The following is a 54275-nucleotide window of genomic DNA, read 5'->3' on the forward strand; positions in this document are numbered from 1 at the left end:
GAGATCCAGAAATACCTGTTCAAGGTCGGCCCCACCGACCTGACCGAGGGAAATCTGCTCTCCGGAATCGTCGACTTCTTCGAGGAAGGCGTTGCGGCAGGCAAGGGTGTCATCGAACTCATCGGTACCGACGTAGCCGCCTTCTGCGACGACCTGATCAAAGACTCCCGCACCTACGCTGAAATCTACCAGGAATCCATCACCAAGAAGACCAAGAATTAGTTGGTCGTGCGGCGACGGCGGCGGGGAGTGGTGTCCGGTTCGGGGGTTTCGACGGGCTCGGCTCCGGCCTGGAGGTCGTGGTAGGCCTTGCGGGTGTGTTCGGTGTGCTCGCGCATGATCTGGGCGGCCTTGTCCTCGTCGCCTTCGCTGATGGCTTTGACGAGGCGGTTGTGTTCGCGCCATGAGGCCGCGCCGCGGACCGGGGCGACCGGCGTGTAGTACCAGCGGACCCGGCGGTCGACCTGCGCGGCGAAGTCGACGAGGAAACGGTTGCCGGACATTTCGGTGATGAGGCTGTGGAGTTCGCCGTTCGTGCGGACGGTGCCGTCGATGTCGCCGGACTCCTGGTACGCCGTACCGACCTTGCAGAGCTCGCGCAACCGAGCCACATCTTCCTTCGTGGCGTGACGCGCGGCGAGGCGGGCAGATTCGGATTCGAGTGCAGCGCGGGCCGCCAGCAACTGGTCGACCTCGTCCTCGGCCGGCACATGCACCATCGCGCCGAAACCGGGGCGCAGGTCTACCCAGCCCTCGTTGTTCAGGCGCTGCAGGGCCTCGCGTACCGGCTGCCGGGAGACGCCCAGCAAGCCGGCGAGCTCAACCTCGACCAGGTGCCGGCCGCGCTCGAGGGTGCCGTCGATGATCATCTCGGTCAGGGCCTCGTAGACCGACTCCCGCAACGGCGTCGGCCGCTTGACGTGCCGCACCCCGGCCGATTCCGCGCCCGCCCCTGGCCCTGCGCTGATCGTCGTCATGAGATCCCTTCCGGAAAACAGCACGGCACTTGGTAGACAGTCTACCAAGTGCCGTGCCTGACATATAGCCGCCGCCCCGGCCTCAGGCGGCCGACTCGTCCGCCTGTCGGTCGTCGTCGCGCGCGGCGGGCGCCTCGCCGGTGAGCTTGGCGAGCTCGGCGTCCAGATCGAGCGGGTCGGACAGCTCCTGCTGCAGCTCCGGGGCATCCGGGAACTGCGGGCGAGCCGCCAGAGCACCGAACCTACGTGTGAAGATCATTTCTACCCTTCCTTGAATTCTGGCTTCTGTATACATTCAACCAGGTGTACTCACCGGTTATGCCCGCGTCTCACGTGATCCGGCTTACACCCGGGTCGAGTACGCATGCGCTCCGGCGCCGGCCAGGCGCCCGCCGTCGACGATCAGGTACTCGTCGCGGATCGGCGTACCGGCCAGCCACGATTCCAGGATCTCCCGGGTGCCCGCGGCGTACCGGGTCTGCGCGGACAGCGACGAGCCGGAGATGTGCGGCGTCATCCCGTGGTGCGGCATGGTCCGCCACGGATGGTCGGCCGGCGCGGGCTGCGGGTACCAGACATCGCCGGCGTATCCGGCCAGCTGACCGCTCTCCAGCGCCCGGACGATCGCGTCCCGGTCGGCGATCTTGGCCCGCGCCGTGTTGATCAGGTACGTCCCGCGCTTCATTGTCCCGAGCAACTTATCCCCGAACAGCCCTTCGGTCTCCGGGTGCAGCGGCGCGTTGATCGTCACCACGTCGCAGTGCGGCACCATGTCGGCCGCGCTCGGGTGGAAGGTCAGTCCCAGTTCCCGCTCGACCGACTCCGGCAGGCGATGCCGGTCGGTGTAGTGCAGCTTCACGTCGAACGGCGCCAGCCGACGCAGTACTGCGGTCCCGATCCGGCCGGCCGCGACCGTGCCGACGTGCATGCCCTCGAGGTCGTACGAGCGCGCCACGCAGTCGGCGATGTTCCAGCCGCCATCCCATACGGTTTGGTATGCCGGGAGGTAGTTGCGCACCAGCCCGAGGATCATCATCACCACGTGCTCGGCGACGCTGATGCTGTTCGAATAGGTGACCTCGGCAACGGTCATGCCGTGCTCGATTGCCGCGTCCAGGTCGACGTGGTCGGAGCCGATGCCGGCGGTGATCGCGAGCTTCAGCTTCGGCGCCTTCGCGATCCGCTCGGCGGTCAGGTACGCGGGCCAGAACGGTTGCGAGATCACCACATCGGCGTCGGGCAGCTCACGATCGAGCACCGAGTCCGCGCCCTCCTTGTCGGACGTGACGACCAGTGTGTGGCCCTGGCTCTCGAGGAATTCACGCAATCCGAGCTCACCGGACACGCTGCCGAGCAGTGCGCCCGGCGTGAAGTCGATGGCCTTCGGCGAGGGCGCCGTCTGGCCGCCGGGATAGCCGTCGATCGTCGGGATGTCGTCCCGGGCGTACGACGTCGGGTAGCCCGCCGCCGGGTCGTCGTACAGGACACAGACAATCTTCGCCATGATGGGAATCTCCTTGTTCTGAAGGGATTTCCACCATCGCGGTGTCACGGTCCGACGGTCAAAGACTTGCTCGCTATGTCGAGATAGCCGGAATCCATCAAATGCACGTCGAGTAGATCGTCGAGAGCTTTGTGTACGCCGGCCTGCCGCGCCACGTCGAGCAACGCCCGCGCGAGAACGGGCTCGGGACTGCGCGCCGCGATCACCAGACCGACCCGCGGCCCGTGCGCCGGACCCTTGAGCGGTACGACGCGCATCCCGTCCGGTACGCCGAACATGTGCAACCAGGCGTGCGAGATCACGGTCGACCAGTGGCTGCCGTGCAGGTGGCTGTACAAGCCCGACACGGTGTCGCTCTCGATCGCGGGTGTCGCGGTGACGCCGTCGTCAGTGAAGTAGCCGTTCATGATCCGGCGGTTGCGCATCTCAGGTGAGAGCAGGCAGAGCGGAAGCTCGGCGACCTCTGCCCACGTGGCGACGGGCTGGTCGGCGAGCTTGGTGTGGGTCGGCGTCAGTAACAGGTAGCGCTCTTCGTACAGCGGCGTCTTGCGCACCTGGCCGAGGGCGTCGTCGTCGAGGTACGTCATCGCGACATCGAGATCGAACTCCGCGAGTTTCTGGGTGATGTCCCGCGACGACAGCGATTCCAGCGTCACCCGGGCATTGGTATGCCGCGCGCAGAAAGGTGTCGTGAGCAACGAAACCACCGGCATCGCGGTCGGGATCGCGCCGAGCCGGAGCGTGCCGTTGAGTCCGCCGCGCATCACCGACAACTCGTGCCGGAGCGCGTCCTGCTCGGACAGGATGCGCTGCGCCCAGAGCAGTACCCGCTCGCCCTCGGGTGTCAGTCCCTCGAACCGCCGGCCGCGCCGCACGATCGGTACGTCGAGCTCCTGCTCGAGCTTGCGGATCGCGGCCGAGAGCGACGGCTGGGAGACGTAGCAGGCTTCCGCCGCCCGGGCGAAATGCTTCTCGCGGGCGAGGGCGACGAGGTACTCCAGCTGGCGGAGCAGCATCAGCGAACCCGGAATGGTGTGCAGTCTCCTGTATACATAATCCAACTGTAGTGAGGTGCGCCGTCGCCCGGAAGATCTCGGCGTGTTGTGATGTGGATCACAGGGTGTCTTTCCGGCACGGATCCGTTCGACGGATGGGCAGAGATCTCTCTGGCAAAGGAGCTGTGATGCAGAAGGTGGTTTCCAAGGACGGTACCGAGTTGGCGTACGACACGTACGGCAGCGGGCCGGTCCTGGTGCTCGTCGCGGGCGGGTTCACCGAGCGCTCGCGGTACGTCGACGACGCCAAGGCGCTGTCGTCGGCATTCACCGTGGTGAACTACGACCGGCGTGGTCGCGGCGACTCCGGCGACACCCTGCCGTACGCCGTGGAGCGCGAGTGGGAGGACCTGGAGGCGATCCGCTCGGCGACGGGTGCGCAGTACGCCTGTGCGTATTCGTCCGGGTCGATGGTGCTGCTGCAGGCCGGGCTGCCGTTCGAGAAGCAGGCGGTGCTGGAGCCGCCGTTCCGGGTCGAAGGCGCCCCGCCGGTGCCGGAGCGGTACGTCGAGCGGCTGCAGGAGTTCGTCGACGCCGGGAACCCTGGTGGGGCGGCTGAGCTGTTCATGGTCGAGGCAGTCGGCCAGCCGAAGGAGGCGGTCGACCAGATCCGGCAGACGCCGATGTGGGCCGGCATGGAGGCGATCGCGCACACCCTCGTGTACGACGGCCTGCAGATGGGCGACAGCGCCGTACCGCATGAGCTGTTGGCGTCGGTCGACGTACCGACGCTGGCGATGTTCAGCAACGCCAGTCCGGACTGGTTGAAGGAGGCGGCACGGCAGGCGGCTGAGACGCTCCCGCATGGATCGCTGGAGGGGCAGGACGGAACGTTCCACACGCTGCCGCCGGAGACCATGGCCCGGGTGCTGACGGGCTACTTCCTGAGCGCGTGAACTGGTCGGCCGGGGGTTGCCCGGTCCAGTAGGCGTTTGAGGCGTGGTGCGAGCGGCCGCTCGACGCCGTAGTGCAATGCGGCCGCAAGGCCGATCATCAGCAGCATCGTGGCGGCGACCAGGAGGACGTGGTTCACCTGGTCGCCGAGGCGCTCGAAGATGATGAAGCCGATATGTGGGCCAGCATGATCGCGAAGATCGCGATGATGATCGCGTTGCGCCGTACCGATGGATCAGGCGGAGGGCCGTACCGGCGATGAATTGGTGCGAGAACTGGGTGTTGAGTACCAGATCAGTTGCGTGCGGCAACAGTCCGTCTCGAAGACCAAGGTCCCGGCGAGCCAGGCCCAGAGGAAGATCGTCAGATTCGCCAGGTACTCCGGAAGCGAGACCGGGAATCGCCCTTGGCTGAAGGCAACGGACACAGATCGACGCCGAGATACCCGTAGCGCGCGACGACATCCACCTGTGGGAAGCGCATCGCCGACGTGCCATCGCGGCAGGTGCTTGCGATCGTCAGTCCACGGCACGATTCGGTCGTACGACCTGCGGATGACGTCAGGTCGGCAGGCGCATCGGCATCAGGATGTAGGCGGAATCTGGTGTGGGTGCGTCGTCGGGGGAGCGGAGGCCGGTCAGGTTGGCCGGCTTGGTCGTCTGGGTGAAGGCGAACTGTGCGATCGGCGTACCGAGTGAGGCGAGTCCGTCGAGCAGGTAGCCGGCGTTGAAGCCGGTCACCACCGGCTCGCCGGTCAGCGTGACCTCAACGGACTCCGACGCCTGAGCCTCCTCACCGTTGCCTGCGTCAAGCGTCGCCAGACCGTCCGCGAACGTGAGCCGCACCGGCGCCGACCGCTCAGCCACCAGCGCGACTCGCTTGACCGCCTCGACGAGCGCGGCGGTGTCCACGGTGACTGTGCTGGTGATCGCGTTCTCTGCCGGGATCAGGCTGCGCACCCTGGGGAACTCGCCGTCGATCAGCCGGCTGGTCGCATGCCGGCCGCCGCCTTCGAACCCGATCAACCCGTCCCCTGTGCGGGTCGAACCGAGCGCAAGCGTGAGCTCATGACCTGCCATCGCCTTCGCCACGTCGGCGAGCAGCTTCGCCGGGACCAGCGCGTTGGCCTCGACGCCGGCATCGATCGGCTGCCACGGGAACGACCGCAGCGCCAACCGGTAGCGGTCGGTGGCGAGCAAGGAGATCGTCGATCCACGGATCTCCAGCCGGATCCCCGTGAACACCGGCAGCGTGTCATCCCGACCAGCTGCGCTCACCACCTGCGAGACGGCCCGCGAGAACACCTCTCCGTCGACCACTCCGCTTGCCTGCGGAATCACCGGCAGCGGCGGATACTCATCGAGCGGCAGCGTGTGCAACATGAACCGGGCCGCGCCGCTACTCACCTGGACCCGAGCCGCCTCACCGCTCAGATCCACGGAGTCCCGCGGCATGCTCTTGCAGATGTCCGAGAGCAGCCGACCGGAGACCAGCACCCGTCCCTCGTCGGCCACCTCCGCCGGCACACTCACCCGTGCCGAACTCTCGTAATCGAACCCGGACAACGTCACCTGCCCGTCGGCCGCCTCCACCACCATCCCGGCCAGGATCGGCACACTCGGCCGACTGGGCAACCCGCGCGCCACCCATCCAACCGCCTCGGCCAGCACCTCACGCCCGACTCGCACCTTCATGCCGCACTCCTCCCCATCTCGAAGTACGACTCAATCAGCAGCCACCGACAATTCCTGTTCAGGCACGACTTCCGGGTCCATGCTGGTGCCATGGGCGCTGCTTTCCTGGTGTCCTCTCTGGGGTGGGGGCTTCTTCTTCTGGTCGTTGGCGGATGTTCGGGCGGGGCGGACCCGGCACCTGCCGGACCGGCCACTGTCTCGGTGAGTCCGACGCGTACGGCGAGCTATTCCGCGCGTACTCAGACCGTCATCGCGATCGAGAACGCGGACGGGCTGACCGCGGCGGGTGGAGCGCTCTGGGTGAAGACCGACGACGGGCGCGTCGTACGGATCGATCCGGCGACCAACCGGACCACCGGGGAGCTCAAGCTCGATACGAACTCCGACCCGAGCGACTACTGCCAGGGCATCGGGACGGACCAGGCGGCCGTCTGGGCGTGTGCAACGACCGACCAGGGGACGGATGTCGTCAAGATCGATCCGGCGAGCAGGCGGATCGTACGGCGGGTTGCCGTGGGGAAGGTGTTCGACCAGCTGGCGCTGCCGTCGACTGCGCGCGGGTTGTGGGTGCTGAGCGGGTCCGACGTGAACCTTGTCGACCAGGTGACCGGGCGAGTGACGAAGTACCCGCTCGGCGTGCGCTGTCTTCAGTTGGCTGCCTCCGGGGAGTTGGTCGTCGCGACCTCGTCGACAGAGAACGCTGTGATCGCGCTCGATGCCGGCAACGGGTCTGTGATCGCGCGTACGACGTTGCCTGCGCCGCGGCTCGCGGCCGTCAGTGGGTCCGACATCTGGGTCGACACCAGCGACGGCCTGGTCCGGCTGTCGCGGGAGTTGAGCGTCAAGGCGAAGTACCCCAGCCTCGGCGCCGGCGTGGGAGGCGATCTGGTCGCCACGCCAGACGCTGTCTGGCTGCGGGCCGGCAACGGCATCATCACCCGGCTGGATCCGTCGACCGGTCAGGCTGTCGAGCAGGTCGCCCCCGACGGCCAGCAGATCACCGCAGGCAGCATGCTGATCGCGTACGACAGCATCTGGACGACGTCCGGCGACGAGGGGACTCTGACCCGGCTGCGGCTCAGCTGAAGTAGATGCGTGCCACGTTGTTTGCCTGAGCCCGCGTGAGCACCTCAGCGGACAGAGCGCCGGGTACGACGTACCCCGGATCCTCAGCGGCCTTGGCGACCAGGTCGGGCCATCTCTGGCAGTGCGTTGCCATGCTGCCTGTCCGTACGACGCGTCCGCGGGCCCATTGGCCGGAGCGCGCCACATCGCCGGGGACGTCGAGCAGGATGAGGTGCGAGGGCAGTCCGGCCCGACGCGCCCGCCAGCCGAGCAGTCGGCGTACCCAAGGCCTGGTCGCGCAGTCGTGCACGACCAGCGGGCCTCCGCCTGGACGCATGGCCGTCAGCACACGCGCGTAGTACGCGAGGTGCAACAGAGGGCGCCACCATGCATAGGGCACCCGGCCCAGCACTCGCATCCAGCGGGCACGCAAGCGCTCCGAGTCGAACACCCGGACGCCGCCGTGGTCCGCGCCGACCGGGTAGAGCCGCCGGAGCAGAGTGGTCTTCCCGGCACCCGGAATCCCGGCGAGGATCACCAGCGCGTCCGCGGCGTACCGCAGGTCCCGCAAACCGTTTGTCGTATGAAGGACGCTCACAACTCCCGAAGCCACCACACCGGCCTTTCCGTCACCTGTCAGTACAGATAAGACGAACCAGCTCACACCACCGCTCCGTGAGAACACTGAGAAGTGCTTAGGAACTCGCTGAGGGAATCTCTGCCGGTGCGATCCTGTTGTCCGCAGCAGGCCGAGTGTCGGGAGGACGAGATGCAGTTCCTGGTCACGATGACCACGCAGGTTCCGGAGGGCGTGACGGAGGCGGAGGTCGACGAGGTGCGTGGCCGAGAGACGGCTCACTCGCGTGCGCTCGCCGCGGCGGGGCAGCTGCTTCGGCTGTGGCGGCCGCCGCTCCAACCTGGCGAGTGGCGCACCTTTGGTCTGTTCGAGGCTGAGGATGCCGAGCAGTTGGAAGAGGTGCTGGCTTCGATGCCGCTCCGAATCTGGCGCCATGACGACGTCATGCCGCTCGCCGCGCATCCGAATGACCCCAAGACGCCGACTCCGTTGCGCGCGGACGCAACGGAGTACTTCACCATCTTCAGACTGACGATCCCGGAAGGCACTCCGTCCGAGCTGGCCGACGAGAAGGTTGCCGGCGAGGCACGGCGCACCCGCGAGCTCGCCGCCGAGGGGAAGCTGGTCCGCCTGTGGAGGCGCGGTGACGGCCCCGCTCTGGGATTGTGGCAAGCCGGTAGCGCCGAGGAGCTGGCGACGATCCTCGAGTCGCTTCCGCTGTCGGACTGGCTCGAGACCGACGTCGTCCCGCTGACGGTCCACCCGAGTGATCCGGCGCACGCAGCAGCCTGATCTGCGGCGGAAATGGCGCGCCCGGCAGGATTCGAACCTGCGACCCACAGATTAGAAGTCTGTCGCTCTATCCAGCTGAGCTACGGGCGCGTGGCAGGGAAGAGTCTCTCAGATCGGCGGGTGATCCCGCCTCTGGGTTCCTGATCGGCGCGGTTCGAGCGCGGACGAAGTACAGGGTTGTCGTTCCATCCCGGTAACGCTGAGTGGGTGGTCCTGCCGGTTGATCGGCACCCCAACTAGGCTTCGGGGCATGAGTCACCCCTCACCAGGCCCGGCAGGCACGCCGCAACCCGCGGCGGGGTCGGCGTACTCGCCCGGCGGACCGTACCCGCAGCCGAACATGCTCGGCAGCCATCCGGTCCCCGGCCAGCGCCGCAACCAGGGCGTCCTGATCGGCATCGTGATCGCGGTGGTGTTCGCGATCGCGGGTCTGGTGATCTTCGGCATCGTGGCCAAGTCGACCGGTGCGGGCGGCTTCACCTGGGGTCTGATCTTCGCGTTCGTCCCGGTCATCCCGGTCATCGCGCTCTATCTCTGGCTGGACCGGTACGAGCCGGAGCCGACGAGGTACATCGTCTTCGCGCTCTGCTGGGGCGCCTTCATCGCCACGCTGGCCGCGATCTTCATCAACACCGAGGTGTCGCACCGGCTGGCCGAGACCGGCGTCGGCGGCGACCGGTCCGCGGTCTTCGTCGCCCCGCCGGTGGAGGAGTTCGCCAAGGGGTCCGTGATCCTGCTGCTGGCGCTGGTACGCCGCAAGGAGTTCGACGGCATCATCGACGGCCTCGTGTACGCCGGCATGGTCGGCGTCGGCTTCGCCTTCACCGAGAACATCCTGTACTACGGCCGCGTGTTCAACACGCTCTCCGAGGAGGCCGGCAGCGACGCCGGTCTGCGCGGTGCGTTCGCACTGTTCATCATCCGCGGCGTGATCTCGCCGTTCGCGCATCCACTCTTCACGTCGTTCACCGCGATCGGGATCGGCGTCGCGATACGCCACCGAAGTACCGTGGTCCGTTTTCTCGCGCCGGTCGTCGGGTACCTGGCTGCGGTACTGGCGCACGCCTCCTGGAACGCATCCGCGAGCTGGGCCGGTGGCGGGGGCTTCATCGTCGCGTACCTGTGTCTGATGGTGCCGCTGTTCATCTGCCTGGTCGTCTTCGCGCTCGTGATGCGATCACGGGAGGGACAGATGATCGCGTCCCGGTTGTACGACTATGTGCGGTTCGGATGGCTGGTTCCACAAGACGTTCCACTGATAGCCACGCTGCGAGGGCGCAAGGCGCTGCGGCAGAACGCCCGGCGGTACGGGCCCCAGGCGGAAGCGGCCGCGAAGGCGTTCCAGCACAACGCGACCGAGCTGGCGTACCTGCGGGACAAGATCGTCCGCCAGGTGATCGGGCCGGATGCACTACAAACGGAGAAGCAGTTGCTGGACGAGCTGCGGGAGCGGAGGCCGAGCGTGCCGTTCCCTCCGATGCCCGCGTTCGCACAGGCGGCTCCGCAGTACGCCGGGGGCGCTTTTCCGCCTGGTGCTCCCGGCATGCCGATGGGGCAGATGGGTTCTGGAGCTCCGATGGGTCCGGGTGGTCCGATGGGGCAGGCTCCGATGGGGCCGGGTGGTCAAATGGGGCCTGGCGGGGCCGGGCAGGTGTCCGGTGGTCCGGGTCCTGGGGTGCCGGGGGGTGGCGCCGGGGAGGGCACATACCCGCGGCCGCAGGACGGTTATCCGCCCTCTCAGCCGGGGTATCCGTCGGGGCAACCCGGTTACCCAGCCGGTCAGTCCGGTTACCCACCGGGACCCCCCGGTCAGCAAGGACCGCCGGGAGGATACGGTCCGTATCCACCACCGCAGTGACTGCCACCCGTCCACGCCGCCAAACGGGGATGACGATGACTTTGCTTCTGCGCTGTCCGACCGGGCACTCTGTGCTCGTGGGCGGACGACGTGGCTGACACCAGGTCAGCAGCTGGTGAAGGTTCGGAACCGCGGGTTCCGAACCAGGATCAGCCTGCCCAGGAGCTGGCGAACCTCATCGCCCAGTCCACCCCCAAGTCCCGAGGCTTCTGGCGCCGCCGCTTCAGGAAGACCACCGACGAGCCCGCCACACAGCCTGAGCCGGCCGACGGTTCAGTCACGCCTGCCTCCAAGGACCGTGCGACGGAGGACGGCGCTGCTAAGTCTGCCCAGCCTTCAGCAGCCCCTGAGTCGACCGAGCCCGCGGTGAGCACCTCCGGGGACCCCAAGCCCGCAGAAACAGCAGACAAGGCGACTGAGACCCCCGCCAAGGACTCTGAGCAGCCGGCGACAACTGACGCGCCTTCCGAGGACGACTCCGCGTCGACAACCGCGGAGACCGCGTCCACCGCCGACGGGTCGAACTCCAGCGACCCGTCCACCTCGACCGACCCGTCGCACGCCGAGCACGCCGCGGCCCAGGCCGGCGACGGCGAGGCGCAGGCTGGTGACGGCGCGGCCCAGGCCGGTGACGGCGCGGCGCAGGCATCCGACGACGCCGCACGAGTCGGCGAAGACGACACGCAGGTTGGCGAAGGCGCCACACAGGCTGAGGTCACCGCACAGGCCGGTGAAGGGGCCGCGCAGGCTGGTGAGCACGACGCCCAGGGCGGTGACGGCACCGCGCAGGCTAGTGAGCACGCCGTACACGACGCTGAGCACGCTGCGCGGGCCGGTGAGGACACCGCGCGGGCCAGTGAGGGGCCGGCAGAGGGCACTGAGGGCACCGCAGCGGCGGGTGAAGGTCGCGCGCACGGCGGCGCTGAGGGCGCGGCTGAGGGCAGCGAGGGTGCCTTGCGGGGCGGTGAAGGTGGCGCGGACGGCGTTGATGGCAGCGCGGTGCGGGACGGTGGCGCGGCGGGATCGCGCGCGGAAGGTGCCGACGTACCGGATGTGACTGCTGAGGAGCGGCCGCGGGTGGGTGTCGTGTACGAGCCGGACGAGTCGCCTGACGGCTTTCCGCTCGAGTATGGCAACATCATCATCGGCCTCCCCAAGCAGGCGGAGAACGCCACTCAGGACGCCGCGAGCGCCCAATCTGATGGTGCTGCAGAAGGCACGGCGGAGCACGCGGACTCTGGAACGGCGGATGCCGCGTCCGCCGACGAGACCGCAGATGAGCCCGCGGAAGACGGGTCCGACGCCGCACACGAGTCGACCGAAGACGCCACGGGCGAGGCGGCCGACGCTGAGGGCGAGGCGGACGGCACCCCCGAGGCGGGCGACGGCACTGGCGAGTCCGGCGACAGCACCGGCGAGTCCGGCGACAGCACCGGCGAGGCGGACGACGGGCAGGGTGAGCCGGCGAATGCGGCTGCAGACGAGACCGACGGTCAGCCATCACATGGCGTCGAGTCGGCAGGTGACGTCGAGGACGCGGAGGAAGTTGCGCCGAGTTCGGCCGATGACACCAACGACGGCGGGCACGCGGCGGAGACCGGGAGCGCCGACGAGGCGACGAACGAGTCCGCGAGCGACGGCGCAGGCGAGCTGACGGACGACGGCGGACGTGAGCTGGCGGACGACGGCTCAGACGGGTCAGCGGGAGACGGCTCGGATGGGTCGACAGGCGACGCTGAGGGCGAACCGGTGGACGACGGCTCGGGCGAGGCTGGTGCTGAGGCGGGTGCTGCGGAGGACGCAGGTGCTGGGGACAGCGCGGCGGACGGTGGCTCGGATGAGGCGGTCGGTGAGGCTGGAGAGCCCACGGCCGCTGCTGCTGATGGTGCTACTGGTGCGACCGGGCGGCACTCTGCTGGCGGGGCGGCGGCTGGTGTGGCTGACGCGGCGGTTGCTGGTGCGGATGGCACGCCTGATGACGTGGGTGATGAGGCTGCAGAGCACGCCGCGGTGGGCGGTGCGTCTGATGAGGCGGCTGAGCAGGCAGTCGATGGGGCTGTTGAGGCGGCGCCAGATGGTGGCGGGGACGCGGCGGCTGATGGTGGCGGGGATGCGGCGGCTGACTCTGCCGATGAGTCCGCGGGTGATGTTGCGGATGGATCTGCTGGTGACGCTGGGGCTGTAGATGGTGGTGCCGCGGGTGAGTTGGCGGATGAGGCTGGCGGTGCGGGGGATGGGGCTGCTGGCTCGGCGGATGAGGGTGATGCCGGGTCGGGTGATGGTGGCGGTGATGAGTCGGCTGGTGCATCCGAGGATCCAGCGGCTGGCGATGGAGTAGCTGGCGGTGATGCCGGTGATGCGTCGGCTGGGGATTCCGATGATGCGGGTGAGGGGGAAGAGGAGCTGACGGCGGCGCAGTTGGCGGAGCGGTTGGCGGCTGAGCAGGCTGCTATGGCTTTGATTACTGCGTTGATGAAGTTGCGGGGTGTGTTGGCGGGGAGTCGGTTGCCGCTGCAGGTTGTGGGGGCTGACGAGGCTCGGCAGCAGCAGAAGGCGATGTTGGATCAGCTGGATGACTACCTGTTGCCTCGGCTGGTGCAGCTTGAGGCGCCGGTGCTGGCGGTGGTTGGTGGATCGACCGGGGCCGGGAAGTCGACGCTGGTCAACACTGTCATCGGCAAGGTTGTCAGCGAGCCTGGTGTGTTGCGGCCGACTACTCGGTCGCCGGTGCTGATTCATCACCCGGCGGATGCGGACTGGTTCGTGGGTGACCGGGTGCTGCCGGGGATGGCGCGGACGAGGTCGGACGAGCCGGGTGGCATGGAGGATGCGGGGCAGCTGCGGTTGGTTGCCGCTGACACCGTTCCGCGCGGGCTCGCGATCCTGGACGCGCCGGACATCGACTCTGTCGTCGAGGCGAACCGTGATCTCGCGACCCAGCTGCTCGCGGCCGCCGACCTCTGGCTGTTCGTCACGACGGCGGCGCGGTACTCCGACGCTGTCCCGTGGGAGTTCCTGCAGACCGCATCGGATCGCAGTACTGCGGTGGCGGTCGTGCTCGACCGGGCTCCGAGCGAGACGATCGACGACATCACCGGGCACCTCGCGCAGATGCTGCTCGAGCGTGGACTCGGCGACTCGCCGCTGTTCTCCATCCAAGAGACCGTTGTCGACGGCAACGGAATGTTGCCGCAGCCTTCGGTTGCCTCGATCAAGGACTGGCTGGTCGACCTGGCCGCCGACGCCGAGGCGCGCGCAGGTGTGGTTCGCCGTACCCTGCAGGGTGCCGTCAGTGCGATGGTGAAGACGACGCCACCGTTCGCGGAGGCTGTCAAGGCACAGTCGGACACCGCGATCGAGCTGCGGTCGTCGGTCGAGTCGGCGTACGACCAGGGTGTGAAGGACATCGCCAAGGCGAGCCAGGACGGGACGCTGCTGCGAGGCGAAGTGCTGGCGCGCTGGCAGGAGTTTGTCGGCACTGGCGAGCTTCTGAAGGGGCTGCAGTCCAACGCGGGTCGGCTGCGCGACCGGCTGAAGACGTCGCTCGGCAACAAGCCGGCGGAAACGCGCGACGTCAGCGACGCGATCCAATCCGGGTTGGAGTCGTTGCTGCGTGAGCACGCGACGGCCGCCGCGGAACGTGCCGAGAAGGCCTGGCAGGCAACCGCCCCCGGTCGCCAACTGCTTGCCGCCGGCGACGCTCAACTCGCCGAGGACGATCCGGAGAGCTCGCTCGGCGCGTTGTCGCCGGCGTTCCCGGATGCTGCGGCGCGCGCGGTCCGGGAGTGGCAGGAGTTCGTGCTCGACGTGATCCGCAAGGAAGGCGGCGCCAAGAAGTCGACGGCACGCATCCTCGAGTACGGCGTGAATGGGCTCGGACTCTCGCTGATGGTGGTGGTTTTCGCCCGCGAAACCGGGATCCCGAAGGGTGCCGAGGCGAGCGCCGGCGCGGGCAGCGCGGTTGTCGGGCAGCGGCTGCTGGAAGCAGTTTTCGGCGACAAGGCAGTTCAGGGCATGGTCGATAAGGCACGTGAGGACCTTGACGGTAAGGTTCATGCACTGATGGATGCCGAATTCGCCCGCTATCTGGCTGTCCTTGACCAGCATCCGGTCGACGCCGAGACGGCCAGGCTACTGACGGAGGCCGCGCGCGCGGTGGAGGACTGCACGTGACGGAAACAGTGGATACGGTCGAGACCCCGGTCCGGGGCGAAACCGATGTCCTGAAGAAGATCGATGCCATCGAGGTGGCCGCGAAGGCCGGCGACGGCCGGCTCGACCCGGTGGTACTCACCGAGGCGACGCAGATCGTCGACCGCGCCGGACAACGCCTGCGCATGTCCGGCGACCTCACCGTCGTCGCGCTCGCAGGTGCGACCGGCTCCGGTAAGTCGTCGTTGTTCAACGCACTGACCGGGCTCGACCTGGCCGCGATCGGAACGCGCCGGCCGACAAGCTCGATGCCGCTTGCCTGTGTCTGGGGTGACGAGCCGGCCGGTGAGGTGCTGAGCTGGCTGGGGATCCCGCGCCGGCACCAGGTGCAGCACCGCAGCTCGCTCGAGGAGGCCCACTCCGAGGACCTGGACGGGCTGGTGCTGCTGGACCTTCCAGACCACGACTCGACCGAGGTCGAGCACCGCCTGATCGTCGACCGGCTCGTGGAGCTGGTCGACCTGCTCGTGTGGGTGGTGGATCCGCAGAAGTACGCCGATGCGGCCCTGCACAACCGGTACATCAAACCGTTCGCCTCGCATTCCGGGGTGATGGTGTTTGCGCTGAACCACATCGACAAGCTGACGCCGGAGCAGCGGAAGAGCTGCCTCGACGACCTGGATCGGCTGCTCAAGGCCGACGGTCTCAAGTCGCCGACAGTCGTCGCGACGTCGGCTGTCAGTGGCGACGGTCTCGAAGAGGTGCGCGGCCTGCTGGTGAAGCGGGTCAGCAACAAACGCTCCGCGCGCGAGCGCCTCTCCGCGGATGTCGACCGCGTCGCGGACCGGATGGCAAGCCAGTGCGGGAACGCGAAGACGCCGGAGATCGCCGAGGCCGACGTCACCGAACTCGTCGACGCGTTGTCTGACGCGAGCGGCCTGTCGGTGGTTGCGGACGCAGTACGTCGCTCGTACCTGCAGCGTGCCCGTGCTGCGACGGGATGGCCGTTGACCAAATGGCTCGGGCGTTTCCGTCCGGATCCGTTGCGACGGCTGCACGGCGACCAGGTGTCGCGCGAGCAGGGCAAGGCGTTGCGCAAGTCGGCATCGAGCGAGGTCGCGATCGCGCGCTCTTCGTTGCCTGCGGCAACTCCCGTGCAGCGGGCGCGGATGGATGCCGCCGTCCGCACGATCACGAACAAGGCCGCGGAAGGTCTGTCGCGTCCGTGGGCCGACTCGGTGCGTACGGCGATCCGTCGGCGCGAGGAGTCGCTGGGCGACGAGCTCGACCAGGCGGTCGCGCGGACGGACCTTGGTGTCACCAACAATCCGGGCTGGTGGAGTTTCGCGCGGATCGTGCAGTGGGTGCTGTTCCTGGTCACGCTCGGCGGTGCGGCGTGGCTGATCGCCTTGCTGGTGGCGCGGATCGCTGATCTCAACGATCCGCCGCTGCCGGAATGGAACGGCATCTCGTACGCCTGGATCATGCTGGTCGGTGGTGCCGTCCTGGGGCTGGCGCTCTCCTTCGTCTGCCGGGTGTTCGCGACCAACGGGGCGCTGCGGCGGTCCCGTCAGGTGGCGAAGGCGCTGCGGACCGAGCTCGAGAAAGTTGCCGACAGCCACGTAGTTGCGCCGGCCCGCGACGAGCTCACGGCGTACACGACCTGCCGCGACAGCCTCGCCGCCGCCCGCGGCTAGGCGTCCGCCGGACCGATGGTCGAGCTGCCGCCGGGGCACGCGCAAGAGTTTGCGTGCGCCTCGGCGGCCAGCAGCGGTCAGAGCTCTGCGTCGGGGGCGTACTGGGACATCGAGATCTTGGCCGCGGAGGTCAGGTCTTCCTCCGTCGTCGTGCCGGAGGCGCGGATCGCTTCGATCCAGGCTCGGACCGACTGCTCGTTGTAGCTGATCACCTCGGCGGAGTTGGCCATCTCGGCCGGATCGGTGACCTCCGGGAGCTCGCCGGTGACGTAGAGCCCGAGGCCGAGCAGACCGCCGTCCCAGCCCGGACCGACCCAGAGCGCGCCCGCGCCGCCGGGCGCCGGAGCTTCGCTCATCGAGTGCTCGAGCTCCAGCTCGGTCGAGGCGTCCGCTCCCGGCAGCAATCGCAGCTCGAGGAGACTGTTGGGACCACCGAACGTCACCTTGAACCGCTTGGGCGGCTCGCACTCCAGGATCTCGCCGCCGGCGTTGCCCTCCAGCTGGAAGGTGCCACCGACCTCGAGGTTGCCGGAGACGGGCATGAACCAGCGCTTCATCCGGTCGGGGTCCGTGAGCGCGTGCCACACCTCCGCCGGCTCGGCCTGGTACGAGCGGCGCATCAGCACCGTCACGGTCTCGCCGGTGCGGCTGACCTCGCGTTGGACCGCATTGATGTGCTCGAGGATGTCGATCACAGGTGATTCCCTCTCCTGCTCGGCTGCTGGGATGGACCTCAGAATGCCGGGCGGCGCTTATATAAGTCAAGGGTGAGATAATCATGCCGCCTCCGCCGACAGCGGGAGCGGTGTGACCGGGTACTCGTCGGCGGGGTAGGGCGTCGCGGTGGTGTCGGCCAGCGCGGGGTGTGGAGCGAGCGCGGGGCTGTCGAACGTGGCGTCGGCGCGAGGGGCGTTCTTGGTGAAGGTCGCGGTACCTCGGCTGAGGTCGTGGCCGACGGAGAACGCTTCGAGGATCACCTTGCTGACCTGCTCGCCCGTGTCGTTGGTCCACTCGTGGGTGCGAAGCCGGCCGGTAACGATGACGGGCTGGCCGGTGCGGATCGATTCGAATGCGTTCTGCGCCAGGATTCGCCAGCAGTCCACGGTGAACCAGGTCGTCGGTTTGTCGACGAACCGCTGGCTGGTCCTGTCGAATTGGCGTGGGGTCGAGCCGACCCGGAAGGTGGCGTGCGGTTGCTGCCCGACCTCCTTGAAGTCGGGGTCGCTGCCGACCCAGCCCTGAACTGTCACGTACGTGTCGCCGACGCTCATCGCGTTGCCGTCCCTTCGGTGCGGGTTGCCTTGTCGGCAGAGAAGATGCACTGTTCGCGGCTTGGTGAGACGCCCGAATTCGTGCCTGTGGAGAAAGCACATAGGCTCTACGTATGGCGGAATTCATCTACACGCTTCGCAACGTCCGGAAGGCGCACGGTGACAAGGTCGTTCTCGACAACGTCACCTTGAACTTCCTCACCGGCGCGAAGATCGGCGTGGTCGGGCCCAACGGCACCGGTAAGTCCTCGCTGTTCAAGATCATGGCGGGGCTCGACCAGCCCTCCAACGGCGAGGCGCGGCTGGCGGAAGGGGCGACGGTCGGGATCCTGCTGCAGGAGCCGCCGTTGACCGAGGGCAAGACCGTGCTGGAGAACGTGCAGGAAGGGGTCGGCGACACCAAGCAGAAACTCGATCGTTTCAACGAGATCTCTGCTGAGCTGGCCGACCCGGACGCCGACTACGACACGCTGCTGGCCGAGATGGGTGACCTGCAGACCGAGCTCGACCACCGCAACGCCTGGGACATCGACGCCCAACTGGAGCAGGCGATGGACGCTTTGCGTTGCCCGCCGCCGGACGCGATCGTCGACAAGCTCTCCGGTGGTGAGCGTCGCCGGGTCGCGCTGTGCAAGCTCCTGCTGCAGCAGCCCGATCTCCTGCTGCTCGACGAGCCCACCAACCACCTGGACGCCGAGTCCGTGCAGTGGCTGGAGCAGCACCTGCAGAAGTACCCGGGCGCCGTCATGGCGATCACCCACGACCGGTACTTCCTGGACAACGTCGCCGAGTGGATCCTCGAGCTCGACCGCGGCCGGACGTACGGCTACGAGGGCAACTACTCGAAGTACCTGGAGACCAAGAAGGCGCGTCTGGTCGTCGAGGGTCAGAAGGATGCCAAGCGGCAGAAGATTCTGGAGCGCGAGCTCGACTGGGTCCGGTCCAACGCGAAGGGCCGGCAGTCCAAGAGCAAGGCGCGTCTGCAGCGGTACGAGGAGCTGGCCGCCGAGGCCGAGCGCGCCAAGAAGCTGGACATCGACGAGATCAACATCCCGCCGGGTCCGCGCCTGGGCAGCACGGTGCTCGAGGTCAGCAAGCTGGAGAAGGGCTTCGGCGACCGCAAGCTGATCGACGGCCTGAGCTTCAGCCTCCCGCGCGCCGGCATCGTCGGCATCGTCGGTCCGAACGGTGTCGGCAAGTCGACGCTGTTCCGGATGATCGTCGGCGAGGAACAGCCGGATGCAGGCAGTCTGAAGCTGGGCGAAACGGTCAAGATCTCGTACGTCGACCAGTCGCGCGGCGGCCTGGACCCGAAGAAGACCGTCTGGCAGCAGGTGTCCGACGAGCTCGACTTCATCAAGGTCGCGCACTTCGAGATGCCGAGCCGCGCGTACGTCGCGTCGTTCGGCTTCAAGGGTCCGGACCAGCAGAAGCCCACCGGCGTACTGTCCGGCGGTGAGCGCAACCGGCTGAACCTGGCGCTGACGCTGAAGATGGGCGGCAACCTGCTGCTGCTCGACGAGCCGACCAACGACCTGGACGTCGAGACCCTGCAGTCGCTGGAGGATGCGCTGCTGGAGTTCCCGGGCTGTGCGGTGGTCGTGTCCCACGACCGGTGGTTCCTGGACCGCGTGGCGACCCACATCCTCGCCTGGGAAGGCACCGACGAGGACCCGGCCAAGTGGTTCTGGTTCGAGGGCAACTTCGCGTCGTACGAGGCGAACAAGGTCGAGCGGCTCGGCCCGGAGGCGGCTCGTCCGCACCGCGTCACCCACCGCAAGCTCACCCGCGACTGAGCAAGGTATAGAAGGACCCCGCTTCCGGCTCGGAGGCGGGGTCCTTCGTGCTTCCTGATAGTTAGCCCTTGCGCTAAGTATCAGCCGAAGCAATACTTAGCCTCATGGCACAGTATTCGGCTGACGTGGACGGTGTGTTCGTCGCGCTCGCTGATCCGACCCGGCGCAGTGTGATCCGGCGGCTCGGGCGCGGGCCGACCAGTGTGGGTGAGCTCGCGGCCGACTTCCCGATCACCCTGCCGTCGTTCATGAAGCACGTCCGGACGCTGGAGTCGAACGGGCTGATCCGCACGGTCAAGGTCGGCCGGGTGCGCACCTGCGTGCTGAATCGCGAGCGGCTGGCGCTGGTCGACGACTGGCTCGCCGAGCAGCGCCGGATCTGGACGGACCGCACTGATCGGCTGGAACGCCTCGTCACCGAATCCCAGGAGGAAGAATCATGATTGATCCCGAGCTTGATCTCACCGTCGAGCGCGTGATCCGGGCCCCGCGGGCGACCGTCTGGAACGCCTGGACCGATCCGGCAAAGTTCGCGCGCTGGTGGGTGCCGGAGCCGGCGGTGTGCCGGGTCGAGCGGCTCGAGGTTCGGCCTGGCGGCGCGATGGTGACGCAGCTGAGCGAGGACGGGACACAGTTCGTACCGCATCTCGACGCGAGCTTCCTCGTGGTCGAGGAGATCGAGCGGCTCGTCTTCACCAACGCGATCGACAGCAACTGGCGTCCGGCCAGCCCGGAACCGTTCCTGATGACGGCGGAGGTGACGCTCGCGGAGCATCCAGAGGGCACGCACTACCGGATCATCGTGCGCCACGGTACGTCGGCTGCCCGGGCGCAGCATGAGGAGCTGGGATTCGCCGACGGATGGGGCACGGTCACGAAGCAGCTGGCAGCGCTTGCCGAGAGGGAGAACCGATGAAGCTCGTACTGACGGAATTCGTGACGCTGGACGGGGTGAGCCAGGGCCCGGGTTCGCCGACCGAGGACACGAGCGACGGGTTCACGCGCGGCGGATGGTTGGTGCCGTTCATCGACGAGGCGTTCGTGAAGCAGACGTCCGACTGGCTGCAGCGAGCAGACGGGTTGTTGCTGGGCCGCCGAAGCTATGAGGCGTTTGCCCGGGACTGGCCGCAGATCACCGACCCCGACGATCCGTTCACCGAGCGGATGAACTCGCTGCCGAAGTACGTCGTCAGCCGGACGATCAGTGAAGGCGATTGGCAGCCGACGACAGTGCTGAGTTCTTTCGAAGGCGTTGAAGAGCTGAAGGCGCGGCCCGGTGGTGAGTTGCAGGTGCACGGGAGTGCCCGGCTGGGGAGTGCGTTACTAGCCGCTGGGCTGGTGGACCTTGTCCGATTGGTGGTTGCGCCGACCGTGATCGGCGCCGGTCGCAGGCTGTTCGATCAGCCGGGCGCCACTGCCGGGCTGAAGTTGGCGAAGTACGACGCGACGCCGAGCGGACTCATGTTGCTCGAGTACGAGACCGTCGGCGTCGCGCCGGTGGGGGAGTACGAAGGCGTCAGCGCGTTTGTGTGACGTAGTCGTCCAGGACGGTCTGCACGACCGGGAGGTCTGAGGTGATCAGCGCCTTCCACAGCGCCCAGCCGCGGGCTCGTGCCCACATTCCCGCGTCCTGGGCGACCGCCGACCGGAAGGCCTCGCGGGACGAGCCGGAGAAGAACGTGTAGGCGATCACCAGATCACAGGCCGGATCGCCGACGCCCGATGTACCGAAGTCGATGACGGCGGTGAGCCGGCCCTCCTGCACCAACAGGTTTCCGTAAGCGATGTCGCCGTGAAACCACACCGGCGGTCGATCCCACGTTGACGCCAGAGCGGCATCCCACACCTCACCCGCGAGGTCTGCGTCGATGCGATCCTTCAGTACGGCGAGGGCCTCGACCGTCTCGTCGTGGTAGTGCTGCAGCGACGCACCGCGGTAGAAGCTGTGCTCGCCGGCGAGCGGTCCGCCGGTCGCATCGATGCCCTGCAGCGCGTGGATGAACTCCGCGATCGCCTCCGCGAAGGCAGGCAGATCGGTCACCGTGTCAGCCGACGCCGTCCGCCCGTCGATCCACCGCCGGATCGCCCACGGATGCGGATACCCCTCACCCGGAGCACCCTTCGCAATCGCGGTCGGGATCTCCACAGGCAGGTACGGCGCGAGCACCGGCAACCACTGATGCTCCTTGTCGACGGCCGGCACGTACGCCGGACCCGTTGGCAGGCGCGCGGTCAGATCGGTGCCCAGCCGGTACGTCCGGTTGTCCCAGCCGTCGACCTTGACCGGCGTCACCGGCAGGTCGGCCCATTGCGGGAACTGCTGCGCGATCAGTCGCCGTACCAGGTTCGCGTCGATGCCGGCCCGGCCGTCTTCGTGAATATCCGTCACGGCGCAAGCGTCCCGAAACGCGCGAGCGGTCTCAAAGTCTTTAGCTCGGGGCTACAGCGTTGTCGATCGAGTCGGCGAGGAACCGCGAGATCACCTCGAGTTCGTCGACGGTCCGGGTCGCCAGGACCTCCTGCATGCGCGCGCCCTGTTCGGCGTACAGCGGGACGAGTTTCTCCTGGATCGTCTCCAGCTTCGGCGTGACGACGACCTTGCGCCGGTCGCCCGGATCGGCCTGGCGGGTGACGAAGCCGTGCGACTCGAGCCGGTCGATGACGCCGGTGATCGTCCCGGACGTCAGACCGGTGTGTTCGGCGAGCTGGCGTGGCGTGAGCGGCCCGTACGTCTGCAGCAGCGTCATGAACTGCGAGTCGCTGGCGCCCAGGCCCACCTTCGCCGACACCGCGTGGTTGTACAGAACCGCGCCGGCGATGAAACGGATCATCCGCTCCTGGATCTGGCCGGCGAGCTCTTCACGAGTACTGGTCATGGTCCGCCTCAGCATAGGGCTTGCATTTCTCTCGGATCTCCAAGATACTCGAATCATCAAGATACTTGAAGGGACGAGAGAAAATGAAGATATTGGTGATCGGCGGCGGGACCGGCGGCCTGGCTCTGGCGCACGGCCTGAAGCGGGCCGGGATCGGCGTGACCGTGTTCGAGCGGGACGCGCTCCGGACCGACGGCCTGCACGGGTACCGGGTCGGGATCGACCCGGACGGCAGTCGCGCGCTGCATGCGCTGCTGCCGAAGGAGCTGTACGACACGTTCGTGGCCACGAAGGCGCGCGATCCGAAGTACTTCAACATGCTCACCGAGGACCTCAAGGAGGTCCTGTCGATGGAGATCCCGGCGTCGACCGACCCGGTCGAGAGCGAGAAGTCGATCAGCCGGATGACGCTGCGCCAGGTGCTGCTGACCGGGCTGGACGACGTCGTCGAGTTCGGCAAGGAGTTCACCCGGTTCGAGCAGCACGGCGACCAGGTCACGGCGTACTTCGCCGACGGTACGAGCGCTACCGGCGACCTGCTCGTTGCCGCTGACGGTTCAGGATCGCGAGTACGACGTCAGTACCTGCCGCAGGCGAAGACCGAGGAGACCGGGATCGTCGCGATCGCGGGCAAGCTGCCGATCACCGCGGAGAGCGCCAAACTGGTGTCGCCGAAGGTCTTCGAGGGCATCTCGATCGTCACCGCGCCGCGCGGCTTCGCCTGCATCCTGCACGTGATGGAGTTCCATTGGGACCGCGACGGTCACGTGAAGAGCGGGATCGGCGGCAACACCGAGGAGCTCATCCGACAGTGGCCGGGACTGCAGTTCGACAACACCCGCGACTACATCAACTGGGGCCTGTCCGCGACCAAGGACAAGCTGCCGGCGAACATCATGAAGCTGAGCGGCGAGGAGCTCGTCAAGGTTGCCCTGGATGTCACCCCGGGCTGGCACCCGAACCTGCGGCGGCTGTTCGAGCTGACCGATCCGGGCACGTGCTTCCCGGTGAACATCTGGACCTCGGTCCCGCTCCAGCCGTGGAAGACCACGAACGTGACGCTGCTGGGTGATGCGATTCACACCATGACGCCGGGCCGCGGCGTCGGTGCGAACACCGCGCTCCGCGATGCCGTGAACCTCTGTCGCGCGCTGATCGACGTACGCGATGGTCGGCGCGAGCTGATCCCGGCCGTCAACGAGTACGAGGCCAAGATGATCGAGTACGGCTTCGATGCGGTGATCAAGTCGCGGGCGCAGATGACATCGTCCGACCCGGTGCACAAGCCCGTGATCGGCCGGGTCGCGCTGGCCGGCATGCGTACGGCGATGCGTACCGTCAACCACCTGCCGCCGGTCAAGCGCCGGATGCGCGACTCGATGCTCGCGTACCGCGGCGCCGACCGGGACGAGCTCTCCCTGGAGATCGGCTAGCGCTGGCCGATGTGCTCCGAGACGGCGTCGAACACCCGGCCGACCGCGGCGAAGTCCTCGGGGCTGGCGAGGTCGACCAGGTTCTCCCGGACTCCCTCGACGTGGTACGGCGCGGCCTGCTCCAGCAGCGAGAATCCGGCCTCGGTCAGCTCGGCCCAGACACCGCGCTTGTCGCTGGTGCACGACGTACGGCGGACCAGGTCGGCTGCCTCGAGGCGGCCGACCGTGTGGGTCAGGCGCGACCGGCTCTGGTGCAGCCGGTCGGCCAGATCAGCCATCCGGAGCCGCCGGTCGGGGGACTCCGACAGCCGGACCAGGATCTCGTAGTCGTTGATGCCGAGACCGAATCGGCGCAGGTCGTCGTCCAGCTTGGCCATCAGGCGTGCGGTGCCCAGCAGGTACGCACGCCACGCCACCTGCTGCTCGGGGCTGAGCCACCGAGTCCCAGTCTCCATCGTCGTCACGGGAACAGTGTACCGGGAATGTAGTTGACTTTTAAACCGTTACTGCCTACTGTCGTAGTCATCGGTTGAAGTTTTAACTATAGACCCGGCTGCGTCGCCCCCGACCAGTACGTACACCTTCCCGAGAGGACCCCATGAGCGACACCACCACCGGCACCCTGACCAGCACCATCCCCGGCCTGGTCGCCGGTACGTACGCCCTCGACACCGCGCACACCGAGATCGGCTTCACCGTCCGGCACCTGATGACCAAGGTCCGTGGCACCTTCCAGGAGTTCAGTGGCGAGATCACCGTCAAGGACACCATCGAGGAGTCCGGTGCGAACGTCTCCATCGAGCTCGGTTCCGTGCACACCCGGAACGAGCAGCGCGACGGGCACCTGAAGTCCGGCGACTTCTTCGACGCCGAGAACAGCCCGAAGATGACCTTCGTCAGCACCGCGATCAAGCCCGAGGGTGACGACTACATCCTCGCCGGCGAGCTGACCATCAAGAACGTCACCAAGCCGGTCGAGCTCGGCGTCGAGTTCCTCGGCGTCGACCAGAACGCCTACGGCCAGACCATCATCGGCTTCGAGGCCTCCACCTCGATCAGCCGCAAGGAGTGGGGCATCGACTTCAACGTCCCGCTCGAGGGTGGCAAGCTGCTGATCGGCGACAAGGTGGACATCCACCTCGACGTCCAGGCTGCTCTGCAGGCCTGACGCACCACGATTCAAGCCCCGCATCCAGGTGGATGCGGGGCTTCGTCATGCCTGGACCATCCGGTGGGCGAGGTCCGCGTACAGCTTGCCGAGCGCCTCGGGGTCACCGCGGTGCGGCGTGTACCAGCGGGCCACGTCGATGGAGAGCGACAGTACGGCGAGGGTCGTGCCGGGCAGGTCGGTGACGGCGAAGTCCCCGGCCGCCATGCCGTCGGTGAGGACCTGTTCGATCTGCAGGGAAATGGCCCGGCGGATCGTCGCGACCTCGGCCAGGTGCTCGGGGGAGAGGGCGGCGAGCTCGTACTGCACCACGCGGGCGATGGTGTGGTGCTGGGCGTGCCACGCCGTGAACGCGGAGACGAGCGAGCGGAGACGATCCGCTGGTGTGTCGCCAGCGTCGGCGGAGCGGAGTACCTCGAGGGCCGCGTTGTGGCCGTAGAGGCTGATCTCGAAGAGCAGGCGTTCCTTGGACGGGTAGTGCACGTAGAGCGCGGCCGGGCTCATCCCGGCGCGGGACGCGATGTCGCGGGTCGTCGTGGCCTGGTAGCCGCGCTCGGCGAAGGCGTCGACGGCGCCGGTCAGCAGCCGGCGCGCGGCGGCCGGCTGGACATGCTCCCAGACCAGGGGACTCGTGACTGCGGACACGTTGACACCTTGCACCAAACGCGTGAAGCTAAGCAAGCGCTTAGCCACTGATCTCAGATTTCGGGGAGGCCGCATGGATCGCGTCATCTTCAACGAGGACCACCACGCATTCCGGGCCAGTGCGAAGGAGTACTGCGACCGCTCGCTGGTGCCGCGGATGGAGCAGTTCCTCGAAGAGAAGACGATCGATCGCGCCGCCTGGCTGGAGGCCGGCAAGCAGGGCTTCCTCGGGCTGGACGTGCCCGAGGAGTACGGCGGTTCGAGCGTCGGCGACTACCGCTTCAACCAGGTCTTCGCCGAGGAGGTCTCGAAGGTCTCCGCGTCGCTGTCGAGCTGCTTCGGCATCCACTACGACTGTGCCGCGCCGTACTTCGTCGACCTCGGCACCGAGGAGCAGAAGCAGCGCTGGCTGCCCAAGTTCTGCTCCGGTGAGTACGTCGCCGCGATCGGCATGACCGAGCCGTCGGGCGGCTCCGACCTCGCCGCGCTGAAGACGACCGCGAAGAAGGCCGACGGCGGCTGGGTGCTGAATGGCTCGAAGACCTTCATCACGAACGGCGACATGGCCGACCTCGTGATCGTCGCGGCCCGCACCAACCCGGAGAAGGGCGCGAAGGGCATCACGCTGTTTGTGGTCGAAGAAGGTATGGAGGGCTTCGCCCGCGGCCGTAAGCTCGACAAGGTCGGCCAGACCGAGTCGGGTACGTCGGAACTGTTCTTCGAGGACCTGTTCATCAGCGACGACAACGTACTCGGCGAACTCGACCGCGGCTTCATCCACATGATGGAGCGGCTGGCCCAGGAGCGGATCGGCGCCGCGGTGTCGAACATCGCGCACGCGACCCAGATCCTCGACGAGACGATCGAGTACGTGAAGCAGCGCAAGGCTTTCGGCCAGTCCGTCGGCTCGTTCCAGTACAACAAGTTCCTGATCGCCGAGCTGGTCACCAAGGTCGAGGTCACCCAGGCGTACGTCGACAACGGCGTGGTCGCGCACGACGAGGACCGGCTGACCGCGGTGGACGCCGCGAAGACCAAATGGTGGAGCGCCCACGTGCAGAACGAGGTACTGGATGCGTGCGTCCAGCTGCACGGCGGCTACGGGTACATGAACGAGTACCGGGTGGCCCGCGCCTGGCGCGACGCCCGGGTGACGAAGATCTGGGCCGGCTCGAACGAGATCATGAAGGAACTCATCGGCCGCGATCTGGGCCTCTGAAAGGGATTGAGAGATGCCTGAAGCAGTCATCGTGTCGACGGCCCGCTCGCCGATCGGCCGCGCGTACAAGGGGTCGCTGACCACGATCCGGCCGGATGATCTCGCCGTACAGATGATCAAGGCGGCGGTCGACAAGGTCGGGCTGACCGGGGACCAGATCGAGGACCTCGCGCTCGGCTGCGCGGAGCCGCACGACGAGCACGGCGGCAACATGGCCCGTCGGGTCGCGGTGCAGCTCGGCTGGGACAACACGCCGGCGACCACGGTGAACCGGTTCTGCGCGTCGTCGACGCAGACCGCGCGGATGGCCTTCCACGCGATCAAGTCCGGTGAGGGCGACATCTTCGTCAGCGCCGGCGTCGAGTGCGTGTCGCGGTACAAGAACTTCGGCTCGGCCGGGGTCGGTGACCCGAGCGCGTTCAACCCGGTCTTCACCGACGCGGTCGCACGGACCGAGAAGTACGCCGAGACCAACGACACGTGGCACGATCCACGCGAGGACGGGCAGATCCCGGACATCTACATCGCGATGGGGCAGACCGCGGAGAACGTGGCGACGCTGCGCGGGATCACCCGGGCCGAGCAGGACGTGTTCGGCGTACGGTCGCAGAACCTGGCCGAGAAGGCGATCGGCAACGGGTTCTTCGAGCGCGAGATCGTCCCGGTGACGCTGCCGGACGGCACTGTCGTGAGCAAGGACGACGGCCCGCGGGCGGGGACCACGCTCGAGGGTGTGAGTGGGCTGAAGCCGGTGTTCCGTCCCGACGGCACGGTCACGGCCGGCAACTGCTGCCCGTTGAACGACGGCGCCGCGGCGGTCGTGATCATGAGCGACACCAAGGCCCGCGAGCTCGGCCTGACTCCGCTGGCGCGGATCGTGTCGACCGGGGTGAGCGGTCTGTCGCCGGAGATCATGGGCCTGGGTCCGGTCGAGGCGTCGAAGCAGGCGCTGACCCGGGCCGGGATGAGCATCAACGACATCGACCTGGTCGAGATCAACGAGGCGTTCGCGGTCCAGGTGATCGGTTCGGCCCGCGAGCTCGGGATCGACGAGGACAAGCTGAACGTGCACGGCGGCGCGATCGCGCTCGGCCACCCGTTCGGGTCGACCGGTGCGCGGATCATGACCACGCTGGTGAACGGTCTGCAGTTCGAGGACAAGCAGTTCGGTCTCGAGACCATGTGCGTCGGCGGCGGTCAGGGTATGGCGGTCGTGCTCGAGCGTCTCAGCTGATGACGCTGGAGAACCGTACGGCGATCGTCACCGGAGCCTCTCGTGGGATCGGGCTGGCGGTCGCGCAGCGGCTGGTGGCCGACGGCGCGCGGGTAGTCATCACCGGCCGCACCCAGGAGACGCTCGACGAGGCCGTGAAGTTGCTCGGCGGTCGTCAGCACGCACTGGCGATCGCGGGCAACGCGGCCGATCCCGCACATCGCGGCGCGGTGGTTGCCGCGGCGGTGGCGACGTACGGGTCGGTGGATCTGCTGGTGAACAACGCCGGCATCAATCCGATCTACGGGAAGCTGCTCGACGTCGATCAGGGCGTCGCGGCCAAGATGGTCGACACCAATGTGCTGGCCGCGATCTCGTGGGTGAAGGCCTGCCGGGACGCGTGGATGCGCGCCCACGGCGGGGCCGTGGTCAACCTGTCCTCGGTGGCCGGTCTAGGCCCGTCGCCGGGCATCGGGTGGTACGGCGCGACCAAGGCGATGCTGTCCCGGATCACCCAGGAGCTGGCCGTCGAGCTGGCTCCGGAGATCCGGGTCAACGCCGTGGCTCCGGCGGTGGTCAAGACCAAGTTCGCCGGAGCGCTCTACGAAGGGCGTGAGGAGAAGGTCGCGTCGACGTACCCGCTGGGCCGGCTGGGCCAGCCGGAGGACGTCGCCTCGCTGGTGTGGTTCCTGCTGTCCGACGAGGCGTCGTGGATCACCGGCCAGACCATCACGATCGATGGCGGCCTGACGCTGAACGGCGGGATCGCCTAGGGCTGACGACCCTGCCAGCCGGCCAGCTGGTCGTACGGCGAGGCGTCGTCAGCCACTGGTACGACGGGACCGAACGGCACATGCCCGCCACGCACATCGGCCGGGACGAACTGGCGGACCATCGGCAGCACGTGCGCCGCAATGTCCTGGTCGAGCTGGTCGACCCGACCGGTTGCCTTCGCCAGATCCCATGCGTGCGTGGCGAGTTCGCCCGTGTAGGCGGCGATGGCAGCCGCACCGGGCAACGTCCCCCACGGCAGCGTGCAGACCCGTCCCAGTACGGCGTTGTCCGCCAGAGTCTCGTCGAGCGACACCCGGCGTTCCTTCCAAGCGGCCGGTACGTCGTCGACGCCGGTCGTGACGACAGGGATCGTCAGCGGATCGCCGCCACGCAGGGCGAGGTCGATCCGCGCGCTGACGGTCAGCAGGTGCCCGAGCAGCGTCCGGACGTCGTACTCGTCGCAAGGCGTCGGCAGGTCGAGGGCGTCAGGCCCGGTGGTGTCGACGAGCTGCTGTGTCTGGTCGAGGGCTCGGACGAAGAGTGGACGAGGATCGTTGTTGTTCATGGCAAACAGCTTCGCGGGGTATATAAGACATCTTCTGTCGCATATTCTGAATTCGTGCGAGCAGATCGGTTGTTGCAGATCATCCTGTTGCTGCAGCGGCATGAGCGGCTGAGTGCGCGCGACCTGGCCGAGCGGCTGGAGGTGTCGGCGCGCACGGTCATGCGCGACATGGAGGCGTTGTCCGCGGCCGGCGTACCCGTCTACAGCGAGCGTGGGCGCAACGGTGGATGTGTGCTGCTGCCTGGGTACCGGGCCGACGTCAGTGAGCTGACACCTCGGGAGGCGCAGGCGCTGTTTGCCTGGTCAGGTCGGGCTGCTCTGTCGGAGGAGCTCGGGTTGCAAGACGCACTGCACTCGGCGATGGGGAAGCTGTCCGCGACGTTGCCTGCGGAGCTGCAAGGGGACGCGGACGCGTTGTCCGGTGCGATCGTGGTCGACCGCCGACGGTGGTTCGCGGACGCCGAGGACACCGGTGCATTGCCCGTACTGCGACAAGCCGTGGTCAAGCGCCGACGGGTCCGCCTGCGCTACGCATCGGCCAGTGAGGGCGTGCAACGCCGTACGGTCGATCCGTGGGGGCTCGTCGAACAGGCGGGCCGCTGGTACCTCGTGGCGGCGCATCGCGGGGCGGCGCGGATGTACCGGGTGTCGCGCGTGGAGCAGGCGGACATCCTCGAGGAGTTGGCGGATCGGCCGGACGGTCTCGACGTACGTGCCGAGTGGGAGCGGCTGCGGTCGGGACTGGAACGGCAGACGCCCGTCGGGGTGGACGTGCTGGTCCGCGTGCGGCCGGAGCGGGTCGAGATGATCCGGCGCATCGCCAGTCCGATGCTTGCGAAGGGCGAAGTGGCGCGGGACGTGCCGACGGATGACGAGTGGCCGCACCTGCGGATGCACTTCCGGGTGCAGGAGGCGGCGTGTGGCGTGCTGCTCGGATTCGCCGGCGATCTGGAGGTGCTGGAGCCGGCGGACCTGCGGGCGCGGATGTTGGAGCTCGCTGAGGCGGCGGTCGCGACCTACCGCTGACGGGTTGCGACGAAGGTCTGCCGGAGGATGATGTTGCCGTCGGCATCTTCATCCTCGTTGCGCCAGTGGAAGCCGGTCTCGGTGATGCCGGTGAACTCCCACCGGGTCTTCGCGCTCTGCGACTCGAGCGTGATGGTGTCCGCGGTCGCGCGTGCGATGAACGGCATCACGAACGCCGCCTTCGGGCCCATCCAGGTCGAGCGGAACGCCTGCAGTTCGGGATCGTAGATGCGCATCGACAGGCCCCACTCGCCGTCGCCGTCACTGGCGCGGGCTGCGCGGCTCGGCGTGATCCAGATGTCCGCGACCGCACGCCCGTCGAGCACCCAGGAGAAGTGCCATTCACCCTTTGTCTGCCGGGTGATTGCGCCGGTCTCGTCGTACCAGGTGACGTCGAGATCCCAGCTGCCGATCAGCTGGGCGAACGGCTCGAAGGCTGCGGCGTACTCCGGCCGAGGTCCGTCGGAGACCATCAGTTCGGCGAAGGTCCGGGCCGCCGAGGCGCCGTCGGTAATCTGCATGATTGTTGTTTACGCCTGACATCCGAACGCGGTCAAGGCGTAGATGCGGACGCCCCGCCGCCGGTGACCCCGTCGCGTGCAACCACGATGGCACTTCCGGCGGTCGGGGCGATCAGTCCGACAGCACCGCGTCACTCTAGTACGACTCCGCTACACAGCCGAATCACGAGACTCTCGCCGCTGTTGCGATCGCGTTGCTGGTTGTTAATGCATGGCGTGGGTACGGCGTGCTGGCTAGGGTCCGGGTCATGACGACGCGGGTGGTGGTCCGGCAGGCAGTAGGCGACGACGCCGAGGCGGTGGCCGCGGTACGGCGGGTGGTGTACCCCTACAAGGCGATGTCGGCGGCGGCGACCCGGCACATCATCACCGTCCAATCGCCCGGTCAGCGGTACCTGCCGCTGGTCGCGGAACGCGACGGCGAGATCATCGCCTGGGGATCGGCCGGGCTGACCGTCTGGACGAGTGAGCCGGGTGAGAGCGAGCTGACGGTGTTCGTGCATCCCGATCACCGCAAGCAGGGCATCGGTAGTCAGTTGGCCGAACGGTTGCACCAGCACCTGACCGAGGTCGGCGCCGTTCGGGTGCGGTCCTTCGTCCACCCGGACGGCCTCGAGTTCGCCCGCAACCTCGGGTACGACGGCACCCGGCAGATGCACTTCGCCGGCGTCGAGCTGACGTCGTTGCCGGAGCAGCCGGAGACGCCGGACGGGATCGAGCTGCGGTCGTTCGACGAGGTGGATCCGCGCGCGGCGTACACGGCCGACACGATCACGGCGCTGGACGAGCCGACCGATGCGCCGATGGACTCGATCGAGTACGACCGGTGGCTCGAGGAGATCTGGAACAGCCCGTCGATGGACAAGTCGCTCAGCGTCGCGGCGATGGCCGGTGACGAGGTGGCGGCGTTCACGATCGTCGAGACCGACGGCGATCGGATGTGGTCGGGTATGACCGGCACGATTCCGGCGTACCGCGGTCGGGGGTTGGCGAAGCTGGTGAAGTCCGTGGCGCTGCGGCGGGCGGCCGCGAGCGGGATCACGTCGGCGTACACGTCGAACGACGACGCGAACGGGCCGATGCTTGCCATCAACAACTGGCTCGGATACCGCCGCGTCCAGACCGAGCTCGGCCTGCTGCGCATGCTGGACAACTGACGGTGACGACGATCGCGTTCGATCGCCTCCAGCATCTGGTCCAGGTTCCGGTGACCGTCGGTACGACGGAGTACCCGTTCCTCGTCGACACCGGCATCGGGACCACGGTGATCTCGTCCGCACTCGCCGATCGCCTCGACGGGGCAACGACCGGTGAGACGTTCACCGGACGGCGGATGTCCGGCCAGGCGATCGAGGTGCCGCTGGTCCGGGTGCCGCGGATCGCGCTCGGTGACTACGTGGTCGAGGGACACGTCGCCGGTGTGGCTGATCTCGGTGATGCCTTCGCGGGGATCCTCGGGCCGACCTTCTTCGAGAACCAGACGGTGACGACGGATCCCGACGCGAAGACGCTGAGTATCCAGCCGCGGGAGGAATTCCTTGCCGACGGCCCCGAGATTCCGCTCGACGTACGGCGTGAATCGGTGTCGGCCGACCCGTTCGCGCAGCTCGTCCTCCCGAGCGGCCGGGAGATCACCGTCGAGGTGGACACCGGCTCGGACAGCCTGATCCTGGACGCCCGCTTCGCTGCGGACTGCGGGATCGATCTGGAGGGCCCCGACGTGACGACGCGGACCGGGACCGACGAGACCGGTTACGTATGGCAACGACAGTGGGCAACGATCGCCGGGAGTGTTCACCTGGCTGCTGCGCCGCAGACCGCGCAGGCGGCGCCGCGGATTCTGTTCCAGGACATCATTCATGACGGCCTGGTGGGTACCGGGTACCTCGAGCGGTACAGGATGACTTTCGACATCACGGGGGCCCGGCTCGTGCTCGGCACGCGAACCCTCTGAAACAGAGCTGTAATCGGTTTACTTCCGGTATGCACCTGAAAGGGCGTTACTTTCCAGGGGACTTGGTCGTTGGAGTTCCCGAGGAGTTGGGATGGAGATCAGGGCGGCTGGACCGCGGGATGTGGACGCGGCGCTCGCGCTGCACGACGCGCTCGTGCCGTATCTGGTGGTCACCCGGAGCTCGCTGACCCGGCGGCTGACCGCCCCCGCCGTCCCTGGGCGCGGCGCGTTCGCGGCGCTGGACGACGGTGAACTGGTGGGCTGGGCATCGAGCGGTCTGATCGGCGGCTCGGACCCGCTGGACGGGGAGCTGCGGCTGCTGGTCCGGCCGGAGTACCGCGGTCGCGGAATCGGCACGAGCTTGCTGGAGGCAACGCACGCGGACCTGCGGGCGGCCGGGGCGACCTCGGCCCGGGTGTTCGCGGACCCGAGCAGCGTCGACTGGGCCGCGCGGTTCGGCTACCGGCAGACCCGGCAGGTGCACTACGCGGGCATCGATCCGCGCAAGGTCCAGGACAGTCCCGAGGTCCCGAGCCAGGTGAGCCTGGTGCCCTTCACCGAGGTCGATCCGCGGATGCTGCACGCCGCCGACGAAGTTGCCCAGCGCACCAAGCCGGGGGACGCGAAGATCTCCTCCCACCCGTACGACGCGTGGCTCGCTGACATCTGGAACTCGCCGGACCTGGTTCGCGAGGTGAGCGTGGCCGCGATGTACGACGGCCAGATCATCGCCTTCACCCGCAATCACGGTGATCGGGCCAAGATGTGGTCGAGGATGACGTCGACCATGCCGGAGTACCGCGGGCGCGGTCTGGCGAAGCTGGTGAAGAGCGCCGCCTTGCACCGGGCCGCCGACGCCGGGGTGCAGGGGGCGTACACCGCCAACTACGACGGCAACGCGCCGATGCTCGCGGTCAACGAATGGCTCGGCTACGACCGGATCGCGACGCACGCGGTCCTGATCTGCCCGCTCTAGGGGACCAGCAGTACGACGGTCTCCGCGACGCAGGCGGGCTTGGTGGAGCCTTCGAGCTCGATGACCCAGTTCAGCGAGACCTGTACGCCGGCCGGGGTCTCGACTGCGTTCGAGATCGAGGCGCCGGCGCGGACACGGGTGCCGACCGGGACCGGGGCGGGGAAGCGGACCTTGTTCACGCCGTAGTTGAGCTTGGCGGTGACGCCCTCGACCTTGAACAGCTCGTCGCCGAAGCGGGCGATCAGGCTCAGCGTCAGGTAACCGTGCGCGATCGTCCCGCCGTACGGGCCCTTCTTGGCGCGCTCGACGTCGACGTGGATCCACTGGTGGTCACCGGTTGCCTCGGCGAACTGGTTCACCTGCTCCTGGGTGATCTCCAGCCATTCGGTCTCGCCGAGCTGGGTGCCGACCGCGTGCGCGACCTCGTCGACACCGTTGAAGGTCTGGGGCATCTCAGGCTCCCTCTAGTTGCGCGGTCCGCCGGCGACGTACAGGACCTGGCCGGAGACGAAACCGGCCTCCTCGCTGCAGAAGAACGACGCCGCGGCGGCGATGTCCTCCGGCTTGCCGGTCCGCTGCACCGGGATCGTCGCGGCGGTCGCCTTCTTGAACTCCTCGAAGTCGACGCCGACCCGCGCCGCGGTGGCCGCGGTCATGTCGGTCTCGATGAAGCCGGGGGCGATCGCGTTCGCGGTCACGCCGAACTTGCCCAGCTCGATCGCCAGCGTCTTGGCCAGACCTTGCAGACCCGCCTTCGCGGAGGCGTAGTTGGCCTGACCGCGGTTGCCCAGCGCGGAGGTCGAGGAGAGGAACACCAGACGCCCGTAGCCGGCGTCGACCATGTGCGACTGGACCGCCTTGGACATCAGGAAGCTGCCCTTGAGGTGGACGGACATGACCGTGTCCCAGTCGTCCTCGGACATCTTGAAGAGCAGGTTGTCCCGCAGTACGCCGGCGTTGTTGACCAGGATCGTCGGGGCGCCGAGCTCGGCCACCACCCGCTCGACCGCGGCGGCGACCTGGTCGGACTTGCTGACGTCGGCGCCGACGCCGATCGCCTTACCGCCGGCCTCGGTGATCGCCTTCACCGTGGCGTCGCAGGCACCCTCGTCGAGGTCGATGACCGCGACGGCGTTCCCGTCCTGGGCGAGCCGCTGCGCGACGGCCGCGCCGATTCCCCGGGCCGCCCCGGTCACGATCGCCACCCGCTGCGTGCTCATCCACCACTCCCATCGATGACTGGTCTGCCGGGGATGACATTACCCACGCGTTGTCATCGGGGTAGTACCCCGGATGCGATGATCGCCGTGTGGATCATCACAACCGCCACGTCTACCACTGTCCGCTCCGCTGGGGAGACATGGACGCGCTCGGTCACGTCAACAACGGCCGGCACGTCGACTATCTCCAGGACGCCCGGGTCGATTTCCTGTTCCGTACGGCGGCCGAGCTGGGCGCCGACGCGCTGGAGACCGGCCTGCTCGTGGCCCGGCACGAGGTCCAGTACCGGGCGCCGCTCGTGTTCCGCCCGGAGCCGGTCCGGATCGAGCTGTGGATCAGCGAGATCCGCGCGGCGTCGTTCACGGTGGACTACGAGATCCTGGACGCCGAGCCGGAGCGACGTACCTATGTCGAAGCGCGGACCAAGCTCGTGCCGTTCGACTTCACGGCCAACCGGCTCCGGCGGATCACGCCGGTCGAGAAGGCCGCTCTGACCAAGTTGGTGGGTGCATGACGTTCTCGTACCAGGTCCTGGTCCGCTGGTCGGACATCGACTCGTACGACCACGTGAACAACGTGCGGTACTTCGACTACCTGCAGGAGGCCCGGATCGCGTTCCTCGCGCAGGTGATGGGGACCACGGGGGACTACTTCGCGCAGTACCCGGTCGTGCTGGTCAGTCAGACGGTCGACTACCTGCGGCCGATCCTGCTGCGGCACCCGCCGTACGACGTGGACGTGTGGGTCGCCTCCGTCGGTACGACGTCGTACACGCTCGGGTCGCGGATCGTGGATCGCAGTGGCGAGTCGGAGGACGTGTACGCCAAGGCCGAGTCCGTACTGGTCGTCGTGGACGGCGAGACGCACGCCAAGCGGCAGCTGGGAGAGGCGGAAAGGGCAGCCCTCCTCGAACACGTTGTGACCACTTGAGAGACTGGGCACGACATGAGTGAGCAGCAGAGCTTCTATGACGCCGTCGGTGGGGCGGATACCTTCCACCGGTTGGTGGCCGCCTTCTACCGCGGTGTTGCCGCCGACCCGGAACTGCGAGCGCTGTACCCGGAGGAGGACCTCGGTCCGGCCGAGGTGCGCTTCCGGATGTTCCTGGAGCAGTACTGGGGCGGCCCGAAGACGTACTCCGAGCAGCGCGGGCACCCCCGGCTGCGGATGCGGCACGCCCCGTTCGCCGTCACCCCGAGCGCCCGGGACCTGTGGCTGGGCCACATGCGCGCCGCGCTGGACGAGATCGCCCTGACACCGGAACAGGACGAGCAGATCTGGACCTACATGGTGATGGCCGCGCAGAGCATGGTGAACACCGACGAACCGCAGTACCCGGGCGCGATCGACGTGTCCGGCCGCTGAACCTCTTCTAAGGAGACACAACGAGCATGGCTACCACTCGTACGGCCAAGGCCCACTGGGAAGGCTCGCTGATGGAGGGCGCCGGCCAGGTCGCTCTCGAGTCGTCCGGTGTCGGCACCTACGACGTCACCTGGGCCTCCCGCGCGAACGACGCCAACGGCAAGACCAGTCCGGAAGAGCTGATCGCCGCCGCGCACTCCACCTGCTTCTCGATGGCGCTGTCGCACGCACTGGCCGGTGCGGGTCACGCGCCGACGTCGATCGACACCCAGGCCGACGTCACCTTCCAGCCGGGTGAGGGCATCACCGGCATCAAGCTGTCCGTCAACGGCAACGTCCCCGGAATCACCGCCGACGAGTTCGCCGAGTACGCCGAGGGCGCGAAGAAGAACTGCCCGGTCTCGCAGGCGCTGTCCGCCGTGCCGATCACGCTGGACGTCACCTTCACCGCCTGATCCCGACATCACGTCCGGCGAACCCGCGCGGGTTCGCCGGACGTTCGCTTTCAGCCGTGGAACTGCGCGACGACCTTGGTGAAGTCGTACTGGCTCTGTGAGATCCCGCTGCACGAGTCGCCGTCGTTGTTGCTGCCGCCACAGGCCCTGTCCCGGTTCACCGACCAGAACGTGAAGCGGGCCAGGTGGTGCTGCTGCGCGTAGGCGAGCATGGTCTTGAAGTCCTGCAGGCGGACAGTCTCGCCGTCGTCGGTCTTGCCGTTCATCGACGAGATCCCCATGTGCCGGTACGCCGTGTCGTCGGAGTACCCGTAGGCCGTCTTCAGGCGGCCCTTCAGACCCTCCTCGGCCTTCTGGGTCAGTGTCGCCATGTTGGTCGACCCGCCGCCGAAGTCGAACGGCATCAGCACCCAGCCGTCGTTGGCCAGCCCGGCCTTGGCGGCCCGGTTGATCAGGTCGACACCCGACGAGTCCGGTCCGGTCTGGTCGGTGCCCATCGTGATGTAGATCTTGATCCCGGAGTTCTTGCTCTTGACGGTCTTCAGCGCGTCGACGACCCGCTGCCGCGCGGCCGAGCTGTGGAACTCGGTGTCCTCGATGTCGATGTCGATCGCCTTCAGCTTGTAGGCGTCGATCACCTTCTGGTACGCCCCGGCGAGCGCGGAGGCGGACGTGCACTTCTCGCCGAGCTTGTTGCCCGACCAGCCGCCGAACGACGGGATGACGTCGCCGCCAGCGGCCCGGATGTTGTTGATCGCGGTCTGGTCCGAGCCGCCGGTCAGCGCGCGGTCGCCGTCCCACTTCGGGTTGCAGCCGCCGTCGGACAGGATGAAGGCCAGCGTGAACCACTTGTTGCCGGCTGCCTTCATCACATCGGCCGGCTTCTGCGGGTTACCCCAGCCGAGGTACTCGTACGGCGCGGCGCCGATGCTGGCCGGGTCCGCCTGGACCTGCTGGGTGGATGCCTGGGCGGCGACGGCCGCGCCGACGAGCAACGTACCGACGGCTGCCGTCACGACGGCGGCCTTGAACATACGCATCGCGAAACTCCGATCTTTGGGGGCGGGCAAAGAGTTAGGAAAGTTTCCTATCAATTGCGGGGCCCGTCAATATCGGAGCGGCTCCAGCTCAGGCTCGGGTTTCGTCGTGGTTCTCGGTCGGCGCAGTTTCGTCGGTCTTGGCTTCTTCCTTCTCGGTGACCGAGCCGACGCCGGAGGAGGCCCCGCTGTCCGGGTCGCGGTTGGTGAGGTTGCCGATCCGGACGACCTCGCCGTTGCGGACGTACCAGGTGGTGCCGTCCTCGCCGCGCAGGGTGGTGATCCGCAGACCGACGGCCACCACGGTCCCGGTCGCCTTCTCCATGTCGATCAGGTCGCCCACGCCGTACTGGTCCTCGAAGATCATGAACACGCCGGCCAGGAAGTCCTTCACCAGCGTCTGCGCGCCGAAGCCGAGCGCCACGCCGATGATGCTCGCGGAGGCGATCACCGGCAGGATGTTGAAGCCGAGCTCGGCCAGCACCATCACCACGAGTACGGCGGTCAGCACGATCGTGACCGTGCTGGTCAGCAGCGAGGCGATCGTCTCCGCGCGCTGCGCCCGGCGCTCGTTCGCCAGCGTGTTCTCGACGAACTCCTGGCCGCGCTTCGATTTCGCCAGCACACCCGCGACCGCGCCGTTGCCGGTCCGGCGGGCGAACCGCCGGATCACCTTGTGCAGCAGCCAGCGGAGCACGAAGAAGCCGATGATCAGTCCCGCGATCCGGGCCGGGACGACCACGACCTGGTCAGTCACCTCGAGTTTGCCGTCGTTGCCGGTGCGGAAGAACGTCGGAAACGCGTCCGGAGGCGACAACAACCGGGAAAACAGGGGGTGACTGAACGAGGACAGAAGGTAGCTGGTCAGAATAGGCATCTCGCCGCCTGATCTTAGTAAGGCTGACAAGGAGACGGAAAAGCATGTCGAGCCGGCTGGATGACGAGCTGTCCAGGCTCGTGAGCGCTGGTGTGCTGCGCCAGTACCAGGCCGACTCGATCCGTGACGCCGCCGACGCCGAGATCGACGCGGCCCTGGCCGACCCCGGTCGCCCCCATCCCCAGCAGGCTGCTCAGCAGGCCGAACCGGCCAAGCCGAAGCCGCCACCGGTCGAGGGTCATCCGAATGCCTTGGTCGAGGTGCTCGGGTACATCGGCGGCGCATTGCTGCTCGGGGCGGTCGCGCTCCTGACCTTGGCGAACTGGGGCGAAATGGGCCGCGCGGCCCGGGTCAGCACGGGTACGACGGCAGCCGTCGTACTGATCGGTGCGGCCATGGTGCTCGCGTTGCTGCGGCGGCAGGAGCAGCTGAGTTCGGCGCTCGCGTCGCTCGGGTGTTGTGTGGCCGGCTTCGCGACGTTCGTGGCGATCGAGGGGGAGACCGGCAGAGTCGCCGGGGTGGCCGTCGCACTCGCGCTGGCGGCGGTCGGGTTGTGGTGGCTCGAAGGGCCATCGTTGCTGGTGGCAACGTTCGGGATCCTGGCCGTCGGTGTGTTGGTGATCACGGCAGACGTCCTCACTCCGGACACCGGATCGGCGGCGAACAGCGCGGGCATCGCCGGCACCGGTTTCATCATCGTCGCGTTCGTGTTCGCGATGCTCGGCCTGGTGCGGGACCAGGTGACGTCGTGGTCACTGGCCGGAGCGGCGATGTTCAGCTCGTCGATCTGCTGGCTGGTGCAGGAGCGCGGCGAGATCATGGCGCTGGCCGTCGGTACGGCGGGGCCCGCGGCGCTGCTGGTCGCGTACGGTCGCACCCGGCGTTCGCCGTACGCCGTGGTGGCCTGCGCGATCCTGCTGGTGATCTGGCCGACGTCGCTGTACCAGCTGACCGACAACATGGCCGGTGTGGCGGTCGGACTCGTCGTAGCCAGCGGAGTCCTGCTGCTGGCCGTGTTGATGCTGAGTAGACGGCGCTCGAACGAGTAACGGCGGCGCGCGCCGTTTAGCCGTTGGTGCGGTTGATACGGCAGACTCGCTGAGGTGACAGCTCCTACTGCAGCCCTTGTCGAGCTAGCGGTTGCCCATGGCGTGGCGACGGAGTACTGGAACTGGCAGGGCGAGCATGTGATCGTCTCGAGCGAGGTCGTGGCCGACGTGCTCGCTGCGCTCGGTGTGGATGCGTCCACGCCGGACAAGGCCGCACTCGCGCTGGCCGAGCACCAAGAGGCGCGCTGGCGCCGCACTCTGCCCGCCACCGTGGTGATGCGTGAGGGATGGACGCCGTGGTTCGCCGTACACCTACCGCACGGGTCGACCGCTGAGGTGTGGGTCGACCTCGAGGACGGCGGTCAGCGGCGCGACATCCCGCAGCAGGAGCACTGGGTCGAGCCGGAGTGGGTCGACGGCGTACAGGTCGGCGAGGCGACGTTCCAGCTGCCCGGGGACCTGCCGCTCGGGTACCACCGGCTGTGCGCGCGGATCGGTACCAATCCGGAGATCTCGGTCAGCACGCTGATCGTCACGCCGCGGAAGCTCGAGCCGGAGAAGCTGCACCGCACCTGGGGTTGGGTGCTGCAGCTGTACTCCGTTCGCTCGCGCCGCTCGTGGGGGATTGGCGACCTGCACGACCTGGGTGACCTGGCCGCATGGTCGGCGCATGATCTGGGCGCCGGCTTCGTGCTGGTGAACCCGTTGCACGCAGCGGAGCTGGCCGGGCGGATGGAGCCCTCGCCGTACCTGCCGGCGTCGCGACGCTTCAGCAACCCGATCTACCTCCGGATCGAGGACATCGACGAGTACGGCGACCTCGCGCCGGCCGAGCGGGATCGTGTGCGGACGCTGGCGCTCCAGGCGCGAGCGCTCAGCGAGGACGTCACCGCGCTGGACCGGGACACGGTGTGGGCGGCGAAACGCGAGGCGCTGCAGTTGCTGTTCCGCGTGCAGCCGTCGGTCGGACGGATCGCGGAGTACGGCGCGTACTGCGACCGGGAGAGCCAGGGGCTGATCGACTTCGCCACTTGGGCCGCGATCGCGGACGTGCACGGGCCGGAGTGGAGCAAGTGGCCCGAGGAGCTGCAGGAGCCGGTGTCGCCGGCGGTTGTTGCCTTCCGCAACGAGAACCCGGACGAGGTCGAGTTCCACTGCTGGCTGCAATGGCAGTTGGACGAGCAGCTCGCGCGGACGCAGGCCCGGGCGAAGGCGGCCGGCATGTCGCTGGGCGTCGTACACGATCTTGCCGTCGGCGTGCATCCGGACGGTGCCGACGCGTGGGCGCTGCAGAACGTGCTGGCGCGGAACATCCACGTCGGTGCGCCGCCGGACGCGTTCAACCAGCAGGGACAGGACTGGTCGCAGCCGCCGTGGCGGCCCAACGCGCTGGCCGAGACCGGGTACGCCGCCTGGCGGGATCTGGTGCGAGCCGTGATGCGCCACGGCGGCGGGCTGCGGATCGACCACATCCTCGGCATGTTCCGGCTGTGGTGGGTCACGTCGCCGGAGCGGCCGACCGAGGGAACGTACGTCCGGTACGACCACGAGGCGCTGATCGGGATCCTGGTGCTGGAGGCCCAGCGCGCAGGGGTGACCGTGATCGGCGAGGACCTCGGTACGGTCGAGCCGTGGGTGCGTGACTACCTCACCGAGCGCGGGATCCTCGGTACGTCGGTGCTGTGGTTCGAGCGGGATGCCAACGGGAAGCCGCTGGCGCCGGAGCGGTGGCGGGAGCTGTGCCTGGCCACTGTCACCACGCACGACCTGCCGCCGACAGCTGGGTACCTGGCCGGCGATCACGTCGAGCTGCGGAACCGGCTCGGTCTGCTGACGCGTCCGGTCGCGGAGGAGCTTGCCGTCGACGAGGCGGACCGTGACGCCTGGCTGGCGGCATTGCGCGAGCGTCATCTGCTGAGCGACACCGACGGTGACGTCGAGCGGATTGTGGAGGCGTTGCATCAGTACGTCGCGCACACGCCGTCGAAGCTGGTCGGGGTCGCGTTGACGGATGCGGTCGGCGAACGGCGTACGCAGAATCAGCCGGGGACCACGGACGAGTACCCGAACTGGCGGATCCCGCTGGGCGGGCCCGATGGCGAACCTGTCCTGGTCGAGGACCTGCCCAACAACCACCGGCTCCGGCGGCTGATCGGTGCGCTGAACATATAGCTTTCCGTATCCAACTGCTCACCAACCGTTGACAATAGATTTGAACGGTTGTTTTCTATTGAGCAGGAGGCGCCTTCCTTCGCTGTTCCACCGCCCCAGCAGTTGAAGGAGCTCGCATGCTGCGCAAAAGGAAACTCGGTATCGCCGGAATTGCCGTCGGCGCGCTCGCGCTGACGGTGTGTACGTCGGTGCCGCTCGCCTACGGACACGGATACACGACCGGGCCGATCAGCCGGGCCAAGAATTGTCAGGACGGAGTCGTGCAGGACTGCGGTCAGATCCAGTGGGAGCCGCAGAGTGTGGAAGGACCCAAGGGGTTCCCGCAGGCCGGTCCGGCCGACGGGAGCCTCTGCTCGGCCGGGCTGCCGCAGTTCGCCGAGTTGGACGATCAGCGCGGCGGGACCTGGCCGGCCACCCAGCTCCAGGGTGGTCAGGGGTTCACGTTCTCGTGGCATCTGACCGCGGCGCACGCGACCACCGACTTCAAGTACTACATGACCAAGCAGGGCTGGGATCCGACCCAGCCGCTGACGCGGTCCGCGCTGGAGCTCGAACCGTTCCTCACCGTCCCGATGAACGGCGCGCGTCCGGCGACCGACGTGTCCCACCCCGGAACCATCCCGACCGGGCGGACCGGACGGCACATGATCCTCGCGGTCTGGACCATCGCCGACACCGCGAACGCCTTCTACCAGTGCTCGGATGTTAATTTCTAATTCAATCTGACGTTTCGCCAATATCTTTCCTGGGCAGTGCACTCCTTGAAATAACCGCCCCATATTTCAAGGAGTGTCCCCATGAAGTCAGTGCTCCGTCGCGTCGTCGTCCCGATCGTCGCCGTCCTCGTCGGCCTGCTGCCCGGTGTGGTGGCAGTCGAGCAGGCGTCGGCGCTGACCAAGATGACGCACGCCCAGGCGACCGCGATCTTCTCGGCCGCCGGCATCACCTGGTCGTCCAGCGGTGGCTGCTCGAACCGCAACAACCCGACCTGTACGTCGTTCGACCAGATCAACGACAGCACGGTGTACGGCGTTCGCACGCTCAAGCAGGCGAGCGGGTGCGCGATCCGGATCACCGGCGGCACCGAGACCGGCCACGCCAGCGGCACGTACAGCCACTGGAACGGCTACAAGGTGGACGTGGCGATCACCACGTGTGTGACCAACTACGTCCACAACAACTTCACCCGCATCGCCGACCGCGGCGACGGCTACCCCCAGTGGCGCTCCGGCGCCGGCAACATCTACGCGAACGAGGGCAGCCACTGGGACATCACGTACTACAACTGCGGCGGCTGCTGAACAGCAAAGGCTGCCGCGCTCCGCGCGGGTTGTGGAGAGGGAACTGCGGAGGTTGCTGATCCGCTTGCGGACCTGTGGCCGCTCCAGGGTGAGGCCCTGGGGCGGCCGCGGGTCTTGTGGGTACTAGGCTTCGGGGCGTGATACCTCAATTGTCGGGGCACTCCCTGTTGGTGTTCGTGGGGATCCCTCTGCTGGTTGTCGCGGTGCTGGCGTTGCTGGTGTTCGCGTCGTCGATCGCTGACGGGCCGCGGTACCGCCCAGGGCTGTCCTGGTGGGCTCCGCCGGTCTGGATCAACGGACCGACGGCCACCAAGCCGGACCCGGCCAACCTGCCCGAGCTGCCTCAGCTGAGTGCCGCGCCGGGTACCACCGCGACTGCTGCCACCGGCGTCGCCCGCACGACCGGAGGCGCAAGTGCCAGCTGGTGACGCATTCACCCCCGATCAGCTCTACGACATCGAGCGAGCGGTCCGGTACGCCGAGGAAACCTCCGGCCTGCACTTCTCCGTGTACGTCGGCGGCGCGGACTCCGAGACCCGTCCGTTCGCGCTCGAGCTGTTCAACGAGCTCGACGACCCGGACAGCAGCGTCCTGGTGTACGTCGACCCGGCCGGTCGCCGGCTCGAGATCGTGACCGGTCCGCTGGCCAAGCGGCAACTGTCGGACACCGCCGCCGGTCTGGCCGCGCTGACCATGCAGACGTCGTTCGCCACCGGCGACCTCACCGGCGGTCTCGTCACCGGCGTACAGCAGCTCGGGACGCACGCTCACCAGCCGCCGTTGCTGCACGCCAGCGACGAGCAGCACAAGCTGTAGCACGTGGCACCGGCCCTGCAGCCCCGCCGCATCGAGCTGGGCGACGTCGTACTGCGTCCTTTCGTCGCATCCGACGAGGCTGCAGTGGCCGAGGCGTTGCGTGACCCCGGCATCCTCCGCTGGACCGCTGGTACGGCGGTCATCCGCGCACATGCCGAGCAGCGCGCCCGCCGGTGGCTGGAGCCCCGCATCGACGGCTGGAACCGCGGTAACGCCATCTTCGCGATCGCGGACGCCGGTACGGACCAGGTGCTCGGCAACGTGTCGCTCCGGGACGTTCACCGCGTCCCGGACCAGGCCGTCGCGGCGTACTGGGTCAGCCCGCTCGCCCGCGGCCGCCGGCTCGGTGCGCGCGCACTCGACGCTGCAGCAACCTGGGGCTTCGCAGCCGACGGTCTCGGCCTGCACCGCATCTCACTCGACCACTCGCTGATCAACGAGGGTTCGTGCCACGTTGCGATCCGCGCCGGCTTCCAGCTGGAGGGTGTGATGCGCGACTACTACGTCGAACCGACCGGGAAGCGGCACGACTCACACCTGCATGCCCGGCTGGCCACTGACGTGGTTCTTCAGCCCGCGGACGCGGCCGGCTCGTAGGTCGGACAGGCCGGACTGGGGTACGCCGCCTGGGTGCGCGGATCGAGGCACAGGTTGAGCACCTGCGCCGAGGACGACCCCGGGCCGAGGTAGACGACCCAGGTGTTGATCACCGGTGTCATCGAGCTGCTGTTCGTGAGCCCTGGGTACTGCCCGTTGACCAGCATCGCCTTCGCCGGGATCCCGGCGCGGGTGAGCGCGGCCGCCGTGTTCTTCGCGGTCTCGTCCGCGGGCATGCCGACGTCGGTCGGGTACTTGTCGATTACGACGATCCACTGGCCGCGCTTGAACTTCGGCGAGACCGGCCCGGTGTTCACCTGTGGCGTCGTCTTCTGAGCCTTGGCCTTCGGGGCGGCCGAGGAGGCCGGCGGCTGCCGGTCTGCCTTCGTGGCGCTCCCGCTCGCGCCGGCGGTCGGAGCTGCCGGTGCTGCGGCGCCGCTGTCCGTACCCGATCCCATCCGCAGTCCGTCGGCCGGCGGGTCGTCCGAGGTTCCCCGGGTCAGGATGAAGCCGAACACCGCGACCATCGCCGCCGCGGCCACCACGCCCGCGCCGATGGCGCTGTGCGAACGCTGTGCCTTCCGCGGGCCTGCCGCCGGCGTACTGCGCCTGGCAGCGGTCTTCTGTTGTTTGCGAGCAACCCGAGCGGGCGGCTTCCGGTGATCGACGCGAGTCACGGCAAGGGCCCCTCCCCAAGAAAAACCCGGACCTCCGTGGATGGATGGTCCGGGCCACCTTAAACCGAACGACCGAATAAATGAGCCTCTCTCAGGTGGCGAGAATCTCTTTCCCTGCAAGGGAATCGCGCACCGCGCACAACCCCTCACGATCCGCCGACGAGCAATCGTTTGATCCTTACCGAACGGGGTCGGCCGATCCGGAAGAGCAATGGCTTGACCTAGACAGCGCTCTAGCTGGTTCGCTCCTGCTATGCGTTATCTGACCATCGGAACTGACCCCGCGCGACAGCGCCGGGTGAGCCAGATCGCCCTCGGGGCGATGCTCATGGGTACGGCGACCGACGAGGCCACGTCGTACGCGATTCTGGACCGGTACGTCGAGGCGGGCGGGACGTTCGTTGACACGGCCAACAACTACGCGTTCTGGGTCAACGGCACCCAGGGCGGTGAGAGCGAGCAACTGCTCGGCCGTTGGCTGCGGAGTCGCGGTGTCGGGGACGAGCTCACGATCGCGACCAAGGTGGGCGGACGACCGCCGCGACCCGCCAATGCGCTGAGCGAGGATCTCGAAGGACTGTCGGCTCAGGTGATCAAGGAGTCCCTGGCCCGCAGCCTGGAGAACCTCGGCCGCGACCACGTGGACGTGTACTACGCGCACGTCCCGGATCCCGCCACGCCGCTGGAAGTGCAGGTCGAGGCGTTCGGGGAGCACGCGGTCGAGGGGACTGTCGGACTGGTCGGCCTGAGCAACTACTGGAGCTGGCAGATCGAGCGGTTCCGGGCGCTGGCGGCTGCGGGCGGTCTGCCGACATGCGACGTTCTACAGCATCACCACACGTACTTCCGGGCACGGACCGACCAGGGTGGACTCCGGTCCCGGGACGGCGCAATCGGCGTCACCGACGGGCAGTTGCTCAGCTACCTGCGTGCGGAGCCCGGCCTGACACTGGTGGCGTACTCACCGCTGCTCAGCGGTAGCTATGTCCGAGCCGACAAGCCGCTGGACGAGCTGTACGACCACGCCGGCACGAGAGCGCGGAAGATCGCGCTGGACGAGGTGGTGCGCGAAACGGGCGCCACCGCGAACCAGGTGGTGCTGTCCTGGCTGATGGGTGGTGAGATTCCGATCGTCCCGCTCGTAGGTGCTTCCTCGGTCGCCCAGATCGACGAGACGCTCGCGGCGGTCGACCTCGAGCTCACCTCCGAGCAGCGCCACAAGCTGGGCGCGGCCGGTCAGAACTAGGTGCCGGACGGGATGCCGTCGTACTTCGCCTTCGGGCGGGTGTCGAGGGCGTCGTCGAGCCAGGCGTCGATGTCGACGTCCGCGGACAGGATGTGGTGGACGTACGACGCGCGTTCGTGGCTGAGGACCTCCAGCTCCCAGACGCACGGAGCGGCGCCGATCGGAGCCGGGCGGAGGTCGTCCACCTCCATCCCGCTGAAGATGCTCAGCCGGGACTGGAAGTCCTTCGCCCAGCTCTGCACCACCAGGTAGATGCCGTCATCGCCCAGATGCAGTACGACGACGCCGAGCCCGACCGCTCCCATCGCGTCGTCGAAGTCGAGTTGGCGCGTGGCGGTACCGCGGGCCGCCTCGACCATGTGGTCGTCCCACTGCCGCCCACGGGCCGTGATGACATACGGCTTCACCAGGCGGTGCGAGAACCGCCAGGGCATCAAGGGAGTGATGGGACGGGGTCTGTACGCCTCTGCGAGTCCGGTCAGCGCAACAGCTGCCGCACCGGCCAAGGCAGGGTCGGAGGCGGGCACCGAACCAGTCTTACCGCACATCGAGGTTCAACGCGACAGGGCCGGTCTCGGATGAGACCGGCCCTGTCTGAACGTCGATCAGGCGACGATGTCCTTCGCCTGCGCCGCGATGGCGCGGGTCAGGTCCGCCTGTGCCTCGGTGACGTACCGGAGCGTCGGAGCGTCCACCGCCGACGACTCTGCGGCCAGCCAGCCGGTGAGCGCGTCCAGTGCCGCCTGGTCGGCCAGGTGGCGAGGGGACAGGTACACCAGGACGTTCTCGCCCATGGACGAGCCGAGCCGTGTGTACACGTCCTTGGCCGCGTTCAGGTACTTGTCGACGTACGGCCGCAGCAGGTCCTCCTGGCCGGGCTGCTGGAAGCCGAGGATGGTCCGGAACTGCGTCTCGTTCGGGGTGTCCTCGGACTCCACCGCGATTCGCCAGGCCTCTTCCTTCGCTTCCGCGGTCGGCCGGGCGGCACGGGCCTGCGCGGCCCGCTCCTGACCGGTGATCGTGGTGTCGCGGGTGAGCTCGTCCTCGATCTCGTCCGCATCGATCTTCCCGAGGCGGGCGAGGGACACGATCAGCGTCCAGCGCAGGTCGGTGTCGACGACCAGGCCCTCCGGCAGGTCGCGACCGTCCAGCCATCCGGCGAGCCGGTCGGCGCCGGCCGCCGAGAACACGGCCGAGCTGTACGCCCGGACGAATGCCAGCTGGTGGTCGCTGCCCGGCTCGGCGTCGGCGACCAGACCGGCCAGTGCCTCCTCGAGCTGTGCCCGCAGCGCAGGACGGTTCTGCGGGGCGGCGTACTGGTTGACGGCGCTGTTCGCCTGCGCGAGCAGGGAGCGGACGCCGGTGAGGTCGGTCTCGGCGCGGATACCGCGCAGGACGATGCCGACGTACTGGCTGGCCGGCATCTCGGCGTCCCGGGTCATGTCCCAGGCCGAGCCCCAGGCGAGTGCCCTGGGCAACGATTCGGTCAGCTGGTCGATCGACTCGACCAGCGTGGCGCGGGAGCGCTCGTCCAGCCGGATCTTCGCGTACGTGAGGTCGTCGTCGTTCAGCAGCACCAGATCCGGCTGCGTCGCGCCGGTGAGCTCGGGCAGCTCGGTGCGGGCGCCGTCGATGTCCACCTCGAACCGCTCGGTCCGCACCAGGCCCTCGTCGGTACGCCGGTACAGGCCGACCGCGAGGCGGTGCGGACGCAGTACCGGGAACTTCTCGGTCGCGGTCTGCTCGATCGCGAACGAGGTGAACGCACCGGCGTCGTCCACGGCGAAGTCGGCGCGCAGCGTGTTCACACCGGCGGTCCGCAGCCAGCGCTCGGTCCAGTCGTCCAGGTCGCGCCCGGACGCCTTCTCCAGCGGCTTGAGCAGATCGGTCAGCTCGGTGTTGCCGAACGCGTGGTCGTGGAAGTACTCCTTCAGCGCGGTGACGAACGTGTCCTCACCGACGAAGGCGACCAGCTGGCGCAGCGTCGACGCGCCCTTGGCGTAGGTGATGCCGTCGAAGTTCACCTCGACCGCGTGGAAGTCGATCATGTCGGCTGCGATCGGGTGCGTCGACGGCAGCTGGTCCTGCCGGTACGCCCAGTTCTTCCGGGCGTTGCAGAACGTCGTCCACGCGTCGGAGTACTTCGTCGTCGCGACCACCTGGGCCCAGTGGCTGGCCCACTCGGCGAACGACTCGTTCAGCCACAGGTCGTCCCACCAGGTCATCGTGACCAGGTCGCCGAACCACATGTGCGCCAGCTCGTGCAGCACGGTGTTGGCGCGGGACTCCAGCTCCGCGTGCGTCGTACGGCTGCGGAACAGGTACTCGTCCCGCAGCGTCACGCAGCCCGCGTTCTCCATCGCGCCCATGTTGTACTCCGGCACGAAGGCCTGGTCGTACTTGTGGAACGGGTACGGCGTCCCGAACGCCTCCTCGAACAGCGCGAAGCCCTGCTTGGTCACCTCGAACAGATCCTCGACGTCCAGCGCCTCCTTCAGCGACGGACGGCACACCAGCGACATCGGGTACGTGCCGTGCGGACCCTCGTACACGTCCGTCACCACGTGGTACGGACCCGCGACGACCGCGGTGATGTACGTCGAGATCCGCTCGGTCGGCGGGAACTCCCACCGGGCCAGCTCCTCGCCGTTCTCACCGGAGTACGTCGTCGGCTCCGGCGTCGGTGCGTTCGAGATGACTGCCCAGCGGGCCGGTGCGGAGACGGTGAAGGTGAACGGGGCCTTGAGGTCGGGCTGCTCGAAGGTGGTGAACACCCGGCGGGCGTCCGGCACCTCGAACTGCGTGTAGAGGTAGGTCTCCTTGTCGGCCGGGTCGACCGAGCGGTGCAGCCCTTCACCGGTGCGGGAGTAGAGACAGTCCGCGACCACGGTCAGCTCGTTACGCTCCGCCAGCCCGTCGAGCTGGATGCGTGCACCGTCGTACACCACGTCCGGATCGAGGGCGACGCCGTTCAGGGTCACCGAGCGGACCTTGTCCGCGATCAGGTCGGCGAACGTACTCGCGCCGGCCGTCGCGGTGAACGTGACGGTGGTCACGGACGGGAACACCGGGGCGCCGCTCGGGGCACCGGTCAGGTCGAGCTCGATCGCGTAGGTCACGTCACTGACGACGCCCGCACGGGAACGCGCCTCGTCGCGCGTCAGGTTGGTTCCAGGCATGTCCGCATCCTATGCACCTGGTTCTCAGGTTCGCTGAGGGTTTCCCCCCGACATTGGGTATTGGATACCGAGACGATATCTAGGGTTCTTCAACTTTGTATGATGGGGAATATGACTGCCTCTGCAGATTTCTGGTTCGACCCGGCCTGCCCCTGGGCCTGGATGACATCTCGCTGGATGCTCGAGGTCGAGCAGGTCCGGGATGTGAAGACGACCTGGCACGTGATGAGCCTCGCCGTCCTGAACGACGGTCGCGAAGACCTCGACCCGAAGTACAAGGAAGGGCTGAGCCGGCTGTGGGGCCCGGTCCGGGTGCTGATCGCGGCCGAGCAGGCGCACGGCAACGAAGTACTGCTGCCGCTCTACACCGCGCTGGGCCAGCGGATCCACGTCGCCGGCCGGGGCGTCGGTGACGGCAAGGGTGACGTGGTCAAGGAGGCGCTCGAGGAGGTCGGTCTGCCGGCGTCGCTGATCGAGGCCGCGGACACCGACAAGTACGACGATGCGCTGAAGAAGTCGCACCACGCCGGTATGGACCAGGTCGGCATGGAGGTCGGTACGCCGGTCATCTCGGTCGAGGGCACCGCGTTCTTCGGACCGGTCGTCACGCCGGCGCCCAAGGGCGAGGCTGCAGGCAAGCTCTGGGACGGCGTCCGGCTCGTCGCCGGTACCGAGGGCTTCTTCGAGATCAAGCGCACCCGCGACCGCGGTCCGATCTTCGACTGACGGTTCAGGGGTTGAAATCGAACGCCCCTGCCAGCGAAGGTTACTCACCAATCAATCCGCCAAGTGGTGAGTAGGTTCCAATGATCGGCATCGCTGTGTTCGACCGTCACACCGGACAGTTCGTCCAGCAGTCGAACGCCGACCAGCAGTTCCGGTCCGCGTCCGTGGTGAAGCTGCTGATCGTGCTGGACTTCCTCTGGGGGAGGGGTCCGCAGTACGACGTCCCGCCGGCCGACCAGGCCCGGCTGGAGGTCATGCTGCGTAGCAGTGACGACGACGCGGCCAGCCACTACTGGGACGAGCTGGGCGGCGCGGCGATCGTGGAGCGGATGGTGGAGCGGCTCGGCCTGACTCACACGGCCGGACCGCCCGCCACCCACCCGGGCTTCTGGGGGTACGTCGCGATCACTGCCGCCGACACGGTCCGCATCTATCGATACATCCTGGACCGTGCTCCGGAGCCGGTCCGCGAGTACGTGATGGACCTGCTGCACCGGCCGACGCGGTATGGCACGGACGGCTTCGACCAGTTCTTCGGGATCCCCTCCGTGTTCGACCCGGACTTCAGCATCAAACAGGGCTGGTCCGGGTTCCAGGGGTCGAGTGGCTACCGGTCGGACCGGAAGAAGCCGCAGTCCGAGTTGGATCTCGTCAGCGAAGCACTCCACACCACCGGGACGGTCGGGGTGGACGACCGGACCATCGTCGCGGTCTTCACGCTGCACCCGAGTGGCACGCCGTACGAGCAGGCCTATGCCGCCGTGACTCAGTTGACCGCAGGGCTGACTGTGCCGGGCGGCGTACGCGCACAGGCGGGCTGACAGTAGATTTCTCGCCATGCGAGTGCACATCGGCTGCGACCATGCCGGCTTCGAGCTGAAGAACCACCTGGTGGATCACCTGACTGCCGCCGGGCACGACGTCGTGGACCACGGTCCGGCCGTGTACGACGCCGTGGACGACTACCCGCCGTTCTGCCTGCGGACCGGGCAGGCCGTCGTCGACGACCCGGGCAGTCTGGGCATCGTGATCGGTGGCTCGGGCAACGGCGAGCAGATCGCCGCGAACAAGGTGAAGGGGGTCCGGGCCGTGCTGGCCTGGAGCGCCGACACCGCACGCCTCGGCCGCGAGCACAACAACGCCAATGTGATCAGCGTGGGCGCGCGGATGCACACCGAGGAGGAGGCGACCGGGTTCATCGACCTGTTCCTGGCCACCGACTTCTCCGGCGAGGAGCGGCACTCCCGCCGGATCGAGATGCTGTCGGACTACGAGTCGACCGGCGAGCTCCCGCCCTTGCCCTGATCGTCCTCGGACTTTTGCTGCGCCGGCCGGCGTTCTACTTCACGATGCGGCCGGGAAACGTCCCGGGCCCGCATCGACCGGCCGGTGCCGACCACGGCCGGAGTGGGCGGCGCAGCGCGTCCGCCCTTGGCTGCACCAGAACCACCTGTCGTCCCCATATGAGGAATCATGCCTGAAGGTCACACCCTGCACCGCCTGGCCAACGACGTCTGGGACGCCTTCGGCGGCCGTCTTGTCCAGGCGTCCAGCCCGCAGGGCCGGTTCGTCGACGGCGCCGCGCTCCTCAACGGGCATGTACTGCGGCAGACCGAGGCCCACGGCAAGCACTTCCTGGCCGACTTCGAGGGTGCCGGCTGGTTGCACATCCACCTCGGCCTGATCGGCAAGATGGACATCCACCCGGCCCCGGTGCCCGAGCCTGTCGGCCAGGTGCGGCTCAGGCTGCAGAACGCGACGTCGTACGCCGATCTGCGCGGTGCGACCGTCTGCGAGGTCATCACCGGCGAGGAACGCGACAAGCTGCTCAGCCGGCTCGGACCGGATCCGCTGCGCGACGACGCCGATCCGGACCTCGCCTGGAAGCGGATCCACCGCAGCAAGCTGCCGATCGGGCAGCTGCTGATGAACCAGGACGTGCTGAGCGGCGTCGGCAACGTGTACCGCGCCGAGGTGCTGTTCCGGGCCAAGCTGAACCCGATGACGCCGGGCAACGTGGTCAAGAAGCGCGAGTGGCAGGGCATGTGGGACGACCTGCTCGCGCTGATGAAGTACGGCGTCGAAACCGGCCGGATCGACACCGTTGCCGACGACCACACGCCGGAGGCGATGGGGCGTGACCCACGCAAGGACGATCATGGTGGTGAGGTCTACGTCTACCGGCGGCAGGGGCAGCACTGCTTCGTCTGCCAGTCGGTGATCCGGACCAAGATCCTGGCCGGCCGCAACCTTTTCTGGTGTCCCAAATGTCAACGGACCGGACTCACTCGCAAGAGCTGAAACCCATCAGTTGTGTTGCGAATTGATGCGCGGACCGATCGGTACCGTTATCTTCTTCACACCATGAGGAAGAACGGCGGTCTAGCGCTGGTACGACGCATCGGCCGCCGGGTCGAAGCGCTGGGTCGTCGTGCCCGTCGTTCCCATCGGCTGGCGTTCGTTGCCTTGTCGCTGGTTCAGCTGGTGATCTCGATCGCGAGCTTCATCTGGATGACCTTCGTACCGGCGTCGTTCCTGATCATCCCGCTGGTCGTCGGCGGCGTGCTGCTGCGGTTCGGTGAGCTGGTCGCGTTGACCGGGATCACGGCCGCGTTCGGTTCGTACGTCGTCCTGTCCCGCGGGATGACGATGCCGCGGATCGGTTTCGTGCTGGTGCTGGTGATCGTCGGCTGGATCATGATCACCAGCGCCAAGGTCCGCAGCCGGCTCGGCGTGGCCGGTACCAGGAGCGAGTCGATGCTGATGGAGTTGCGGGACACGCTGACCGCGCAGGGGGAGATGCCGCCGTTGCCGCCGGGCTGGCGGGTCGAGGTGGCGATCCAGTCCGCCGGTGGATCGACGTTCTCGGGTGACTTCGTGGTGTCGACGATGCACGGCGACTTCCTCGAGGTGGCGCTGGTCGATGTCTCGGGCAAGGGAATCGATGCCGGCACCCGGGCGCTGCTGCTATCGGGTGCGTTCGGCGGACTGCTCGGCGTCGTACCGGTGCAGGAGTTCTTGCCGTCGGCGAATCAGTACATCCGCCGGCAGGACTGGGACGACGACTTCGCGACCGTGGTCCACGTCGTGCTCGACCTGCGGACCGGGGACTTCGACGTACGCACGGCCGGGCATCCGCCGGCGATCCAGTTCGACGCCTGGTCGGGCCGATGGCAGACGCGGGACGCGGACGGGCCGTTGCTCGGGTTGATGGAGGCGCCGGAGTTCAAGGCGAACCATGGGCAGCTGCGGCTCGGGGACGCGTTGTTCCTGTACAGCGACGGGATGGTGGAGACGCCGCGGCGGGACATCGGCCGCGGTACGGACCGGCTCACCGGGCACGCGGAACGCCTTGTGGCGCAGGGATTCGTGGGCGGGGCGGCCGACCTGGTCGCGACCGCCGGCGGGCCGGGGGACGACTCGGCGATCGTGATCATCCACCGGATGGCGCACGGCTGAGACCTGCGGCCCTGCCGATGGCGTAGCCTGCTCCGTCGTGACGATCGATGGGCTGGGCGACACCTTCGGTGCCGGGGCGGACCGGGCCGCGCCCGACGTCTCGTTCGAAGAGCTGGTCGCGATGATGCCGGAGACGTTGCGGGAGGTGTTCCCGCCGTACCGCTGGCAGCTGGCGAAGCTGTGGGAGCTCGACCTGAAGGTCGAGCCGGTCGAGATCGCCGACCTGGTCTGGATGTTCGACCTGCCGCTGTGGCAGCTCGACGGCGAACGGTTCCGGGTCACGCCGAACCAGGTCGCAGAGACGCCGATGAACTTCCGCGCTCACTACCAGCGGGTGATGGACGCGGACCTCGACTTCCCGATCAACCTGGTCGCGTACCGCGGCCGGCTGGTCGT

The 54275-nt window shown here is 67.8% G+C and carries 61 protein-coding genes and 1 tRNA gene (2 of these 62 only partly in view); 39 read left to right on the forward strand and 23 right to left on the reverse strand.

Annotation, left to right across the window (positions count from 1 at the left end):
• Positions 1–222 carry the 3' portion of a DUF1048 domain-containing protein gene (locus tag FDA38_RS09000; RefSeq protein ID WP_137253560.1) on the forward strand. It extends 96 nt beyond the left edge of the window, so only the last 222 of its 318 coding nucleotides appear in the window; the start codon falls outside the window, past its left edge; its stop codon occupies positions 220–222.
• Here FDA38_RS09000 and FDA38_RS09005 read toward each other — a convergent pair.
• From FDA38_RS09005 to FDA38_RS09015, 4 genes are all read right to left on the reverse strand, one after another.
• Entirely contained in the window at positions 219–977 is a 759-nt protein-coding gene (locus FDA38_RS09005) for a GntR family transcriptional regulator (RefSeq protein ID WP_137253561.1), read from the reverse strand. The two genes, FDA38_RS09000 and FDA38_RS09005, sit on opposite strands and share 4 nt — an antisense overlap.
• Before the next feature lie 82 nt (positions 978–1059).
• On the reverse strand, positions 1060–1236 hold the full coding sequence (locus tag FDA38_RS42120) for a hypothetical protein (RefSeq protein ID WP_170989528.1): 177 nt from the start codon (positions 1234–1236) through the stop codon (positions 1060–1062).
• An 84-nt stretch (positions 1237–1320) separates the two neighbouring features.
• Positions 1321–2481, reverse strand: a complete 1161-nt coding sequence (locus FDA38_RS09010; RefSeq protein WP_137253562.1) for an NAD-dependent formate dehydrogenase — start codon at positions 2479–2481, stop codon at positions 1321–1323.
• 44 nt (positions 2482–2525) lie between these two features.
• Positions 2526–3497 (reverse strand): LysR family transcriptional regulator, encoded by a 972-nt coding sequence (locus FDA38_RS09015; RefSeq protein WP_137253563.1) that lies wholly within the window; start codon positions 3495–3497, stop codon positions 2526–2528.
• Between the two features lie 167 nt (positions 3498–3664).
• Between FDA38_RS09015 and FDA38_RS09020 the strand changes: the two genes are divergently transcribed.
• On the forward strand, positions 3665–4432 hold the full coding sequence (locus FDA38_RS09020) for an alpha/beta fold hydrolase (RefSeq protein WP_170989636.1): 768 nt from the start codon (positions 3665–3667) through the stop codon (positions 4430–4432).
• Here FDA38_RS09020 and FDA38_RS42125 read toward each other — a convergent pair.
• Positions 4414–4569 carry a hypothetical protein gene (locus tag FDA38_RS42125; protein ID WP_170989637.1) on the reverse strand — a complete coding sequence of 52 codons (156 nt, stop codon included), beginning with the start codon at positions 4567–4569 and terminating at the stop codon, positions 4414–4416. The two genes, FDA38_RS09020 and FDA38_RS42125, sit on opposite strands and share 19 nt — an antisense overlap.
• Between FDA38_RS42125 and FDA38_RS43385 the strand changes: the two genes are divergently transcribed.
• Entirely contained in the window at positions 4561–4692 is a 132-nt protein-coding gene (locus tag FDA38_RS43385) for a hypothetical protein (protein ID WP_267901739.1), read from the forward strand. The two genes, FDA38_RS42125 and FDA38_RS43385, sit on opposite strands and share 9 nt — an antisense overlap.
• A gap of 298 nt (positions 4693–4990) precedes the next feature.
• On the opposite strand, the gene dnaN is transcribed toward FDA38_RS43385, so the two are convergent.
• A complete protein-coding gene (dnaN, locus tag FDA38_RS09025; RefSeq protein ID WP_137253565.1) occupies positions 4991–6124 on the reverse strand; it encodes a DNA polymerase III subunit beta in 1134 nt (377 codons plus the stop codon).
• 201 nt (positions 6125–6325) lie between these two features.
• Between dnaN and FDA38_RS09030 the strand changes: the two genes are divergently transcribed.
• Positions 6326–7210: a hypothetical protein gene (locus FDA38_RS09030; protein WP_137253566.1), complete on the forward strand. Its 885-nt coding sequence runs from the start codon at positions 6326–6328 to the stop codon at positions 7208–7210.
• Here the strand turns inward: FDA38_RS09030 and FDA38_RS09035 are convergent.
• Positions 7203–7787 (reverse strand): AAA family ATPase, encoded by a 585-nt coding sequence (locus tag FDA38_RS09035; protein WP_233714602.1) that lies wholly within the window; start codon positions 7785–7787, stop codon positions 7203–7205. The two genes, FDA38_RS09030 and FDA38_RS09035, sit on opposite strands and share 8 nt — an antisense overlap.
• 171 nt (positions 7788–7958) lie before the next feature.
• Here FDA38_RS09035 and FDA38_RS09040 point away from each other — a divergent pair, with 171 nt between their 5' ends.
• Positions 7959–8558, forward strand: coding sequence for a muconolactone Delta-isomerase family protein (locus tag FDA38_RS09040; protein WP_137253568.1), 600 nt, complete (start codon positions 7959–7961; stop codon positions 8556–8558).
• A gap of 13 nt (positions 8559–8571) precedes the next feature.
• Here FDA38_RS09040 and FDA38_RS09045 read toward each other — a convergent pair.
• A tRNA-Arg gene (locus FDA38_RS09045) sits at positions 8572–8648 on the reverse strand.
• Positions 8649–8808: 160 nt separating this feature from the next.
• Here FDA38_RS09045 and FDA38_RS09050 point away from each other — a divergent pair.
• The 3 genes from FDA38_RS09050 to FDA38_RS09060 all read left to right on the forward strand — a co-directional run bounded on the left by FDA38_RS09050 (position 8809) and on the right by FDA38_RS09060 (position 16265).
• Complete coding sequence (locus FDA38_RS09050) at positions 8809–10416, forward strand: PrsW family intramembrane metalloprotease (RefSeq protein ID WP_137253569.1); 1608 nt, start codon at positions 8809–8811, stop codon at positions 10414–10416.
• A gap of 366 nt (positions 10417–10782) precedes the next feature.
• Positions 10783–14589: an AAA family ATPase gene (locus FDA38_RS09055; protein ID WP_233714603.1), complete on the forward strand. Its 3807-nt coding sequence runs from the start codon at positions 10783–10785 to the stop codon at positions 14587–14589.
• Entirely contained in the window at positions 14586–16265 is a 1680-nt protein-coding gene (locus FDA38_RS09060) for a GTPase (RefSeq protein ID WP_137253571.1), read from the forward strand. The genes FDA38_RS09055 and FDA38_RS09060 overlap by 4 nt, the downstream gene beginning before the upstream one ends.
• 77 nt (positions 16266–16342) lie before the next feature.
• On the opposite strand, the gene FDA38_RS09065 is transcribed toward FDA38_RS09060, so the two are convergent.
• Positions 16343–16960: an SRPBCC domain-containing protein gene (locus FDA38_RS09065; RefSeq protein WP_170989638.1), complete on the reverse strand. Its 618-nt coding sequence runs from the start codon at positions 16958–16960 to the stop codon at positions 16343–16345.
• 81 nt (positions 16961–17041) lie between these two features.
• Positions 17042–17536 carry a single-stranded DNA-binding protein gene (locus FDA38_RS09070; RefSeq protein WP_170989639.1) on the reverse strand — a complete coding sequence of 165 codons (495 nt, stop codon included), beginning with the start codon at positions 17534–17536 and terminating at the stop codon, positions 17042–17044.
• A 113-nt stretch (positions 17537–17649) separates the two neighbouring features.
• On the opposite strand from FDA38_RS09070, the gene ettA reads away from it, so the two are divergent.
• The 4 genes from ettA (at position 17650) to FDA38_RS09090 (ending at position 20865) form a co-directional block, all read left to right on the forward strand.
• Positions 17650–19332, forward strand: coding sequence for an energy-dependent translational throttle protein EttA (gene ettA / locus FDA38_RS09075; RefSeq protein WP_137253573.1), 1683 nt, complete (start codon positions 17650–17652; stop codon positions 19330–19332).
• A gap of 104 nt (positions 19333–19436) precedes the next feature.
• Entirely contained in the window at positions 19437–19775 is a 339-nt protein-coding gene (locus tag FDA38_RS09080) for an ArsR/SmtB family transcription factor (RefSeq protein WP_134096904.1), read from the forward strand.
• Positions 19772–20248 carry an SRPBCC domain-containing protein gene (locus FDA38_RS09085; RefSeq protein WP_233714604.1) on the forward strand — a complete coding sequence of 159 codons (477 nt, stop codon included), beginning with the start codon at positions 19772–19774 and terminating at the stop codon, positions 20246–20248. Before FDA38_RS09080 ends, FDA38_RS09085 begins: the two co-directional genes overlap by 4 nt.
• Positions 20245–20865, forward strand: a complete 621-nt coding sequence (locus FDA38_RS09090) for a dihydrofolate reductase family protein (RefSeq protein ID WP_137253574.1) — start codon at positions 20245–20247, stop codon at positions 20863–20865. The genes FDA38_RS09085 and FDA38_RS09090 overlap by 4 nt, the downstream gene beginning before the upstream one ends.
• Here FDA38_RS09090 and FDA38_RS09095 read toward each other — a convergent pair.
• Complete coding sequence (locus FDA38_RS09095) at positions 20849–21721, reverse strand: aminoglycoside phosphotransferase family protein (RefSeq protein ID WP_137253575.1); 873 nt, start codon at positions 21719–21721, stop codon at positions 20849–20851. The two genes, FDA38_RS09090 and FDA38_RS09095, sit on opposite strands and share 17 nt — an antisense overlap.
• Before the next feature lie 40 nt (positions 21722–21761).
• The gene (locus FDA38_RS09100; RefSeq protein WP_202877598.1) at positions 21762–22208 is read right to left on the reverse strand and encodes a MarR family winged helix-turn-helix transcriptional regulator; all 447 of its coding nucleotides are present in this window, start codon (positions 22206–22208) and stop codon (positions 21762–21764) included.
• An 83-nt stretch (positions 22209–22291) separates the two neighbouring features.
• Here FDA38_RS09100 and FDA38_RS09105 point away from each other — a divergent pair, with 83 nt between their 5' ends.
• The gene (locus tag FDA38_RS09105; RefSeq protein ID WP_137253576.1) at positions 22292–23641 is read left to right on the forward strand and encodes an FAD-dependent oxidoreductase; all 1350 of its coding nucleotides are present in this window, start codon (positions 22292–22294) and stop codon (positions 23639–23641) included.
• On the opposite strand, the gene FDA38_RS09110 is transcribed toward FDA38_RS09105, so the two are convergent.
• The gene (locus tag FDA38_RS09110) at positions 23638–24096 is read right to left on the reverse strand and encodes a MarR family winged helix-turn-helix transcriptional regulator (protein WP_137254200.1); all 459 of its coding nucleotides are present in this window, start codon (positions 24094–24096) and stop codon (positions 23638–23640) included. The genes FDA38_RS09105 and FDA38_RS09110 overlap by 4 nt on opposite strands.
• Before the next feature lie 143 nt (positions 24097–24239).
• Here FDA38_RS09110 and FDA38_RS09115 point away from each other — a divergent pair, with 143 nt between their 5' ends.
• On the forward strand, positions 24240–24809 hold the full coding sequence (locus FDA38_RS09115) for a YceI family protein (RefSeq protein ID WP_137253577.1): 570 nt from the start codon (positions 24240–24242) through the stop codon (positions 24807–24809).
• Between the two features lie 45 nt (positions 24810–24854).
• Here the strand turns inward: FDA38_RS09115 and FDA38_RS09120 are convergent, their stop codons facing one another.
• Positions 24855–25454 carry a TetR/AcrR family transcriptional regulator gene (locus FDA38_RS09120; RefSeq protein ID WP_202877599.1) on the reverse strand — a complete coding sequence of 200 codons (600 nt, stop codon included), beginning with the start codon at positions 25452–25454 and terminating at the stop codon, positions 24855–24857.
• Between the two features lie 73 nt (positions 25455–25527).
• Between FDA38_RS09120 and FDA38_RS09125 the strand changes: the two genes are divergently transcribed.
• From FDA38_RS09125 to FDA38_RS09135, 3 genes are read left to right on the forward strand one after another with little or no spacing between them, the layout of a single operon-like run.
• Positions 25528–26673 (forward strand): acyl-CoA dehydrogenase family protein, encoded by a 1146-nt coding sequence (locus FDA38_RS09125; RefSeq protein WP_137253579.1) that lies wholly within the window; start codon positions 25528–25530, stop codon positions 26671–26673.
• A 13-nt stretch (positions 26674–26686) separates the two neighbouring features.
• The gene (locus FDA38_RS09130; protein WP_137253580.1) at positions 26687–27907 is read left to right on the forward strand and encodes an acetyl-CoA C-acetyltransferase; all 1221 of its coding nucleotides are present in this window, start codon (positions 26687–26689) and stop codon (positions 27905–27907) included.
• Positions 27907–28659, forward strand: coding sequence for an SDR family oxidoreductase (locus FDA38_RS09135; protein WP_137253581.1), 753 nt, complete (start codon positions 27907–27909; stop codon positions 28657–28659). Before FDA38_RS09130 ends, FDA38_RS09135 begins: the two co-directional genes overlap by 1 nt.
• Here the strand turns inward: FDA38_RS09135 and FDA38_RS09140 are convergent.
• The gene (locus tag FDA38_RS09140; RefSeq protein ID WP_137253582.1) at positions 28656–29225 is read right to left on the reverse strand and encodes a TIGR03086 family metal-binding protein; all 570 of its coding nucleotides are present in this window, start codon (positions 29223–29225) and stop codon (positions 28656–28658) included. The genes FDA38_RS09135 and FDA38_RS09140 overlap by 4 nt on opposite strands.
• 54 nt (positions 29226–29279) lie before the next feature.
• Between FDA38_RS09140 and FDA38_RS09145 the strand changes: the two genes are divergently transcribed.
• Complete coding sequence (locus tag FDA38_RS09145) at positions 29280–30251, forward strand: helix-turn-helix transcriptional regulator (RefSeq protein ID WP_137253583.1); 972 nt, start codon at positions 29280–29282, stop codon at positions 30249–30251.
• Here the strand turns inward: FDA38_RS09145 and FDA38_RS09150 are convergent.
• The gene (locus FDA38_RS09150) at positions 30242–30772 is read right to left on the reverse strand and encodes a hypothetical protein (RefSeq protein WP_137253584.1); all 531 of its coding nucleotides are present in this window, start codon (positions 30770–30772) and stop codon (positions 30242–30244) included. The genes FDA38_RS09145 and FDA38_RS09150 overlap by 10 nt on opposite strands.
• A 248-nt stretch (positions 30773–31020) precedes the next feature.
• Here FDA38_RS09150 and FDA38_RS09155 point away from each other — a divergent pair, with 248 nt between their 5' ends.
• The 3 genes from FDA38_RS09155 to FDA38_RS09165 all read left to right on the forward strand — a co-directional run bounded on the left by FDA38_RS09155 (position 31021) and on the right by FDA38_RS09165 (position 33702).
• Positions 31021–31929, forward strand: a complete 909-nt coding sequence (locus tag FDA38_RS09155) for a GNAT family N-acetyltransferase (RefSeq protein ID WP_233714605.1) — start codon at positions 31021–31023, stop codon at positions 31927–31929.
• Between the two features lie 2 nt (positions 31930–31931).
• Positions 31932–32726, forward strand: coding sequence for a retropepsin-like aspartic protease (locus FDA38_RS09160; RefSeq protein ID WP_170989640.1), 795 nt, complete (start codon positions 31932–31934; stop codon positions 32724–32726).
• 91 nt (positions 32727–32817) lie between these two features.
• A complete protein-coding gene (locus FDA38_RS09165) occupies positions 32818–33702 on the forward strand; it encodes a GNAT family N-acetyltransferase (RefSeq protein WP_137253586.1) in 885 nt (294 codons plus the stop codon).
• Here the strand turns inward: FDA38_RS09165 and FDA38_RS09170 are convergent.
• Both FDA38_RS09170 and FDA38_RS09175 read right to left on the reverse strand, forming a co-directional pair.
• Positions 33699–34154, reverse strand: a complete 456-nt coding sequence (locus FDA38_RS09170) for a MaoC family dehydratase (RefSeq protein ID WP_137253587.1) — start codon at positions 34152–34154, stop codon at positions 33699–33701. The two genes, FDA38_RS09165 and FDA38_RS09170, sit on opposite strands and share 4 nt — an antisense overlap.
• 12 nt (positions 34155–34166) lie before the next feature.
• Positions 34167–34922 carry an SDR family oxidoreductase gene (locus FDA38_RS09175; protein WP_137253588.1) on the reverse strand — a complete coding sequence of 252 codons (756 nt, stop codon included), beginning with the start codon at positions 34920–34922 and terminating at the stop codon, positions 34167–34169.
• Positions 34923–35011: 89 nt separating this feature from the next.
• On the opposite strand from FDA38_RS09175, the gene FDA38_RS09180 reads away from it, so the two are divergent.
• Genes FDA38_RS09180 through FDA38_RS09195 form a run of 4 tightly spaced genes read left to right on the forward strand, consistent with a single transcriptional unit; the run spans position 35012 to position 36743 of the window.
• The gene (locus FDA38_RS09180) at positions 35012–35437 is read left to right on the forward strand and encodes an acyl-CoA thioesterase (protein ID WP_233714606.1); all 426 of its coding nucleotides are present in this window, start codon (positions 35012–35014) and stop codon (positions 35435–35437) included.
• Positions 35434–35853, forward strand: a complete 420-nt coding sequence (locus FDA38_RS09185) for an acyl-CoA thioesterase (RefSeq protein WP_137253589.1) — start codon at positions 35434–35436, stop codon at positions 35851–35853. The genes FDA38_RS09180 and FDA38_RS09185 overlap by 4 nt, the downstream gene beginning before the upstream one ends.
• A 15-nt stretch (positions 35854–35868) precedes the next feature.
• On the forward strand, positions 35869–36288 hold the full coding sequence (locus FDA38_RS09190) for a globin (RefSeq protein WP_137253590.1): 420 nt from the start codon (positions 35869–35871) through the stop codon (positions 36286–36288).
• Positions 36289–36314: 26 nt separating this feature from the next.
• The gene (locus FDA38_RS09195; protein WP_137253591.1) at positions 36315–36743 is read left to right on the forward strand and encodes an OsmC family protein; all 429 of its coding nucleotides are present in this window, start codon (positions 36315–36317) and stop codon (positions 36741–36743) included.
• Between the two features lie 50 nt (positions 36744–36793).
• On the opposite strand, the gene FDA38_RS09200 is transcribed toward FDA38_RS09195, so the two are convergent.
• Both FDA38_RS09200 and FDA38_RS09205 read right to left on the reverse strand, forming a co-directional pair.
• Positions 36794–37783, reverse strand: coding sequence for a chitinase (locus tag FDA38_RS09200; protein WP_137253592.1), 990 nt, complete (start codon positions 37781–37783; stop codon positions 36794–36796).
• Between the two features lie 88 nt (positions 37784–37871).
• Positions 37872–38657: a mechanosensitive ion channel family protein gene (locus tag FDA38_RS09205; protein WP_137253593.1), complete on the reverse strand. Its 786-nt coding sequence runs from the start codon at positions 38655–38657 to the stop codon at positions 37872–37874.
• Between the two features lie 44 nt (positions 38658–38701).
• On the opposite strand from FDA38_RS09205, the gene FDA38_RS09210 reads away from it, so the two are divergent.
• From FDA38_RS09210 to FDA38_RS09240, 7 genes are all read left to right on the forward strand, one after another.
• Positions 38702–39706, forward strand: coding sequence for a DUF2157 domain-containing protein (locus FDA38_RS09210; protein ID WP_137253594.1), 1005 nt, complete (start codon positions 38702–38704; stop codon positions 39704–39706).
• A 54-nt stretch (positions 39707–39760) separates the two neighbouring features.
• Positions 39761–41878, forward strand: coding sequence for a 4-alpha-glucanotransferase (gene malQ / locus FDA38_RS09215; RefSeq protein WP_137253595.1), 2118 nt, complete (start codon positions 39761–39763; stop codon positions 41876–41878).
• Positions 41879–41994: 116 nt separating this feature from the next.
• A complete protein-coding gene (locus FDA38_RS09220; RefSeq protein ID WP_137253596.1) occupies positions 41995–42594 on the forward strand; it encodes a lytic polysaccharide monooxygenase auxiliary activity family 9 protein in 600 nt (199 codons plus the stop codon).
• 81 nt (positions 42595–42675) lie between these two features.
• On the forward strand, positions 42676–43179 hold the full coding sequence (locus FDA38_RS09225) for a hypothetical protein (RefSeq protein WP_137253597.1): 504 nt from the start codon (positions 42676–42678) through the stop codon (positions 43177–43179).
• A gap of 176 nt (positions 43180–43355) precedes the next feature.
• Entirely contained in the window at positions 43356–43607 is a 252-nt protein-coding gene (ctaJ, locus tag FDA38_RS09230) for an aa3-type cytochrome oxidase subunit CtaJ (protein ID WP_233714607.1), read from the forward strand.
• Positions 43594–43995 (forward strand): DUF5130 family protein, encoded by a 402-nt coding sequence (locus FDA38_RS09235; protein ID WP_137253599.1) that lies wholly within the window; start codon positions 43594–43596, stop codon positions 43993–43995. The genes ctaJ and FDA38_RS09235 overlap by 14 nt, the downstream gene beginning before the upstream one ends.
• Before the next feature lie 3 nt (positions 43996–43998).
• Entirely contained in the window at positions 43999–44592 is a 594-nt protein-coding gene (locus FDA38_RS09240; protein ID WP_137253600.1) for a GNAT family N-acetyltransferase, read from the forward strand.
• Here the strand turns inward: FDA38_RS09240 and FDA38_RS09245 are convergent.
• A complete protein-coding gene (locus tag FDA38_RS09245; protein ID WP_137253601.1) occupies positions 44565–45269 on the reverse strand; it encodes a hypothetical protein in 705 nt (234 codons plus the stop codon). The genes FDA38_RS09240 and FDA38_RS09245 overlap by 28 nt on opposite strands.
• Positions 45270–45522: 253 nt before the next feature.
• On the opposite strand from FDA38_RS09245, the gene FDA38_RS09250 reads away from it, so the two are divergent.
• Entirely contained in the window at positions 45523–46515 is a 993-nt protein-coding gene (locus tag FDA38_RS09250) for an aldo/keto reductase (RefSeq protein WP_137253602.1), read from the forward strand.
• Here the strand turns inward: FDA38_RS09250 and FDA38_RS09255 are convergent.
• Together FDA38_RS09255 and pepN are read right to left on the reverse strand one after the other, a co-directional pair.
• The gene (locus FDA38_RS09255; RefSeq protein ID WP_233714608.1) at positions 46512–46949 is read right to left on the reverse strand and encodes a hypothetical protein; all 438 of its coding nucleotides are present in this window, start codon (positions 46947–46949) and stop codon (positions 46512–46514) included. The two genes, FDA38_RS09250 and FDA38_RS09255, sit on opposite strands and share 4 nt — an antisense overlap.
• A gap of 171 nt (positions 46950–47120) precedes the next feature.
• The gene (pepN, locus tag FDA38_RS09260; RefSeq protein WP_137253604.1) at positions 47121–49694 is read right to left on the reverse strand and encodes an aminopeptidase N; all 2574 of its coding nucleotides are present in this window, start codon (positions 49692–49694) and stop codon (positions 47121–47123) included.
• A 111-nt stretch (positions 49695–49805) separates the two neighbouring features.
• On the opposite strand from pepN, the gene FDA38_RS09265 reads away from it, so the two are divergent.
• The 6 genes from FDA38_RS09265 to FDA38_RS09290 all read left to right on the forward strand — a co-directional run.
• A complete protein-coding gene (locus FDA38_RS09265) occupies positions 49806–50420 on the forward strand; it encodes a mycothiol-dependent nitroreductase Rv2466c family protein (protein ID WP_137253605.1) in 615 nt (204 codons plus the stop codon).
• Positions 50421–50500: 80 nt separating this feature from the next.
• On the forward strand, positions 50501–51241 hold the full coding sequence (locus FDA38_RS09270; protein WP_233714609.1) for a serine hydrolase: 741 nt from the start codon (positions 50501–50503) through the stop codon (positions 51239–51241).
• A gap of 16 nt (positions 51242–51257) precedes the next feature.
• Positions 51258–51725 (forward strand): ribose-5-phosphate isomerase, encoded by a 468-nt coding sequence (locus FDA38_RS09275; RefSeq protein WP_137253606.1) that lies wholly within the window; start codon positions 51258–51260, stop codon positions 51723–51725.
• Between the two features lie 168 nt (positions 51726–51893).
• Positions 51894–52721 (forward strand): Fpg/Nei family DNA glycosylase, encoded by an 828-nt coding sequence (locus FDA38_RS09280; RefSeq protein WP_137253607.1) that lies wholly within the window; start codon positions 51894–51896, stop codon positions 52719–52721.
• Between the two features lie 63 nt (positions 52722–52784).
• The gene (locus tag FDA38_RS09285; protein ID WP_137253608.1) at positions 52785–53879 is read left to right on the forward strand and encodes a PP2C family protein-serine/threonine phosphatase; all 1095 of its coding nucleotides are present in this window, start codon (positions 52785–52787) and stop codon (positions 53877–53879) included.
• A 37-nt stretch (positions 53880–53916) separates the two neighbouring features.
• A protein-coding gene (locus tag FDA38_RS09290; RefSeq protein ID WP_233714610.1) for a hypothetical protein crosses the window boundary here: on the forward strand, positions 53917–54275 show its 5' portion. The gene runs 103 nt beyond the window's last position; 359 of the gene's 462 nt are visible here — the first part of the coding sequence; the start codon lies at positions 53917–53919; its stop codon lies beyond the right edge, outside the window.

This window comes from Kribbella jiaozuonensis, from assembly GCF_005233875.1.
In the GTDB taxonomy this organism is placed as follows: domain Bacteria; phylum Actinomycetota; class Actinomycetes; order Propionibacteriales; family Kribbellaceae; genus Kribbella; species Kribbella jiaozuonensis.

Excerpts from the sequence above, each read along its gene's own strand:
- FDA38_RS09005 (WP_137253561.1), bottom strand. The coding sequence starts at position 977 with ATGACGACGATCAGCGCAGGGCCAGGGGCGGGCGCGGAATCGGCCGGG.
- FDA38_RS42120 (WP_170989528.1), bottom strand. The coding sequence starts at position 1,236 with ATGATCTTCACACGTAGGTTCGGTGCTCTGGCGGCTCGCCCGCAGTTC.
- FDA38_RS09010 (WP_137253562.1), bottom strand. The coding sequence starts at position 2,481 with ATGGCGAAGATTGTCTGTGTCCTGTACGACGACCCGGCGGCGGGCTAC.
- FDA38_RS09015 (WP_137253563.1), bottom strand. The coding sequence starts at position 3,497 with ATGCTGCTCCGCCAGCTGGAGTACCTCGTCGCCCTCGCCCGCGAGAAG.
- FDA38_RS09020 (WP_170989636.1), top strand. The coding sequence starts at position 3,665 with ATGCAGAAGGTGGTTTCCAAGGACGGTACCGAGTTGGCGTACGACACG.
- dnaN (WP_137253565.1), bottom strand. The coding sequence starts at position 6,124 with ATGAAGGTGCGAGTCGGGCGTGAGGTGCTGGCCGAGGCGGTTGGATGG.
- FDA38_RS09040 (WP_137253568.1), top strand. The coding sequence starts at position 7,959 with ATGCAGTTCCTGGTCACGATGACCACGCAGGTTCCGGAGGGCGTGACG.
- FDA38_RS09050 (WP_137253569.1), top strand. The coding sequence starts at position 8,809 with ATGAGTCACCCCTCACCAGGCCCGGCAGGCACGCCGCAACCCGCGGCG.
- FDA38_RS09070 (WP_170989639.1), bottom strand. The coding sequence starts at position 17,536 with ATGAGCGTCGGCGACACGTACGTGACAGTTCAGGGCTGGGTCGGCAGC.
- ettA (WP_137253573.1), top strand. The coding sequence starts at position 17,650 with ATGGCGGAATTCATCTACACGCTTCGCAACGTCCGGAAGGCGCACGGT.
- FDA38_RS09080 (WP_134096904.1), top strand. The coding sequence starts at position 19,437 with ATGGCACAGTATTCGGCTGACGTGGACGGTGTGTTCGTCGCGCTCGCT.
- FDA38_RS09085 (WP_233714604.1), top strand. The coding sequence starts at position 19,772 with ATGATTGATCCCGAGCTTGATCTCACCGTCGAGCGCGTGATCCGGGCC.
- FDA38_RS09090 (WP_137253574.1), top strand. The coding sequence starts at position 20,245 with ATGAAGCTCGTACTGACGGAATTCGTGACGCTGGACGGGGTGAGCCAG.
- FDA38_RS09100 (WP_202877598.1), bottom strand. The coding sequence starts at position 22,208 with ATGACCAGTACTCGTGAAGAGCTCGCCGGCCAGATCCAGGAGCGGATG.
- FDA38_RS09105 (WP_137253576.1), top strand. The coding sequence starts at position 22,292 with ATGAAGATATTGGTGATCGGCGGCGGGACCGGCGGCCTGGCTCTGGCG.
- FDA38_RS09110 (WP_137254200.1), bottom strand. The coding sequence starts at position 24,096 with ATGGAGACTGGGACTCGGTGGCTCAGCCCCGAGCAGCAGGTGGCGTGG.
- FDA38_RS09115 (WP_137253577.1), top strand. The coding sequence starts at position 24,240 with ATGAGCGACACCACCACCGGCACCCTGACCAGCACCATCCCCGGCCTG.
- FDA38_RS09125 (WP_137253579.1), top strand. The coding sequence starts at position 25,528 with ATGGATCGCGTCATCTTCAACGAGGACCACCACGCATTCCGGGCCAGT.
- FDA38_RS09130 (WP_137253580.1), top strand. The coding sequence starts at position 26,687 with ATGCCTGAAGCAGTCATCGTGTCGACGGCCCGCTCGCCGATCGGCCGC.
- FDA38_RS09135 (WP_137253581.1), top strand. The coding sequence starts at position 27,907 with ATGACGCTGGAGAACCGTACGGCGATCGTCACCGGAGCCTCTCGTGGG.
- FDA38_RS09140 (WP_137253582.1), bottom strand. The coding sequence starts at position 29,225 with ATGAACAACAACGATCCTCGTCCACTCTTCGTCCGAGCCCTCGACCAG.
- FDA38_RS09150 (WP_137253584.1), bottom strand. The coding sequence starts at position 30,772 with ATGCAGATTACCGACGGCGCCTCGGCGGCCCGGACCTTCGCCGAACTG.
- FDA38_RS09155 (WP_233714605.1), top strand. The coding sequence starts at position 31,021 with ATGACGACGCGGGTGGTGGTCCGGCAGGCAGTAGGCGACGACGCCGAG.
- FDA38_RS09165 (WP_137253586.1), top strand. The coding sequence starts at position 32,818 with ATGGAGATCAGGGCGGCTGGACCGCGGGATGTGGACGCGGCGCTCGCG.
- FDA38_RS09170 (WP_137253587.1), bottom strand. The coding sequence starts at position 34,154 with ATGCCCCAGACCTTCAACGGTGTCGACGAGGTCGCGCACGCGGTCGGC.
- FDA38_RS09175 (WP_137253588.1), bottom strand. The coding sequence starts at position 34,922 with ATGAGCACGCAGCGGGTGGCGATCGTGACCGGGGCGGCCCGGGGAATC.
- FDA38_RS09185 (WP_137253589.1), top strand. The coding sequence starts at position 35,434 with ATGACGTTCTCGTACCAGGTCCTGGTCCGCTGGTCGGACATCGACTCG.
- FDA38_RS09190 (WP_137253590.1), top strand. The coding sequence starts at position 35,869 with ATGAGTGAGCAGCAGAGCTTCTATGACGCCGTCGGTGGGGCGGATACC.
- FDA38_RS09195 (WP_137253591.1), top strand. The coding sequence starts at position 36,315 with ATGGCTACCACTCGTACGGCCAAGGCCCACTGGGAAGGCTCGCTGATG.
- FDA38_RS09200 (WP_137253592.1), bottom strand. The coding sequence starts at position 37,783 with ATGCGTATGTTCAAGGCCGCCGTCGTGACGGCAGCCGTCGGTACGTTG.
- FDA38_RS09205 (WP_137253593.1), bottom strand. The coding sequence starts at position 38,657 with ATGCCTATTCTGACCAGCTACCTTCTGTCCTCGTTCAGTCACCCCCTG.
- FDA38_RS09210 (WP_137253594.1), top strand. The coding sequence starts at position 38,702 with ATGTCGAGCCGGCTGGATGACGAGCTGTCCAGGCTCGTGAGCGCTGGT.
- FDA38_RS09220 (WP_137253596.1), top strand. The coding sequence starts at position 41,995 with ATGCTGCGCAAAAGGAAACTCGGTATCGCCGGAATTGCCGTCGGCGCG.
- FDA38_RS09225 (WP_137253597.1), top strand. The coding sequence starts at position 42,676 with ATGAAGTCAGTGCTCCGTCGCGTCGTCGTCCCGATCGTCGCCGTCCTC.
- FDA38_RS09250 (WP_137253602.1), top strand. The coding sequence starts at position 45,523 with ATGCGTTATCTGACCATCGGAACTGACCCCGCGCGACAGCGCCGGGTG.
- FDA38_RS09255 (WP_233714608.1), bottom strand. The coding sequence starts at position 46,949 with ATGCCCTGGCGGTTCTCGCACCGCCTGGTGAAGCCGTATGTCATCACG.
- pepN (WP_137253604.1), bottom strand. The coding sequence starts at position 49,694 with ATGCCTGGAACCAACCTGACGCGCGACGAGGCGCGTTCCCGTGCGGGC.
- FDA38_RS09265 (WP_137253605.1), top strand. The coding sequence starts at position 49,806 with ATGACTGCCTCTGCAGATTTCTGGTTCGACCCGGCCTGCCCCTGGGCC.
- FDA38_RS09270 (WP_233714609.1), top strand. The coding sequence starts at position 50,501 with ATGATCGGCATCGCTGTGTTCGACCGTCACACCGGACAGTTCGTCCAG.
- FDA38_RS09275 (WP_137253606.1), top strand. The coding sequence starts at position 51,258 with ATGCGAGTGCACATCGGCTGCGACCATGCCGGCTTCGAGCTGAAGAAC.
- FDA38_RS09280 (WP_137253607.1), top strand. The coding sequence starts at position 51,894 with ATGCCTGAAGGTCACACCCTGCACCGCCTGGCCAACGACGTCTGGGAC.
- FDA38_RS09285 (WP_137253608.1), top strand. The coding sequence starts at position 52,785 with ATGAGGAAGAACGGCGGTCTAGCGCTGGTACGACGCATCGGCCGCCGG.